General features: G+C 64.0%; 48 protein-coding genes (2 of these 48 running past the window's edge). 20 read left to right on the top strand and 28 right to left on the bottom strand.

What is annotated here, in order from left to right; genetic code table 11:
- On the top strand, nt 1–1,348 hold the 3' portion of the coding sequence (locus M2427_RS16790; RefSeq protein WP_280707544.1) for an MMPL family transporter. Its footprint begins 1,019 nt before the window's first position; only the last 1,348 of its 2,367 coding nucleotides appear in the window; its start codon lies beyond the left edge, outside the window; it ends in the stop codon at nt 1,346–1,348.
- Nucleotides 1,349–1,406: 58 nt separating this feature from the next.
- The gene (locus M2427_RS16795; protein ID WP_280707545.1) at nt 1,407–2,198 is read left to right on the top strand and encodes a class I SAM-dependent methyltransferase; all 792 of its coding nucleotides are present in this window, start codon (nt 1,407–1,409) and stop codon (nt 2,196–2,198) included.
- A gap of 9 nt (nt 2,199–2,207) precedes the next feature.
- On the opposite strand, the gene M2427_RS16800 is transcribed toward M2427_RS16795, so the two are convergent.
- Nucleotides 2,208–2,954 carry a hypothetical protein gene (locus M2427_RS16800; protein WP_348521930.1) on the bottom strand — a complete coding sequence of 249 codons (747 nt, stop codon included), beginning with the start codon at nt 2,952–2,954 and terminating at the stop codon, nt 2,208–2,210.
- A gap of 157 nt (nt 2,955–3,111) precedes the next feature.
- Nucleotides 3,112–3,609, bottom strand: a complete 498-nt coding sequence (locus tag M2427_RS16805) for a hypothetical protein (protein WP_280707774.1) — start codon at nt 3,607–3,609, stop codon at nt 3,112–3,114.
- Between the two features lie 483 nt (nt 3,610–4,092).
- Here M2427_RS16805 and M2427_RS16810 point away from each other — a divergent pair, with 483 nt between their 5' ends.
- The 6 genes from M2427_RS16810 (at nt 4,093) to M2427_RS16835 (ending at nt 10,237) form a co-directional block, all read left to right on the top strand.
- Nucleotides 4,093–4,326 carry a hypothetical protein gene (locus M2427_RS16810; protein WP_280707547.1) on the top strand — a complete coding sequence of 78 codons (234 nt, stop codon included), beginning with the start codon at nt 4,093–4,095 and terminating at the stop codon, nt 4,324–4,326.
- A gap of 191 nt (nt 4,327–4,517) precedes the next feature.
- Nucleotides 4,518–5,402 (top strand): squalene synthase HpnC, encoded by an 885-nt coding sequence (hpnC, locus tag M2427_RS16815; RefSeq protein ID WP_280707548.1) that lies wholly within the window; start codon nt 4,518–4,520, stop codon nt 5,400–5,402.
- Nucleotides 5,392–6,231, top strand: a complete 840-nt coding sequence (gene hpnD, locus M2427_RS16820) for a presqualene diphosphate synthase HpnD (protein WP_280707550.1) — start codon at nt 5,392–5,394, stop codon at nt 6,229–6,231. The genes hpnC and hpnD overlap by 11 nt, the downstream gene beginning before the upstream one ends.
- Nucleotides 6,231–7,487 (top strand): hydroxysqualene dehydroxylase HpnE, encoded by a 1,257-nt coding sequence (hpnE, locus tag M2427_RS16825; RefSeq protein ID WP_280707551.1) that lies wholly within the window; start codon nt 6,231–6,233, stop codon nt 7,485–7,487. The genes hpnD and hpnE overlap by 1 nt, the downstream gene beginning before the upstream one ends.
- A gap of 51 nt (nt 7,488–7,538) precedes the next feature.
- Complete coding sequence (gene shc, locus M2427_RS16830) at nt 7,539–9,491, top strand: squalene--hopene cyclase (protein WP_280707552.1); 1,953 nt, start codon at nt 7,539–7,541, stop codon at nt 9,489–9,491.
- Entirely contained in the window at nt 9,488–10,237 is a 750-nt protein-coding gene (locus M2427_RS16835; protein ID WP_280707554.1) for a phosphorylase, read from the top strand. Before shc ends, M2427_RS16835 begins: the two co-directional genes overlap by 4 nt.
- 117 nt (nt 10,238–10,354) lie before the next feature.
- Here the strand turns inward: M2427_RS16835 and M2427_RS16840 are convergent, their stop codons facing one another.
- From M2427_RS16840 to M2427_RS16885, 10 genes are all read right to left on the bottom strand, one after another.
- Entirely contained in the window at nt 10,355–11,698 is a 1,344-nt protein-coding gene (locus M2427_RS16840) for an aspartate aminotransferase family protein (RefSeq protein WP_280707555.1), read from the bottom strand.
- Nucleotides 11,695–12,510, bottom strand: a complete 816-nt coding sequence (gene phnX, locus M2427_RS16845) for a phosphonoacetaldehyde hydrolase (protein WP_280707556.1) — start codon at nt 12,508–12,510, stop codon at nt 11,695–11,697. Before phnX ends, M2427_RS16840 begins: the two co-directional genes overlap by 4 nt.
- Nucleotides 12,507–13,658 (bottom strand): TIGR03364 family FAD-dependent oxidoreductase, encoded by a 1,152-nt coding sequence (locus M2427_RS16850; RefSeq protein WP_280707558.1) that lies wholly within the window; start codon nt 13,656–13,658, stop codon nt 12,507–12,509. Before M2427_RS16850 ends, phnX begins: the two co-directional genes overlap by 4 nt.
- Nucleotides 13,655–15,373 (bottom strand): putative 2-aminoethylphosphonate ABC transporter permease subunit, encoded by a 1,719-nt coding sequence (locus tag M2427_RS16855; protein WP_280707560.1) that lies wholly within the window; start codon nt 15,371–15,373, stop codon nt 13,655–13,657. Before M2427_RS16855 ends, M2427_RS16850 begins: the two co-directional genes overlap by 4 nt.
- Before the next feature lie 15 nt (nt 15,374–15,388).
- Nucleotides 15,389–16,492: a putative 2-aminoethylphosphonate ABC transporter ATP-binding protein gene (locus tag M2427_RS16860; RefSeq protein WP_280707561.1), complete on the bottom strand. Its 1,104-nt coding sequence runs from the start codon at nt 16,490–16,492 to the stop codon at nt 15,389–15,391.
- Between the two features lie 112 nt (nt 16,493–16,604).
- Entirely contained in the window at nt 16,605–17,642 is a 1,038-nt protein-coding gene (locus tag M2427_RS16865; RefSeq protein ID WP_280707562.1) for a putative 2-aminoethylphosphonate ABC transporter substrate-binding protein, read from the bottom strand.
- A gap of 889 nt (nt 17,643–18,531) precedes the next feature.
- A complete protein-coding gene (locus M2427_RS16870) occupies nt 18,532–19,251 on the bottom strand; it encodes a hypothetical protein (RefSeq protein ID WP_280707563.1) in 720 nt (239 codons plus the stop codon).
- Nucleotides 19,252–19,656: 405 nt separating this feature from the next.
- A complete protein-coding gene (locus M2427_RS16875; RefSeq protein WP_280707564.1) occupies nt 19,657–20,403 on the bottom strand; it encodes an SDR family oxidoreductase in 747 nt (248 codons plus the stop codon).
- Between the two features lie 31 nt (nt 20,404–20,434).
- Nucleotides 20,435–21,064, bottom strand: a complete 630-nt coding sequence (locus M2427_RS16880; RefSeq protein ID WP_280707565.1) for an NAD(P)-binding domain-containing protein — start codon at nt 21,062–21,064, stop codon at nt 20,435–20,437.
- The gene (locus tag M2427_RS16885) at nt 21,061–21,366 is read right to left on the bottom strand and encodes an antibiotic biosynthesis monooxygenase (protein WP_280707566.1); all 306 of its coding nucleotides are present in this window, start codon (nt 21,364–21,366) and stop codon (nt 21,061–21,063) included. Before M2427_RS16885 ends, M2427_RS16880 begins: the two co-directional genes overlap by 4 nt.
- Nucleotides 21,367–21,479: 113 nt before the next feature.
- Between M2427_RS16885 and M2427_RS16890 the strand changes: the two genes are divergently transcribed.
- Nucleotides 21,480–22,403 carry a LysR family transcriptional regulator gene (locus M2427_RS16890; RefSeq protein ID WP_280707567.1) on the top strand — a complete coding sequence of 308 codons (924 nt, stop codon included), beginning with the start codon at nt 21,480–21,482 and terminating at the stop codon, nt 22,401–22,403.
- A gap of 432 nt (nt 22,404–22,835) precedes the next feature.
- Here the strand turns inward: M2427_RS16890 and hpnH are convergent, their stop codons facing one another.
- Both hpnH and ispH read right to left on the bottom strand, forming a co-directional pair.
- Nucleotides 22,836–23,996 carry an adenosyl-hopene transferase HpnH gene (gene hpnH, locus M2427_RS16895; RefSeq protein ID WP_280707568.1) on the bottom strand — a complete coding sequence of 387 codons (1,161 nt, stop codon included), beginning with the start codon at nt 23,994–23,996 and terminating at the stop codon, nt 22,836–22,838.
- Between the two features lie 34 nt (nt 23,997–24,030).
- Entirely contained in the window at nt 24,031–24,957 is a 927-nt protein-coding gene (gene ispH, locus M2427_RS16900; protein WP_280707570.1) for a 4-hydroxy-3-methylbut-2-enyl diphosphate reductase, read from the bottom strand.
- Nucleotides 24,958–25,419: 462 nt separating this feature from the next.
- On the opposite strand from ispH, the gene M2427_RS16905 reads away from it, so the two are divergent.
- Complete coding sequence (locus tag M2427_RS16905) at nt 25,420–28,008, top strand: MMPL family transporter (RefSeq protein ID WP_280707571.1); 2,589 nt, start codon at nt 25,420–25,422, stop codon at nt 28,006–28,008.
- On the opposite strand, the gene M2427_RS16910 is transcribed toward M2427_RS16905, so the two are convergent.
- A complete protein-coding gene (locus M2427_RS16910) occupies nt 27,976–28,608 on the bottom strand; it encodes a DUF2147 domain-containing protein (protein ID WP_280707573.1) in 633 nt (210 codons plus the stop codon). The genes M2427_RS16905 and M2427_RS16910 overlap by 33 nt on opposite strands.
- A 142-nt stretch (nt 28,609–28,750) precedes the next feature.
- On the opposite strand from M2427_RS16910, the gene hpnO reads away from it, so the two are divergent.
- On the top strand, nt 28,751–30,142 hold the full coding sequence (gene hpnO, locus M2427_RS16915) for an aminobacteriohopanetriol synthase HpnO (RefSeq protein WP_280707574.1): 1,392 nt from the start codon (nt 28,751–28,753) through the stop codon (nt 30,140–30,142).
- Nucleotides 30,143–30,396: 254 nt separating this feature from the next.
- Nucleotides 30,397–30,672 carry a hypothetical protein gene (locus M2427_RS16920; protein WP_280707576.1) on the top strand — a complete coding sequence of 92 codons (276 nt, stop codon included), beginning with the start codon at nt 30,397–30,399 and terminating at the stop codon, nt 30,670–30,672.
- Between the two features lie 8 nt (nt 30,673–30,680).
- Here the strand turns inward: M2427_RS16920 and M2427_RS16925 are convergent, their stop codons facing one another.
- The 5 genes from M2427_RS16925 to M2427_RS16945 form a co-directional block, all read right to left on the bottom strand.
- A complete protein-coding gene (locus M2427_RS16925; RefSeq protein ID WP_280707577.1) occupies nt 30,681–31,445 on the bottom strand; it encodes an anti-sigma factor in 765 nt (254 codons plus the stop codon).
- Nucleotides 31,442–31,990, bottom strand: coding sequence for a sigma-70 family RNA polymerase sigma factor (locus M2427_RS16930; protein WP_280707578.1), 549 nt, complete (start codon nt 31,988–31,990; stop codon nt 31,442–31,444). The genes M2427_RS16925 and M2427_RS16930 overlap by 4 nt, the downstream gene beginning before the upstream one ends.
- A gap of 139 nt (nt 31,991–32,129) precedes the next feature.
- Complete coding sequence (locus M2427_RS16935) at nt 32,130–32,459, bottom strand: cupredoxin family copper-binding protein (protein WP_280707579.1); 330 nt, start codon at nt 32,457–32,459, stop codon at nt 32,130–32,132.
- Nucleotides 32,460–32,483: 24 nt separating this feature from the next.
- The gene (locus M2427_RS16940; RefSeq protein WP_280707580.1) at nt 32,484–33,428 is read right to left on the bottom strand and encodes a metallophosphoesterase; all 945 of its coding nucleotides are present in this window, start codon (nt 33,426–33,428) and stop codon (nt 32,484–32,486) included.
- Nucleotides 33,429–33,674: 246 nt separating this feature from the next.
- Nucleotides 33,675–35,294: a GMC family oxidoreductase N-terminal domain-containing protein gene (locus tag M2427_RS16945; RefSeq protein ID WP_280707581.1), complete on the bottom strand. Its 1,620-nt coding sequence runs from the start codon at nt 35,292–35,294 to the stop codon at nt 33,675–33,677.
- 175 nt (nt 35,295–35,469) lie between these two features.
- Between M2427_RS16945 and M2427_RS16950 the strand changes: the two genes are divergently transcribed.
- Nucleotides 35,470–36,642 carry a M20 aminoacylase family protein gene (locus M2427_RS16950; protein ID WP_280707582.1) on the top strand — a complete coding sequence of 391 codons (1,173 nt, stop codon included), beginning with the start codon at nt 35,470–35,472 and terminating at the stop codon, nt 36,640–36,642.
- 73 nt (nt 36,643–36,715) lie between these two features.
- Here M2427_RS16950 and M2427_RS16955 read toward each other — a convergent pair whose 3' ends face one another.
- From M2427_RS16955 to M2427_RS16965, 3 genes are all read right to left on the bottom strand, one after another.
- Entirely contained in the window at nt 36,716–38,338 is a 1,623-nt protein-coding gene (locus M2427_RS16955) for an inorganic phosphate transporter (RefSeq protein ID WP_280707583.1), read from the bottom strand.
- Between the two features lie 126 nt (nt 38,339–38,464).
- Nucleotides 38,465–39,907 carry a UdgX family uracil-DNA binding protein gene (locus tag M2427_RS16960; RefSeq protein ID WP_280707584.1) on the bottom strand — a complete coding sequence of 481 codons (1,443 nt, stop codon included), beginning with the start codon at nt 39,905–39,907 and terminating at the stop codon, nt 38,465–38,467.
- Nucleotides 39,907–41,142, bottom strand: coding sequence for a putative DNA modification/repair radical SAM protein (locus tag M2427_RS16965; protein WP_280707585.1), 1,236 nt, complete (start codon nt 41,140–41,142; stop codon nt 39,907–39,909). The genes M2427_RS16960 and M2427_RS16965 overlap by 1 nt, the downstream gene beginning before the upstream one ends.
- A 163-nt stretch (nt 41,143–41,305) precedes the next feature.
- Here M2427_RS16965 and M2427_RS16970 point away from each other — a divergent pair, with 163 nt between their 5' ends.
- From M2427_RS16970 to M2427_RS16985, 4 genes are all read left to right on the top strand, one after another.
- The gene (locus M2427_RS16970; RefSeq protein WP_280707586.1) at nt 41,306–42,109 is read left to right on the top strand and encodes a DNA repair protein; all 804 of its coding nucleotides are present in this window, start codon (nt 41,306–41,308) and stop codon (nt 42,107–42,109) included.
- Nucleotides 42,006–43,601 (top strand): DNA polymerase Y family protein, encoded by a 1,596-nt coding sequence (locus tag M2427_RS16975; protein ID WP_280707587.1) that lies wholly within the window; start codon nt 42,006–42,008, stop codon nt 43,599–43,601. The genes M2427_RS16970 and M2427_RS16975 overlap by 104 nt, the downstream gene beginning before the upstream one ends.
- Nucleotides 43,598–46,972, top strand: a complete 3,375-nt coding sequence (locus M2427_RS16980; RefSeq protein WP_280707588.1) for an error-prone DNA polymerase — start codon at nt 43,598–43,600, stop codon at nt 46,970–46,972. The genes M2427_RS16975 and M2427_RS16980 overlap by 4 nt, the downstream gene beginning before the upstream one ends.
- Before the next feature lie 132 nt (nt 46,973–47,104).
- Nucleotides 47,105–47,794: a hypothetical protein gene (locus M2427_RS16985; protein WP_280707589.1), complete on the top strand. Its 690-nt coding sequence runs from the start codon at nt 47,105–47,107 to the stop codon at nt 47,792–47,794.
- A gap of 174 nt (nt 47,795–47,968) precedes the next feature.
- Here M2427_RS16985 and M2427_RS16990 read toward each other — a convergent pair whose 3' ends face one another.
- Nucleotides 47,969–48,739, bottom strand: coding sequence for an SDR family oxidoreductase (locus M2427_RS16990; RefSeq protein WP_280707590.1), 771 nt, complete (start codon nt 48,737–48,739; stop codon nt 47,969–47,971).
- Between the two features lie 79 nt (nt 48,740–48,818).
- On the bottom strand, nt 48,819–49,106 hold the full coding sequence (locus tag M2427_RS16995; RefSeq protein WP_148752069.1) for a hypothetical protein: 288 nt from the start codon (nt 49,104–49,106) through the stop codon (nt 48,819–48,821).
- A 56-nt stretch (nt 49,107–49,162) separates the two neighbouring features.
- Between M2427_RS16995 and M2427_RS17000 the strand changes: the two genes are divergently transcribed.
- The 3 genes from M2427_RS17000 (at nt 49,163) to M2427_RS17010 (ending at nt 55,115) form a co-directional block, all read left to right on the top strand.
- Nucleotides 49,163–50,575 carry a CoA transferase gene (locus M2427_RS17000; RefSeq protein WP_280707591.1) on the top strand — a complete coding sequence of 471 codons (1,413 nt, stop codon included), beginning with the start codon at nt 49,163–49,165 and terminating at the stop codon, nt 50,573–50,575.
- A gap of 145 nt (nt 50,576–50,720) precedes the next feature.
- Nucleotides 50,721–51,965 (top strand): efflux RND transporter periplasmic adaptor subunit, encoded by a 1,245-nt coding sequence (locus tag M2427_RS17005; protein WP_280707592.1) that lies wholly within the window; start codon nt 50,721–50,723, stop codon nt 51,963–51,965.
- A 33-nt stretch (nt 51,966–51,998) separates the two neighbouring features.
- Complete coding sequence (locus M2427_RS17010) at nt 51,999–55,115, top strand: CusA/CzcA family heavy metal efflux RND transporter (protein WP_280707593.1); 3,117 nt, start codon at nt 51,999–52,001, stop codon at nt 55,113–55,115.
- Nucleotides 55,116–55,117: 2 nt separating this feature from the next.
- On the opposite strand, the gene M2427_RS17015 is transcribed toward M2427_RS17010, so the two are convergent.
- The 3 genes in view from M2427_RS17015 to M2427_RS17025 are tightly spaced (at most 40 nt apart) and all read right to left on the bottom strand, a layout consistent with a single transcriptional unit that may run on beyond the window.
- On the bottom strand, nt 55,118–56,029 hold the full coding sequence (locus M2427_RS17015) for an amidohydrolase family protein (protein WP_280707594.1): 912 nt from the start codon (nt 56,027–56,029) through the stop codon (nt 55,118–55,120).
- A gap of 40 nt (nt 56,030–56,069) precedes the next feature.
- Nucleotides 56,070–56,627, bottom strand: coding sequence for a hypothetical protein (locus M2427_RS17020; protein ID WP_280707595.1), 558 nt, complete (start codon nt 56,625–56,627; stop codon nt 56,070–56,072).
- Nucleotides 56,628–56,652: 25 nt separating this feature from the next.
- Nucleotides 56,653–57,384, bottom strand: partial view of a TolC family outer membrane protein gene (locus M2427_RS17025; RefSeq protein ID WP_280707596.1) — the 3' portion only. The gene runs 666 nt beyond the window's last position; 732 of the gene's 1,398 nt are visible here — the last part of the coding sequence; the start codon falls outside the window, past its right edge; its stop codon occupies nt 56,653–56,655.

Genomic DNA, 57,384 nt, shown 5'->3' on the forward strand with positions numbered 1-57,384 from the left:
CTGCGTGCTGACGCACGGCACCGCCGGCATTTCCTTCATCGCGCTGCAGTTCTCGGACTCCGACCTGATCCGCAAGTTCGGCGAGGCGGGCTTAGCTGCCACCATCATCGCGCTGGTCACGGTGCTGTCGCTGGTGCCGGTGTTCGGCGTGCTGTTCGTGCGCAACGAGAAGGTCTTTGCGGTCAAGTTCCAGAGCGCGGATGCCGGCGTGCAGGCGCTGCGCAATTTCTGCTACTGGATCGCGGTGCGCATGGTCGGCCGTCCCGGCCTGTTCAGCCTGATTGCGCTGCTGTTCGTCGCCAGCCTCGGCGTCATCTACGCCAATCTGCAGCCGCGCTACCGGCTCGCCGACCAAGTGCCCGACAAGCGTCAGGCGGTTGCCGCCAGCAACCGGCTCGATGCCAAGCTGACCGGCGCCAATCCGGTCAACGTGCTGATCCAGCTCCCCAAGGGTGAAACGCTCTACTCGCCGGAGACGCTGCAGACCATCGCTGACGTCCACGAGACCGTGGAGAAGGCGGCCGGCGTCGGCAACGTCTGGTCGCTGGAGACGCTGCGCCGCTGGCTCGCCGAAAAGGCCGGCAGCAGCGACGTCGCGACGCTGAAGGAATACGTTGGCGTCATCCCCGAGCATCTGGTGCGGCGCTTCATCGATGCCGAGCAGGATGCGGTGGTCGTGGCCGGTCGCGTGCCGGACAAGGACTCCAGCCAGCTCCTGCCGATTGTCGACAAGCTCGATTCCGAGCTCGACGCGGTCCGCAAGAAGCATCCCGGCTACGAGGTCGCCGTCACCGGTCTTGCCGCCATCGCCGCGCGCAACTCGGCGGGCATGATCGAGAAGCTGAACCGCGGCCTCACCGTCGAATTCGCGCTGGTCGCGATCTTCATCGGTCTTGCCTTCCGCTCCTGGGTGGTGATGTTCGCCTGCATCCTGCCGGGCATCTTCCCGGTGGTGATGTCGGGAACGGTGCTGTGGGCGATGGGCGAGGGGCTGCAATTCGCCAGCGTCGTCGCGCTCACCGTCTCGTTCGGTCTCGGCCTCTCCGCGACCATCCACTTCCTCAATCGCTTGCGATTGGAGAGCAAGCCGGGCGTCGGTTCGGCGCTCGCGGTGGAACGCGCGACCGTGCTGGTCGGTCCGGCGCTGATCCTGACCACGGTGGTGCTGGCCTGCGGCCTTGTCGTCACCGTGTTCTCGGATCTGCCGTCGCTGCGGCTGTTCGGCTGGCTCAGCGCCTTCTCGATGGTGGCGGCACTGGTCGCCGACCTCTTCATCCTGCGGCCGACGGCGATGTGGCTGATCAATCTGCACGGCAAGCTGCAGGGCTCGGACAAGTCGGCGATCTGAGCGGCGGTCATCACGCGGCCACCGAATCGCAGCACGTTTGCTGCGGTCCGGAGGCTTTATGCGCGACATCAGGCACGATAGCTCGATCACGGCGTTTCAGCAGAAGCGCGGCGGCGACGCGGCGGGCTTCTTCGTCCCGTTCCTGGCGCCAGGCATGCGGTTGCTCGACGTCGGCTGCGGCCCGGGAACGATCACGGCGGCGCTTGCGGGGATCGTCGATACTGCGATCGGCGTCGATATCGATCCGAATGCGATCGCGGCCGCCAGACAGCTTGCCACGCATTCAAGCTTGGCCAATCTCTCTTTTGTCGAGGCCGACATGACCGCACTCCCGTTCGAGGACGGTGCGTTCGACGCGGTTTTCTTTCACGCGGTGCTCTACCATCAGAGCCACGCAAAGCTGACGCGAACGCTTGCCGAAGCGCGGCGAGCGTTGAAGCCCGGCGGGCTGCTCGCCACGCGCGACGCCGATGTCGGTGGCAACATTCTCTATCCCGAGCTTGATGGCGTGCGCCTTGCGCTCGACCTCTGGCAGCGCTGGTACGAGCACGACGATCCTGATGCGCTTCGCTTCGGTCGCCGCCAGAGCGCCATTCTTCGCGCCCACGGCTTCACGCCGGTCTGGGCCGGCGCAAGCTATGTCAACCATAGCGCCGACGCTGCGAGCCGTGCCGAGGCGGTCGCAGATGCGCGACGAAGCCTGCTTGGGCTCGGGCCGCAGCTCGTAAGCAAGGCAATTGCGACCGCCGACGAGATTGACACCGCGCGTGCCGGCTGGGACGCCTGGGGACGCGATCCCGACGCGGTTTATTTCAGATGCCGCTGCGAATGCGTCGCGCGCAAGCCGTGATCCTCGGCCTTACGCCTCGACATGGACGATCCCGTACGGGTTGAACTTGAAATCGTCCTCAGCGTATTGCGACGTTCGTGACAGGCTTAGCTTGCGATCGGCCAGCGCAGCATCGATCCCGCGCTCGGCCATTGCGTCGGCGATCTCGTCCGTGATCTTCACCGCGTCGCGATCGCTGCCGCGCGCTTTCGCGACATAGATCTCCGGCAGGCCGACGAGGTGGAATCCGACGCTCTCGTTGTAAGCCGTGCCGTCGAGCGGACGCTTGGCGAAGGCGAGGCGGCAGGCTCGGCTCATCGCTGCCGTCAGGGCGAGACCCTGGTTCGTCTTGGCCGCCGCCTTGCAGTCGGATGCCAATTGCATCCATCGCTTCAGGCCGTGGGCAACACCGGCGCTCTCGCCTTTCACGGCGGTCGCTCCAACCTCGATCATCTCCTCGACGATGCGCAAGGCTGCCGCGGAGTAGGCCACCGCCTTCTGCTGCTCCATCCGCGGGCTGAGCACGTACAGCACGGATTTGTGGTCCGCGACGGCGGCCTCGTCGGCGGCGGACCAGGCATTGGGAAAGACACGGTCCCAGCAGACGCCGAACGACCGCTCCATGTGCGGATCGGGCTTCGCTTGCGAATAGGTGCGGTCGATCTCGAAACCGAAATCGGCGATTGTCTTTGTGACGGCTTTCGGCGGATGCAGCAGGCTGTCGTCCCTGCCGAGAAAACAGAGCACATGGCGTGGCTTCGCTGACGACGGCTGCATGTCCGTCCCTCGCTGGATCGACGGATGATCATCTGCCCACGCTGGAGCGGCGGCAAAGAGTCCGATGGCCTTGAGCAGGTGTCTGCGGTTCATTCAGCAAAAAGCCCCCGGCTCGCGAGAACCGGGGGCCGTATTCCTTTCGACGCTGGAAGGGCGATCAGCCCTTCGTCATCGTGATATTGACGCCGCGGATCTCGCCCTTGGACGAGATCTGCACAGTCTGCTTGGAGCCGTTGGTGCGGAGCGACAGATTGGCGGCAAAGCCGTTGGCCTCGACGAACACGTCGATCTGGCCGCCGCCGGCGGTGCCCTGCAGATTGCCGAAGATGTTGCGGTTGGACTCGCTCCAGTTGCCGGAGATGCGCTCACCTTGGCTGGTCACGTCGCTGGTGAGGTCGAACTTGTAGCTGTCGGACGCGCAGTGCAGGGCCTGCTTGAGGCTGAGACCGGTGCCGGCGACCTTGTAGTCCGCCTTGCAGCGGATGCGCTCGGTCGAGCCGTCGGACAGCGACACCGTGCCGGTGCCGGTCCACGCGCCGTCGAATCCGGCGAACGGCCCGGACGACTGAGCGTGGCTCGCCGCAACCGAGAGGAGCAGCGCCGCGCCAATGCCGGCCGCCTTGATTGCCAGTTCAGATCGCCCAAAGAATTTCATCATCAATATCCCGTTTTTGAAACGACGCCCGCCCAAGGCTGCGCGTCTCGCCACATCGAAAGTTTAGTGTTGCTAACCCGTGCCAGGTTCAAGAGTTCGTGTCAGGTTCGAAGCCTACCCGTCCGCGATGTCAGGCTCGCGAAGCGGTCTTGTCATGGTTTGAAGCCGGATTTCTCTCTGTTTCAGTGTGTTTCTGGCCCAAATGGCCGGTCGGACAGATGCAACGCTGCAACAGGTATGCAGTAAAACGCCGCATGCCAGAATTATGACGTAGTATCAAACTCTTACATCTGCCAATGAAGACTTAGGGAAGACCCGATTTGGTGAACGCGGCGCCAATTTGGCCGCATTTGCCAGCGCTTGTGGCCTTCTCCGGTGCCGCACTCTTCCAGCGGCAACTTGCCATCAGAACAATCCGTTCCCGTCGTCCGCCCTGTGCTGCCCGGGACTGGTGCGATTCTGCCGTCAGAATGAAGGAATACAATGCGTAAGCTTCTCATCGCTCTCACCGTGCTGTCGGCAACCCTCTCCACGACCGCTTTCGCCCAGGGCGGGCGTGGCACGGACGCCGAGCAGAAGGCCTGCACGCGCGATGTGCAGAAGTTCTGCCGCCCGGTGATCGACCAGGGCGATTTCACCATCCTGGCCTGCCTCAAGGAGAACCGGGCCAAGATCTCGCAGGCCTGCGATCAGGTCCTGAAGGACCACAACCAGTAAGCTCGGCCACTGGCCCATAAAGGCGGCCGTGGGGCTGCCTTTTCGGGCCGGATCCAGCGGGGCTGCCATCGCGAGACAGGATTGGTTTTGCGGCCATATTCCCCTATATGGGGGCCGCGGCCGCGTCGCCGGCATCAGCCCGCGCGAGCGAAAAAGCCCTTCCTGTCCAAACGATTGTTGATCAGCCCTCGATGACCTCTGCGAGCGAATTGCGATCCGGCAAGGGTGACCGCGACGAGAATTTCCCCGTCGCGTCCTGGATCATTCATCCGCGTCATCGTGCCCTGATCCTGGCCTATTACAATTTCGTCCGCACCGCCGACGACATCGCCGATCACGCGAGCCTGCCGGCGGACGAGAAGCTTCGCTATCTCGACCTGCTCGAGGCGGAACTGCTCGGCAACGGTGATACCCAGGCTGAAGCCGTCACCTTGCGCCGCGCGCTGGCGGAGCGCGGGATGGCCCCGCGGCACGCGCTCGACGTGCTGATCGCGTTCCGCATGGACGTGACCAAGCTGCGCTACGAGACCTGGGACGAGGTCATCCACTATTGCCGCTATTCGGCGATGCCGGTCGGCCGCTTCATGCTCGACGTTCATGGCGAGAGCACCGCGACCTGGGCCGCGTCGGATGCGCTTTGCGCGGGCCTGCAGATCAACAATCACCTGCAGGACTGCGGCAAGGATTATCGCGAGCTCAACCGCGTCTATCTGCCGCGCGATGCGCTGGCAGCACACGGCGCCACGGTCGAGCAGCTGGGCCTTGCGCAGTCGCCGCCGGCAATGCTGGCTTGCCTGCAGGGCCTTGCGGTGCGCAACGAGGCACTGCTCAATGACGGCCGGTCGCTGGCCGCGGAGATCCGCGATGTCCGCCTCGGCGTCGACGTCGCGGTGATCCAGGCCTATGCCGATCGCATCGTGCGTCTCTTGAAGGTGCGCGATCCCCTGCGCGAGCGGGTGCATCTGAACAAGTTTGAATTGCTCATTTTCAGCCTGGCCGGCATCGCCGGTGAGCTCGGCCGTCGCGCGATCGGCCGCAAGGCCATCTCTCGTCCGGGGGCCGCCCATGACGCTTGAGGCGACCGCGCCCAGCGCCAATTATGGCTCGTCCGCATCGAACAGCTCCTTTTACGCTGCGATGCGCATCCTGCCGCGCGATCAGCGCGAGGCGATGTTCCAGATCTACAGCTTCTGTCGCCAGGTCGACGACATCGCCGATTCCGACGGTCCGCGCGATCAGCGGCTCGCCGCGCTTCAGCAATGGCGCAACGACATCGACGCGCTCTACCAGGGCAATCCGCCGCCGCGGCTGAAGGACTATGTCGCCTCCGTGAAGACCTTCGGGCTCAAGCGCGAGGATTTCCTGGCCATCGTCGACGGCATGGAAATGGACGTACCGCAGGACATCCGTGCGCCCGACATGGCGACGCTGGATCTCTACTGCGATCGCGTCGCCAGCGCGGTCGGACGTTTGTCGGTGCGGGTGTTCGGCCTGCCGGAAGAGGATGGCATCCTGCTGGCCCATCATCTCGGCCGCGCGCTCCAGCTCACCAACATCCTGCGCGACATCGACGAGGACGCAACGCTCGGCCGGCTTTATCTGCCGCGCGAGGCGCTGCTGCATGCCGGCATCACCTCCAACGATCCGAACCGCGTGATTGCCGAGCGCGCGCTGTCGAAAGTTTGCGTATCGCTGACCCAGCGCGCCAAGGCGCATTTCGAGAAATCGGACGAGATCATGAACCGCAACAGGCGCCGCGTCGTGCGCGCGCCGCGGATCATGTCGAAATACTACCATTCCATCCTGGACCTGCTGATCGCGCGCGGCTTCAATGCGCCGCGCGAGCCGGTGCGTGTGTCGAAGGTCACACGCATTTTGATCCTGCTCCGCTACGCTTTCATCTGATGCAGAACACAGCTCACATCATCGGCGCTGGAATTTCCGGCCTCTCCGCAGCTGTGCGGCTCGCCAATGCCGGCTACAAGGTCGCCGTGCACGAGGCGACGCACCAGGCCGGCGGCCGCTGCCGCTCCTATTTCGACGGCGCCACCAATCTCACCATCGACAACGGCAATCACCTGCTGCTGTCCGGCAACAGCCATGCGCGGGCCTATGCGCGCGCGATCGGCACCGAAGCCGGCCTCGTCGGGCCTGAGAGCGCGCAGTTTCCCTTCGTCGATATCAAGACCGGGCAACGCTGGCAGATCGATCTCGGTTCGGGCCGGCTGCCCACCTGGGTGTTCGACGAGGGCCGTCGCGTGCCTGATACCGGGCTCACCGACTATCTCAAGCTGGCGCCGCTGATCTGGGCGTCGGAACAGACGCTGGTCGGCAAGTCCATTCCTTGCGAGGGCACGCTCTATCATCGCCTGGTGCAGCCGTTGCTGCTCGCAGCCCTCAACGTTGATCCGCCCGAGGGCTCGGCCGGGCTTGCCGGCGCAATCGTGCGCGAGACGCTGCTTGCGGGCGGGCAGGCCTGTCGTCCGCTGATCGCGCGCGATGGTTTGAGCGCTGTGCTGATCGAGCCCGCCGTGAAATATTTGGCTGAGCGCGGCCACACCGTTCAGCTCGGTCACGAGCTCCGCTCCTTCGTCACCGCGGACGGCAAGGTCAGCGCGCTGAACTTTGGTGGCGAGGATGTGATCCAGCTTGCCGCAGCCGATGTGATCGTGATGGCGGTGCCGCCGCGCGCCGCCACGAGCCTGCTGCCGGGCCTGACCGCGCCGACCGAATTCCGCGCCATCGTCAATGCACATTTCCGCTTCGAGCCGCCGCCGGGTTCGGCGCCGATCCTGGGCGTGATCGGCGGCGTCGTGGAATGGCTGTTCGCATTCCCGAACCGGCTGTCCGTCACCATCAGCAATGGCGATCGTCTCGTCGACCTCCAGCGCGAGGAGCTCGCGCAGACGATCTGGGATGACGTCTGCAAGGCCGGCGGTGTCTCAGGCGAGCTGCCGCCGTGGCAGATCGTGCGCGAGCGCCGTGCCACATTTGCGGCAACGCCGGCCCAGAATGCCCTGCGTCCCGGGCCGGCCACTGCGCTGAAAAATCTGTTTCTTGCCGGTGACTGGACTGCTACGGGATTGCCTGCAACGATCGAGGGATCGGTCCGGTCAGGTGATCGCGCCGCCGATCTGGTGCTGGCCGCAAAGCGGGCTTGACGGGCAATGTCCCGGTCACTTTCAAATCGACGCCAGGAGCAATCGAGCGACATGGATTCCGTGACCGCGACCAGCCGCGAAGCTTTGGAATCGAGCATTGCGTCGGCCACGCAAGGCGTGCTCGGCTTCCAGCAACCGGACGGCCATTGGGTGTTCGAACTCGAGGCCGATGCCACCATCCCCGCAGAATACGTGTTGTTGCGGCACCATCTCGCCGAGCCCGTCGATGCGCAGCTCGAGGCCAGGATCGCCAACTATCTGCGCCGCATTCAGGGTGCCCATGGCGGCTGGCCGCTGGTGCATGACGGTGCCTTCGACATGAGCGCCAGCGTGAAGGCTTACTTCGCGCTGAAGATGATCGGCGATTCCACGGACAGCCCGCACATGGTGCGGGCGCGCGAGGCGATTCGTTCGCGGGGCGGCGCGGTCCACAGCAACGTCTTCACCCGCTTCACGCTCGCGATGTTCGGGGTCCTGACCTGGCGCGCGGTGCCGGTGCTGCCGGTCGAGATCACGCTGCTGCCGTTCTGGTTTCCGTTCCACATCAACAAGATCTCCTATTGGGCGCGCACCACCATGGTGCCGCTCCTGGTGCTCGCGGCGCTGAAGCCGCGCGCGCGCAATCCGAAGGGCGTCGGCATCGACGAGCTCTTTCTGGAAGATCCACGCTCGATCGGCATGACCCCCAAGGCGCCACATCAGAGCATGGCCTGGTTCATGCTGTTCCGCGGCATCGATGTAATCCTGCGCGCGATCGAGCCGATCGCTCCGAAGGGCCTGCGCCAGCGCGCAATCGACGCGGCGCTCGCCTTCATCGAAGAGCGGCTTAACGGCGAAGACGGCATGGGCGCGATCTATCCGCCCATGGCCAACATCGTCATGATGTACGATGCGCTCGGCAAGGACGAGACTTACCCGCCGCGCGCGACCACGCGCCGTGGTCTCGACAAGCTGCTCGTGATCAAGGGCGAGGAGGCCTATTGCCAGCCCTGCGTCTCGCCGATCTGGGACACGACACTTACTGCGCATGCGCTGCTCGAAGCCGGCGGCGACAAGGCGGTGCCTGCGGCCAAGCAGGGCCTCGATTGGCTGATTCCGAAGCAGGAGCTCGAGGTGAAGGGCGACTGGGCGGTGAAGCGGCCCAATGTGCGTCCGGGCGGCTGGGCGTTCCAGTACAACAATGCCCATTATCCCGACCTCGACGACACTGCCGTCGTGGTGATGTCGATGGACCGCATGCGCCGGGAGCACGGGGCGACCGGATATGACGCGGCGATCGACCGCGGCCGGGAGTGGATCGAGGGCATGCAGAGCGACGACGGCGGCTGGGCTGCCTTCGACGTCAACAATTTCGAGTACTACCTGAACAACATCCCGTTCTCCGACCACGGCGCGCTGCTCGATCCGCCGACCGAGGACGTCACGGCCCGCTGCATCTCGATGCTGGCCCAGCTCGGCGAGACCGCAAAGACCAGCAAGTCCGTCGCCGCTGGCGTCGCCTATCTGCGCAAGACCCAGCACCCGGAGGGCTCCTGGTACGGCCGCTGGGGCATGAACTTCATCTACGGGACCTGGTCGGTCCTGTGCGCCCTCAACATGGCCGGCGTCGACCGCAACGACCCGATGATGCGCAAGGCGGCCGGCTGGCTGGCCTCGATCCAGAACGAGGACGGCGGCTGGGGTGAGGATGCGGTGAGCTACCGGCTCGACTACAAGGGCTGGGAAGCCGCCCCCTCGACCGCGTCGCAAACGGCATGGGCCTTGCTTGCCCTGATGGCTGTAGGCGAGGTTGATCACCCGGCCGTCGCCCGCGGGGTGGAGTACCTGATTGCAACACAGAACGAAAAAGGACTGTGGGACGAGAGCCGCTACACCGCCACCGGCTTCCCCCGCGTGTTCTATCTGCGATACCATGGTTACCCGAAGTTCTTCCCGTTGTGGGCACTTGCGCGGTATCGGAACTTGCGGAATACCAACAGCAGGGTGGTAGGGGTCGGGATGTGACTTTGGGGACGGGGGAGTGTGTTACCGCGCGTCAAGCCGTTGATCCGCGCCCGATATTGATCGTGACCGGACTGGTCCAGGAGGCCCGCATCGCTGCTGGGCCCGGGATGGCGGTCATCTGCTCGTCCAGCAGCCCGACCCAGTTGCGCGCGCTCCTGACGGTCGTGGACCCCGTCTCGATCCGCGGCGTGATCTCGTTCGGCGTGGCCGGCGGGCTGGACCCGAGCTTGCGCTCCGGCGACGTCGTGGTGGCGACCGAGGTGCTCGCGGGCGATGCCCGCTGGGTCGCCGGCCTGTCGCTCGGCGGCGACCTCATCGACAAGCTGACCTCCGGCCGCCGCCGGGTGGTGCGCGGTTCTCTGGCAGGTGCCGAGGAAGTGGTCACGGGCAGGTCGGGCAAGGCCGCGCTGCATTCGGAGACCGGCGCCTCCGCCGTCGACATGGAAAGCCACATCGCCGCCGCCTACGCCACTGAAGCCGGCCTGCCGTTCGCCGCGGTCCGCGTCATCAGCGACCCCGCCCACCGCGCGCTGCCGGCACTCGCCCGCGCCGCGATCAAGCCGAACGGCCAGATCGACCTCGCCGCCGTCCTGCGCGGCATCGTCCGCAATCCCACGACGCTCCACGCGCTGGTCTCGACCGGCCTCGACTTCAACCGCGCGTTGCGCTCGCTTCGCGGCTGTCGCGATTTCCTGATCGGGACGGAGCTCATCGAGAGTGAAGCGCTGGTTTCGAACGCGGCCTGAGCTGGGTCTTCGAAACGAGAATAGCAAAAAGGCCCGGTCGCGCGACCGGGCCTTTTCGTTCGGAGTCCATAACCCGGATGGCGCGCGCTGTCGTGAAGCCTGCGCGTCGCGATCCGCTCACAAGGCAGCCATCGCTGCTTCCAGAATATCGAGAGCCTCGTCGAGTTCGGCGCGCGAGATCGTCAGCGGCGGGCAGAGCGTGACCACGTTGCCGCCGCCGAGCTTGAAGCTCAGGCCTGCCTCCAGGCAGCGATACAACAGGCGCTCCGCGCGTGCGTTGGCATCAAGCGTGTCGCGCCGGCCGATCTCGACGCCGAGATAGAGACCTGCGCCGCGCACCTCGGAGATCACGGGATATCGCTCTGCCATCGATCGCAGACGTTCGAGCGCGTGGGCGCCGAGGACACGCGCTGCGGCCAGCAGCCCTTCCTCCGCGATCACATCGAGCGTGGCCAGCGCCGCAGCGCAGCCGACCGGGCTCTTCTCATGGGTATAGTGGCCGAGCGCTCCCTCGGGCACCACGTCGAGATCGGCCCGCGCCACGATGGCCGCCATCGGCATGATGCCGCCGCCGAGGCCCTTGCCGAGCACGAGAATGTCGGGTGTCGTATCGGCCTGCTCGCAGACGAACATGGTCCCGGTGCGGCCGAGGCAGCTCGGTACCTCGTCGAAGATCAGCAGCGCCCCGTGCCGGTCGCAGCTCGCGCGCACGCGCGGCCAGAAGCCGGGCGGCGGCAGCTCGACCGTGGTCCAGCGCATCGGCTCCGCGATCACGGCCGCGACGTCGCCCTGCACCTCGAGGACATAATCGATGTAGTCGGCGAGGCGCTCATGCGCGCGGCCGTCCTGCCCGAAGAAGCGCGCGGCGAGTCCCGGCGGCGGCACATGCTCCGTGCCCGGCAGCAGCGGGCCGGCGCCGCGCCGGAACAGCGCTTCGCCGCCGACCGAGACGGCGTCGAGATTGGCGCCGTGAAAAGCATCCCACATCGACAGGGTCTTGTGTCGCCCCGTCGCGTAGCGGGCGAGCTTCAGGGCCATGCCGATGGCTGCCGACCCGCTGGGGGCCAGCAACACTTTCTCTAGCTTCCCGGGCGCCACTTCGGCGAGGCGCCGGGCGAGGTCGATGGCGGATGTGTTGGTGTAACGGCGCGGGCAGAAGGGCAGGGTATCGAGCTGCGACTTGATGGCCGCGACCACGCTTGGATGACCGTAGCCGACCTGATGCACGCTATTGCCGTGGAAATCGAGGATGCGCCGGCCCTGGAGATCGACGATGTGGCTGCCTTCGGCGGCAGTCGCCACGTTCAGGCACGGCGTCGACAGCGACTGTCGCAGGAACCAGCGTTCATCCTCGTCGAGCCATTGCTGAGTCTGCGCGTCGATATGGCGTTTCTGAAACGCCCGTCGCTCCGCCGACAGATTGACGTCGCCCTCGGCAGCGCTCATGTCGGACGAGCTCATGGCCGCTCTCCGCTGGCCAGTCGGCCCTCGATCGCCGCGATCACCGGGAGGATGTCGGCGACGCCGTCGATCACGTAATGGGCGCCGGCATCCGTCAGCCGCTCGACTGCGGCCGCGCGGCGCTCGGCGAAGGCTTTCGGCGGCAACGCCGCGGTGTCGGCCAGCGACAACCCGAACACATTGCCGGTGACGGCAACGCCGACGGTCCAGCAGCCGCCGTTGAGGCCTTCCTTGATCCCGACCTCGGTGTCGTCGACCTTGACGCAGCTCCATGCCGGCCAGACGGCGAGCTCCAGAAAGGCTTTGTAGAGCATGAACGGCGTCGGGCGGCCGTCGGGCGTGTCTCCGGTGCAAACGATGCTGTCAGGTGCATAGCCTTGCGCGGCTGCGACCGGAATGACCTCGGCCATGATCTCGCGCGTGTAGCCCGTGCTCGAGCCGATCTTCAGGCCGCGGCGCCGCAAGGCCGCGACAGCCTCGGTCACGCCCGGGATGACGTCGGCGTAGCGGGCGGCGACCTCGACATTCATCGGTACGAAGACGTCGTAGACGGCGTCGATGTCCGCTTCGGTCGGCTCGTGCCCGTGCTTGTCGCGCCACGCGGCGGCGATCCGGGGCAGTCGCATCAGCGCGGCGATGTGGGGGCGCTTGGCCATGCCCATCGGCCCGCGCGCCTCGTCGACGGTGATCGTCACGCCGAAGCGCGCGAATGCCTCGACGAACACGCCCATCGGCGCCAGCGAGCCGTGGTCCACGGTCGTGCCGGCCCAGTCGAACACCACGGCCCTGACGTGCTCGAATGTATCGCTCATGTGGCTCGGCTCCCGGACGTCAGTTCGTCGATGACTTCCTCGGCGATCGCAAACGAGGTGCTGGCGCCGGTGCCGCTGGTGATCATGACGAGGCGCACAGCGTCAGATGGGCGATCGACCAGCATCAGCCGGTCGGACGCCGAGGCATAGGTGCCGATCCAGCGCTCGCGGATGACGGGTGTTGGCCATGCCAGCACCTGGCGGAATTCGTCCATGATCAACTCGTCCACCGTATCAGGACCAAACGGGTCCGGCGTCGCGTCGTAATGGTGGGAATCGCCGACGACGAGCGAGCCATCCTCGCTCTGCACGGCGATCAGATGCACGCCGTTGGCCAGATGCTGTCCTTGCTCGGATTCGAGTCGCTGCTTGAGCGCGGCCGCCTCCGGCAGTTCGGCGTAGCCGAGATAGCGCACGAGGCCGAGGTCCGACATCACAGCCGCGTTGAAGCGCGGCGCCGCGCTTGCCGACGCGACCCGCAGCATGTGCAGCTTGCAGCGCACGAGCCCATAGGCGCTGATGCGTTCCGGATAGAGGCCGAGGAAATCGTCGCCGGGGCAGACCACGCAGAGCCGGGCGCGGACCGGCCCCCGCGTGGTCTCGATCACCGGCGGCGCGACCTCCTTGGCCAGCGTCTGATACAGGAAGGTGACACCATGCACCTCGGCGAGCCACTTCGCCAAGGCCGGCACGGCGATGCGCGATTCCACCCGCAAATCGTGCGGGCTCGCCAGCACGGCTTGCAGATCGTCGGTCCGCAGCATCGGGAAACGGCGGCCCGCTTCAGTCGGGCTCAGAAGCTCGCACCCCTCGCCCATCTCGGTGCTGCGGAACGCCTCGAGCACCGCTGCGGCTTCCGGTCGCCGCACCGCAACCGCCAGTCCGGCATGCTCGATCCTGATGCCCGCGGCCGGGGCCACTTCGGCCCAGACCTGCCGCGACCGCATCGCCCGCTGCCAGCACTGGCCGCGTTGCTGCCCGGTGACGGTGACGAAGCCGAAGTTGCGGATCGAGGCGCCGTTTGCCCTTGCATCGCGCTCGATGACCATGACCCGCAAGCCCCGGCGCACGCCCGCAAGCGCATGGGCGAGACCACAGATGCCGCCCCCGATAATTGCCAGATCGAATTCGTTCCCGGACACGCTCACCGTTGTCTCCACATCTGTGCTCGCGCAAGATAGCCCTGCGTGAGTAACATATAGATGGCGCGTGTGAAGGCCGCCGTGGCGAACACCACCATGGCCATGGCTGCCGCCGGGGCCACGTCGCCCGCGTCATCCATGTTGAGCACGGCGATCGCCGCAAGCGTCGTGTGCGGCGCGTAGATGAAAACCACCGCGGACACGGTCGTCATCGCGTTCACGAACAGATACATGGCGATATCAAGCACGGCCGGCAGGCAGACCGGCAAGGTCACGCGCATGAAGGTACGCCAGAACGGCACCCTGAGCGATGCCGAAACGGTCTCGAACTCCTGGTCGATCTGCTTGAGCGCCGTCACTGCGGTCAGGTGCGAGACCGAGTAGAAATGCGAGATGGTGCAGATGACGAGGATGGCCATCGTGCCATAGATGAAGTTGAGCGGATTGGCCGGGTTGTTGAAGAAGAAGATGTAGCCGAGGCCGAGCACCAGCCCGGGAACGGCCAAGGGAAGCAGTGCGAGAAACTGCACGAAGCCTCTGATGGCACGAAAGCGCGGGGTCTTCTCGACGAGGTAGGCGCCGGTGAAGATCACCGCGGTCCCGAACAGCGCGGTGAGGCCGGCCATGACCAGCGAGTTGAAATAGCTGCGCCAGCCGCCGCCATCCATCATGTCGAAGTCGAAGTTCTTGAAGCTGGGCGTCAGATTGTAGGGCCAGAACGTCGCGATCGAGGCGAAGAACGACACGCCGAGCATGACCAGGATCGCGAACGCGATCAGGGAGCAGATCGCCAGTATCGCGCGATCGATCGTGGCGTCAGGCTTGGGCGCATACGGCACGGCGCGCGCGGAGAGCAGCGCCAGCTGCCGCCGCTGCATCAGCTGATCGACGACGAAGGCCACCGCCGCCGGCAACAGCAGGATCAAGCCGACCACCGCGCCCATCCGGAAATTCTGTTGCCCGACCACCTGCTTGTAGATGTCGGTCGCGAGCACGTTGAACTTGCCCCCGATGACCTTCGGCACGCCGAAATCGGTGATCACAAGGGTAAAGACGACGAAGATCGCACTGATCAGTCCGTAGCGCGCGCCGGGGATGGTCACCGTCCAGAAGGTGCGGTGCGAACTTGCCCGCAAGGCTTCTGCGGCCTCGTACAGACGCGCGTCAGAAATCGCCAGCGCTGTGGTGATGATGATGAGCGCATGCGGGAAGGTCCAGAACACCTCGCCCATGACGATGCCGATCGGACCGTAGATCGATGCGCCGAACAGCATCCATTTGACGAGGCCCTGGTTGCCGAACAGGTAGACGAGGCTGATCGCCGGCAGCAGCGAGGGCGCGAGAATCGGGATCTGCGCGACGATGCGGAACAGCCCCCGCCCGGGCATGCAGGTGCGGGTGAGCCCGTAGGCGTAGACGAAGGCGAGCAGAACGCAGATGAAAGTGCTCAGCAGTGACACCCAGACCGAGTGCCAGATCGAATCGGCGAGCGCGGGATTGGCGAAATAGGCCTGGAAATTGGCGAGGCCGACGAAGCTGCCATCAGCCGCCTGGAAGCTCTTGGACAGCAGCGCGCAGAGCGGCAGCAACACGGTGACGATCAACCAGAGGCCGAGCGCCACGACCGCGCCGCGCATGATCCAGTCGTCGCGCCCGAGCTTCTGCCGCAGCTGCGCGATTCCAGCGGCACGGTCCGGCAGACTGAGCGTCTCGGTCGTCATCGCTGCTGTCCCGTGTCAGGCCGTCGCGGAGCGCGGCTGGGCAAAGACGCGCAGCCGCTTCGGCGGCAGCGCCACCTCGATGGTCGCGCCCGATGAAATGCCGAGGTCGCGCACGGCGTTGATGGAAAAGTCGGCCGAGAAGTTCAGATTCGTGCCGCTCGCATGCAAGGTCGTCGCGAAATGATTGCCGATGAATTCCATCACGCCGACCTGGACCGACAGGCGATTGTCCGAATGCTCGCCGATGTCGCGCACCACCACGTCCTCCGGCCGAAGGCAGACCGTGACGGCCGCGCCCTCGGCGAGCGGCACCTCCTCGCTGAAATCCAGCACGGCCCCGCTGACGACAGCGCGCTTGCTGGTGACGATGCGCCCCTCCAGAAAGTTCATCTTGCCGACGAAGTCGGCGACGAAAGCCGTTGCTGGGTAGCCGTAGATCTCGTCGGGCGTGCCGACCTGCTCGATCCTGCCATGGCTCATGACCACGATCCGGTCGGACATGGTGAGCGCCTCCTCCTGATCGTGGGTCACCATGATCGTCGTCAGCTTGAGACGTTGCTGCAGATCGCGGATCTCGCCGCGCAGACGCGCCCGGACGCGCGCGTCGAGCGCGGACAGCGGTTCGTCCAGCAGCAGAAGGCCGGGCGATAGCGCCAGCGCGCGGGCGAGCGCGACGCGCTGCTGCTGTCCGCCCGAGAGCTGGGCCGGATATTTGTCGGCCTGCTCGGGCAGGCCGACGAGTTCGAGAAGCTCCTTGACCCGTTTGTCGATCGCGATGCGAGGCGTGCCTGTGGATACCAGGCCGTAGGCGACGTTGTCCTTGATCGTCAGGTTCGGGAACAGCGCATAGGACTGGAACACGATGCCGAAGTCGCGCTTGGCAACCGGCAGCGTCGAGATGTCCCGCCCGCCCTGATGGATCGACCCGGTGGTTTGCACGTCGAGGCCGGAGATGGCGCGCAGCAGCGTGGTCTTGCCGCAGCCGGAAGGCCCCAGGAACGAGACGAACTCGCCCGGCATGATGTCGAGATCGACAGTATCGAGCGCGGTGAACGCGCCGAACTTTTTCGACAGGTTGCGGATGCGGAGATAGGGCACCGTCGTCGGCATGCTGTCCATTGTACTGTCCCGCATAGACCGGCGCCCATGCACTGCCGGGTTCGTGCTCCGAGAATCCCGGGCGGGATTCTCAATTCAGGTCCCTCAGTTCAGGTTGTTCAATTCAGGTTCTTCAGTTTTTGGGCTCGGACTTGCCGTCGTAGCGCTTGCTCCACTCCGCCAGGATCTTGTCGCGGTTCTCCGCGGCCCAGGTGAAGTCGTTCTTGATCAGCATCTTGCCGATGTCACCCTGGATGAACTCCATGGAGCTTGCGATGCCCGGCAACGCGACGATGGCGAAGTTCTCGGCGTAGAGCTTGTTGGCCTCCGGCGTCGCCGCCCAGTCGGCCAGCTTCTTCGCCGCCTCGGCCTCCTTGGTCGTCTTCATGATGCCGATCGCCTCCATGTCCCAGCCGAGGCCTTCCTTGGGCAGGACAATGCTGATCGGCGCGCCGCCCTTCTTGGTCTTGTTGGCGCGATATTCGAACGAGAGGCCGATCGTGTACTCGCCGGCGGCGGCCTGCCGGCACGGCTTGGAGCCGGAATGGGTGTAGGCCGCGATGTTCTTGTGCAGCTCGTCCATGTATTTCCAGCCCTCGTCCCAGCCGAACATCTGGAGCCAGGCGGAGACCATCAGAAATCCGGTCCCCGAGGACGCCGGGTTCGGCATGGCGATCTGTCCCTGATAGACCGGCTTGGTCAGGTCGGCCCAGGAGGCGGGCTCCGGCAGGTTCTTCTTGCCCGCTTCGACGGTGTTGACGCAAGAGGCCGATGCCCAGACGTCCATGCCCACCCATTCCGGCACGGCGGCGGGATCGCGCATCTTGGCGTCGACCTTGTCCAGACCGGCTGGCGCGTAAGGCATCAGCATGCCTTCCTTCTGCAGCAGCATCAGCGAGGTTGCGGCAAGGCCCATGACCACATCGGCCTTGGGGTTTGCCTTCTCGGCAAGGAGCTTTGCGGTGATGATGCCAGTGGAGTCGCGGACCCAGAGGATGTTGATGCCGGGATTGGCCTTCTCGAAGGCGGCCTTGTAGGGCTTGATCTGGTCGGCCTCCAGGGCCGTGTAAACGGTGAGGTCTGCCGCGCGAGCTGTCGTAGCGAGGCAGAACATGGCGGCGGCGATCGACGCAACAGCGCAGCGCAGACCGCTTGTCGTGCACGGATTCATGTCGGGCTCCATCGATGTTGGCCAGGGGCCGGCGCCATCAGGGCAGGGAACCCGGTATTGTTAGATGACATTTCCGACACGTGCATGTCGGATTTTGTGCACGGCGCGCCTCGATTGCCCTGTTTCTGCACATCTTGAGTGCAGTCTCGGCTTGAGTGCACTGCAACTTCGGGCGCGGGGGAGGCGGTCGCCGGGCGTTATTGGCGGCCGGCCTTTTCTTTGTTGAAGTGCGTGGGCCGACTTTGTCGCCCGCCAGCATGACTTCGTAGGGCGGGTTAGCGTCAGCGTAACCCACCCTACGGGCTGGTGCGTCTCACGAAACGCCGCGCGCAACAACTCGACATGATCCGTCAGCAACGATAGCTTTCGCTCCGCAGATTGACGGTGAAGAAAGAAGCATCCACCCGAAACAAGTTGCGAAATGACGCTCCGAACGCGAGCCCTCCTGTCCGCGATCACCGTGTTCTTGGTGGCCGTTGGATTTATGTACGCGACCGCGCTAGCGCCTAGTCAGTCATATTCGATTATATTTGCCGGCCTCGCTTTTTTCTTTCTTATTCCGGGAGGTTTATGGGTGAGAAGCATCTATAGGTGTCCCGTTTGCGGCACATCCATATTTGAACGAGAAGGTTTGCTTACTGCATTTTGGCCCGCGGAGACTTGCGCAAGATGTCATTCCGATCTGCGGAATCGTTAGTCCGTAGGACGGGTTGAGCCCTTGTGAAACCCATCGCTTCCCGATCACCGCTCTCCGTAATCGAGGCTGTCATCCGCTAGCTGCCAAGCTTCACGTGACGATGAAATTAGGACGGTGCCGCGACACCAGTGCGATGGGTTTCGCGAAGGGGCTCAGCCCATCCTACTGTCGGTGCTTTTGCTGTTGCGTCGATCATTCCCAACGAGGGGCCGGCGGTTTCTTACCGAGGTAGAACTTCGTTACGGTGAATATTCCTTCGCTATTCATGGCACCATCCAGACGCGCGTCCAGATTTACGAATGGTCGATCATCGATCCCTTTCGGGTTTGACGTCAGATACACGTGGATTGTCAAAGGAAGTGAAAGGGGCTCATCCTCTTTGCCTTCGACTGCAACGTCGACGGTGAATCCATCTGGATAGGCAGAACCATTTCCTTTGTTTTGCTCCTTCGCGTCACGATATTTCCCGGGTGCCGCCTGCTTTGTACGTGCGAGAATGGCCTGCTGTCCGATCTTGAGGACATCGCGCTGCCACGCGACGTTCCCGTTTTCCAGTTTCAAAAGAACCAGGGCCGTATCGCACCATTTGCCGTCGACTTCCCACAACAGATACGAGTTGTCCCTGGTCCAGCGGGAAGGAGCAAGACTGATATGATTTGCGTGCTCGTAACCCGTGATTGCCTGAATTTCAGCGAGCACACGCCCTGTTTTGGTTTCGATCAGGCTGTTGTGCGGATTGGGCGTATCCAAGCCAGGCACTGTTACGCCGTAACGATGATCCGGTGAGAGAGTGATGTCAGGAATTGTGTAGCCCGTCGGGGCGGTTTGCGCGGCGGCCGTGTCAATTGCGGCAGCCACCATCCCACTGAAACACAACATGACGACAAGTCGAGTAGCCGCTCCACCATTCATCGATGATCTCCAACCGAATGTTGGCACCAGGCCCCCGACACATCGTGCGTGAGCCCAATCAGGAATGACGGTGCAATCAACCAATAGCCCCGTTCGACGCCGCATCACCCTAGCTCCACGAACGGACGGCATCAACATCACGCCGGCGCAAGTTTCACCTAGGCGGCGGAGCATCCGCAAGCGCTTCGACCTGACATGAAAGGGCCGCCCGTTGAGGCGGCCCTCTTTATGATGATCACCACGATCACGCCGACACAAGTTCGTAGGTGGGTTAGCCCCGCGGATTGCGCGAAGCGCAAACCGCTTGGCGTAACCCACCTCTTTTGTCTCCGCGTCAAGAGAAGTGGTGGGTTACGCCAAGCAGATGCGCGTCGCGCATCTACTTAGCTAACCCACCTACGAGCTTCATCTCGTCGCATATTGGCGGATCATATGGCCGCCATCGACGTCGAGAACCTGGCCGGTCAGGAAGGTGTTGGTCGCAGCGAACAGCACGGCATTGGCGATCTCGCCGGGTTCGCCGACGCGGCCGAGCGGCAGGCTTTCGCCGGTGCTGCGGAACATGGCCTCCCGGGCATCTTCAGGCATCCCGGCATAGACGTCGGTGCGCACCATGCCTGGCGAGATGCAATTGACCCGTATCCGGGGCCCGAGTTCGAGCGCGAGCGCGCGCGTCAGCCCCTCGACCGCCCCGAGCCCGGAGCAGTTCAGGCCGGGGCGTCGGCTCAACACGCCCGAGAAGAAGGTGATCGATCCGCCGGTGTTGATCCGCGACAGGCAAGCCTGGGCGACGCCATAGGGACCAAAGAACTTGCCGTCGAACATGCGGCGGACATCGCTCAGGGGCATTTCGGCGAAGCGACCATGGCTGGACGAGGCGGCGGTGATGACGAGATGGTCGAACGGATCGAGCGCCTCAGCCCATTCCGCCACGGCGACCGCATTGGTCATGTCGACGCTGGCCCAGGGCACGCCACCCAACTCGTCCGCGACGCGCACCAGCTTGCGCGCATCGCGGGCCACCAGCGTCACGGCGAGACTGGCCGCAACAGCCGCTTCCGCAGTCGCCCGCCCGATGCCGCTCGAACCGCCGACGATCACCATGCGCTGTGGCTTCGCGGCGCTGACACGATTTGGATTGTTTGAGCTCATGGCGGATCTTCCGGGTTGGTTGAAGGGTGTTTTATTCCCGCCGCAGCCGGGCGAAGGCGATGTCGCGGGGGTGTCCGCGCTTGGTGACGAGGTCGATCCACAGCATGGCAAGCGGTTCGAGCAGCCGCGCGGCACGGAGCGGCCCCGCATCGATCGGCTCGAAGCCGAGATCGGCGACGAGGTCCATTACATCTGGCTTGCGCGCCTCGTCGTCGCCGGCAACGAACATCATCGATCTGGGCTGGAACGCGGCCGCATGGGCCATGTTTTCGGCGCCGGTCTGGTTGAGCGTCTTGAACACGCTTGCTCCGGGTGCGCATTTGGCGATCTCCTCGCCGCCCGAGGTTTCAAATCCGAGAGTGAGATGCAGCCCCTCCGGCCCCATGCCGAGCGGATTGGTGCAGTCGATCACGATCGCGCCGGAGAGGTCGCCCAGCGCCTCCAGCGCGGGCTTCGCCGCGGCGTAGGGAGTGGCCAGCACCACGATCTCGGCGTCGCGCCGGTCGCGGGCGGACTGCAGCCGTTCGCGCGGCAGGCCTGCATGTTTTGGATGGTCAGGATCGGAAACGCCAAACCGGACATCATGTCCGCAGGCGAGCCACGCCTTGCCAAGCGCTGTGCCGACATTGCCGGCGCCGATGATGAGAATAGGTTTGGTCATCGCCGCCACTCGACGCCCGTGTCCGCGTAATGGCGCATCTCGACGATCTCATCGACGAAGGCCTTGATGGCCGCAAAAAATGGCGGGAAGTGCGGCCCCTTGCGAAATTTCTGGAGATGATCGGCGGTCGACGTCCAGCGGATGCGCAGGGTGTAACTGGCCGGGTCCTCCTCGCAGCGGGTGAGATCGAAACCGCGGCATTCGGGCGATGCCTGCAAGCTCTCGGCCGCTACGCGATAGGCAGCGACGAGATCGTCTCCGCTGTGCTTGGTCAGGGTGTAGCGAATATATTCAACAGTCACGGACGAGCCTTTGAGTGATCGCAGCTCTGCACGACGTCAGAGCCGCCCCGGGGAATGTCTGTCCGAGCTAATAGCCTTTGCTCCTATATGCATGGAAATGATATCCATTCATTATGGATATCGATAAGAACAATATCAGGCGCCTCGACTTCTCCCTCCTCCTGATCTTCGACGAGCTGGTTCGCCACAAGCGCACGACCGTGGTGGCCGACCGGCTCGGTCTCAGCCAATCGGCGGTCAGCCACGCATTGACGCGGCTGCGCGACCTCTTCGACGATCCGCTGTTCTCCCGCCGACCCGATGGTTTGACGCCGACGCGGCGCGCGCTCGAGCTCGCGCCCAAGGTCCGCGAGTTGATGCGGCGGGCGCAGGAGGTCGTCGGCGGCGCCGACGACTTCGATCCGGCGGTATCCGACAGGCAGTTCAGGCTGGCGGCCAACGATCTCGTGGCAACGTTGATCGGGCCGCTTCTCCTGGAAAAGCTGGCGATTGAGGCTCCAGCGACGCGACTGGTCAGCCGCTTTGCGGTCGGGCAGGCCGCCTTCGAAGCGCTGCGCAAGGACGAGATCGATCTTGCGATCGGCCGCTTCTACGAGATCCCCGACGACTTCGAGACGGACATCCTGTTGCAGGAAAGCTTCTCAGTCATCGCGCGCCATCGCCACCCAAAACTCGCGGAGACGCTCGACCTTGCAACCTATCTCGATGCCGATCACCTGCTCGTGTCGTTCCAGGGCAGGCTGGCAGGCATCGTCGATGAGACGCTCGCCACGCAGGGACTGAAGCGCCGCGTCCGCGCCAGCGTGCCGATGTTCCTGACGGCGTTTGCCGCGGTCGCCGGCAGCGATCTCGTCGCAACCGTGCCCGCGCGCCTCGCCCAGCGCTTCGCGCCCACCTTCGGCTTGCGCGTGTTGCCTCCGCCCTTGGCCATCGAGAGCTTTCCGGTCAGCCTCGTGCGGCTTGCCGCGATGAAGTCCGATCCCGGACTGTCCTGGCTCGTCGGACGCATCCGGCAGATCGCCGATGCGCTTCGCTGAGAACGAGCCGCGAGGCGGATCGCGAAGACCATGACGTCGCGCGTCGCATATGGCGTCCTGCCCGCGCCCCGAAACAGCCAGCATGGCATAATGCCACTGTTTTGCCCGACGGGTCAAACAATTTTCGAAAAATACGAAATAGCGCAGATCTGCGCGGTCGACTGACGGTGCCGCTGGTTACGAAAACGAACACGCGCCGCCGATGCCGTGGTCCTTGCCGGTTTGCTGCTGATTTGCTCGACGCTGCAATGGCCTAACCGAGCGAACCTCGCTGTGGCGGGCAGCCGCGCCTCTACTGTGCATGGGGTTGTTTTTTCACTTTTTCCCGGAGCGCGAGGAGGAGAGGGTATCGCCCGCGCTTCGCCAAACAAAACAAAAGGCCCGCTCGCCATCGGCGACCGGGCCTTTGTTCGTTCGTGCCGACTTGCGTGCTTACGCCGCCGTCGAAGCCTTCCGCGCCGCCTTCGCCGCAGCAGCCTCGGCTTCGTCCTTGCGGATCTCGGAAAGCCGCTTCTGCACTTCAGCCGAGAAGATGTACTGCGCCGGGCGCTGCTTCGACATGTCGATCTCCGGCGCCATCGGGCCAGTGGTCTTGATGCCGCGCAGCGACACCCACATTGCCTTGATCGGGTTGTTGAGGGCTGCGGTCGCCGCCGTCGGCTCGTAGCCGCAATGGGCCATACAGTCGGCGCACTTCTCGTACTTGCCGGTGCCGTAGGTCTCCCAGTCGGTCGTGTCCATCAGCTCCTTGAAGGTCTTCGCGTAGCCTTCGCCGAGGAGGTAACAGGGCTTCTGCCAACCAAAAATGTTGCGCGCGGGCATGCCCCACGGCGTGCACTCGTATTCCTGGTTGCCGGCGAGGAAGTCGAGGAACAGGCCGGAGTGCATGAAGTTCCACTTCTTGCCCTTGCCCATCGCAAAGACGTCGCGGAACAGCTTCTTGGTCTTGGTGCGGTTGAGGAAGTGCTCCTGGTCCGGCGCGCGCTCATAGGCGTAGCCGGGCGACATCGAGACGCCGACGCCGAGCTCGACGGTGAGGTCGAGGAATTTCGCGATCTCCTCGGCCGGATGGCCGTCGAAGATGGTGGCGTTGACGTTCACGGTGAAGCCGCGTGCCTTCGCCGCCTTGATCGCGGAGACGGCGCGGTCGAACACGCCCTGCTGCGACACGGCCTTGTCGTGATGCTCGCGCAGGCCGTCCAGATGCACGGAGAAGAACAGATACGGGGAGGGCTCGAACAGATCGAGCTTCTTCTCGAGCAGCAGCGCGTTGGTGCAGAGCGAGACGAACTTCTTGCGCGCGACGAGGCCGCGCACGATCTCGCCGATCTCCTTGTGGATCAGCGGCTCGCCGCCCGGGATCGCCACCATCGGCGCGCCGCACTCGTCGGCCGCGTCCCAGCACTCCTGGGCGGTCATGCGGCGGTTGAGGATCGCATCCGGATAGTCGATCTTGCCGCAGCCGACGCAGGCGAGGTTGCAGCGGAACAGCGGCTCCAGCATCAGCACGAGCGGATAGCGCTTGCGGCCAAGCAGTTTCTGCTTGAGCAAATAGCCGCCGATACGCATTTCCTTGAAGAAGGGGATTGCCATTACACGTTTCTTTCTGGGCTTGAAATTCGGTAGGTCAGCTTGCAGCCAGTTCGGCCGGAAGCCGGAATTCGATGTTTTCCTCGCGGCCCGGGAGCACCGACACCGTCACCGGTCCGATCCGCCGCAGCGCTTCGATCACGTCATCCACCAGCACCTCGGGCGCCGAGGCACCGGCCGTGAGGCCGACGGTCCTGGCACCCTTCAACCACTCCGGATTGAGCTCGCTTCCATCGGCGATCAGATAACTCGCGACACCGGCCTCAGTGCCGATCTCGCGGAGCCGGTTCGAGTTCGAGCTATTGGCAGCGCCCACCACCAAAATCACGTCGACCAGCTTGCTCAAGTCCCTTACCGCAGATTGGCGGTTCTGTGTCGCATAGCAGATATCCCGGATGTCCGGGCCTTGAATATCTGTAAATTTCGCCTGAAGGGCCTCGATAATGCCCCTGGTGTCGTCGACCGATAGGGTGGTCTGGGTGATGTAGGCCACTGGCGTACCGGCCGGCAGCGCCAGCGCCTGGGCCTCGTCGACGCTCTGGACCAGCAGAACGGGGCCGGGAACCTGGCCCATCGTGCCCTCGACCTCCGGATGGCCGGCATGGCCGATCAGGATCAGGGTGCGGCCCCTGGTGATGTAGCGCTTCCCCTGATTGTGAACTTTCGTGACCAGCGGGCAGGTGGCATTCAGCACCGGAAGGTCGCGCTCGGCGGCCTCATCCTCGACGCTGCGGGCGACGCCATGGGCGCTGAAAACGGTCACGGCCTTCGGCGGAACTTCCGACAGTTCCTCGACAAAGATCGCCCCCTTGTTCTTGAGGCTCTCGACGACGTATTTGTTATGAACGATCTCGTGGCGCACGTAGACGGGCGGGCCGTATTTCTCCAGCGCCCGCTCGACGATCTCGATCGCGCGCACCACGCCCGCGCAGAAGCCGCGCGGCTGCGCCAGATAAACTTCCATTGGACGCCCATCACGCAAGTTGCACCATCTAGCTCAATTGTCCCGGCGGCACCCCGATACGGGACCAATGTTGCAATATCCGCACCATTGGCTTTCGCAACCGCGGTAACCGCCCACCCCAATCTGGGCCCCGGCGCATGCAGGCACAGCATTTTGTGTCAAAAAATCGGCGAAAAGGAAAGGTGGGATGCGCCGCGGGTTCCTCGGAGGCTCGATTTTAGGTATTATAATGTTGCCAATTGTGTGAGCAGGACGGCGACGTGTCTGCTCACCCCTTCGTCACGTTACTGCCTCAAGTCCCCGGCTATACCGGCCGCCCCGCATGATTTTGCCATGGTCTGTCGCCGTTTACTTCGAACCTTGTTCCGGCGAGAACGACCCAAAACGGCAATAGGTTTCGCCCGGGAACTCCGCTAAACAGCGGGCGTTTTCGGCAGGCTGTTAACACCAGAAAGAAAAGATGTGCTGCAAAGCGTAGTCGTTGCCATCGTCAGGGCCTGTACCCGGTTTGCCTCCCTCGTCGTTATTCTCGGGCTCCTGCTGGCCGTGGGGGCGGGCTATTACACGTCCAAGCACTTCGCCATCAACACCGACATCAATTCGCTGATCGCCCAGAACCTGGACTGGCGCCAGCGTGACCAGCAGTTCGACCGCGCCTTCGACCGCGACGCGACGATTCTCGCGGTCGTCGAGGCGAGGACGCCCGAGATGGCGACCGCAGCGGCTGACGCGCTCTACGCCAGGCTGAAGGACGACAAGACCAACTTCCAGTCGATCCAGCAGCTCGGTACCGGCGAGTTCTTCGAGAAGAACGGCTTGTTGTTTCTGCCGACCGAGGAAGTCGGCAAGATCACCGGCCAGTTCGAGTCCGCTGCGCCCCTGATCGAGATCATGGCCGGCGATCCCTCGATCCGCGGTCTGACCGGCGCGCTGGAGACCGGGCTTGCGGGCGTCAAGCGTGGTCAGGTCAAGCTCGACAGCACCGAGCGGCCGTTCAACCAGATCGCAGAGACGGTCGAGACCGTGCTCAACAAAGGTAATGCGAGCTTCTCCTGGCGCGAGCTCGTCAGCGACAAGCCGCTGTCGGATTCGGACAAGCGGGCCTTCATCGAGTTCAAGCCGATTCTCGACTACAACGCGCTCGAGCCTGGCAAGGGCGCGACCGACGCGATCCGCAAGGCCGCGCGCGATCTCGATTTCGCGACAAAATATCAGGCGCGGGTGCGGCTGACGGGTCCGGTCCCGATCGCCAACGAGGAATACGCGACCGTCCAGGAGGGCGCCGTCGTCAACGGTGTCGGCACGGTGCTCGTCGTGCTGCTGATCCTGTGGCTCGCGCTGCACTCCTCGAAGATCATCTTCGCGGTGTTCGTCAATCTCTTCGTCGGCCTCGCGCTGACGACCGCCGCGGGCCTGATGATGGTCGGCTCGTTCAATTTGCTGTCGATCGCGTTCGCCGTGCTGTTCGTCGGACTGGGCGTCGATTTCGGTATCCAGTACAGCGTCCGCTATCGCTCGGAGCGCTACAAACACGACGATCTCTCCGGCGCGCTGGTGCTTGCCGCGAAGCGCTCCGCAGTGCCGTTGTCGCTAGCGGCAATGGCGACCGCCGCCGGCTTCCTCTGTTTCCTGCCCACCGACTACAAGGGCATCTCCGAGCTCGGCCAGATCGCCGGCGTCGGCATGCTGGTGGCGTTCGTCTCTAGTATCACCGTACTGCCCGCGATGCTGAAGCTGCTGAATCCGCCCGGTGAGATGGAGCCGGTAGGCTATGCCTTCCTGGCGCCGCTCGATTACTTCCTGGAGAAGCACCGTGTGCTGGTCGTCGGCGGCACGCTGCTGCTCGCGGTCGCCGGTCTGCCGCTGCTTTATTTCATGAAGTTCGACTTCAACCCGATGAACCTGCGCAATCCGAACGCGGAGTCCATCGCGACTTTCCTCGATCTGCGCAAGGACCCCAACACCGGCGCCAATGCCATCAATGTGATGACCACGTCGGAAGAGCAGGCCAAGCAGGTCGAAGCGAGGCTGGAGAAGGTGCCGGAAGTGTTGCGCGTGATGTCGCTCGACAGTTTCGTGCCGGAGGACCAACAGCCGAAGCTGAGGCTGATCGCGCAGGGCGCCAAGACGTTGAACCCCGCGCTCAACCCGGATCAGGTCGATGCGGCGCCGTCGGACCAGGAGAACGTCGAGTCGCTGAAATCCTCGGTCGAGAATCTCCGCCGGACTGCGGGTGACGCCAAGGGGCCGGGCGCGATTGCCTCGCGCCGGCTCGCGGACGCCCTGGACAAGCTCGCTAACTCGGACGAGGCGACCCGCAACAAGGCGCAGGACGTGTTCGTCACCCCGATGAAGATCGTGTTCGACCAGCTCAGGAATGCGATGCAGGCCGGGCCCGTCACTCTGAGCTCACTGCCGCCGGATCTCGTCAACGCCTGGAAGAGCAAGGACGGCATCATCCGCGTCGAGGCTCAGCCGAAAGGCGACCCGAACGACAACGATACGCTACGCAAGTTTGCGGCAGCTGTGCTCGAGGCCGAGCCGACCGCGATCGGCGGACCGGTCTCGATCCTGAAATCCGGCGACACCGTGGTGAACGCCTTCATCCATGCCGGCATCTATGCGCTGCTGGTGATCGGCCTGTTGCTGTGGATCACGCTGCGCCGCATCGTTGACGTGCTGATGACGTTGGTGCCGCTTCTGGTTGCGGGTGCGGTGACGCTCGAGATCTGCGTGCTGATCGGCCTGCCGCTCAACTTCGCCAATATCGTCGCGTTCCCGCTGCTGCTCGGCGTCGGCGTCGCCTTCAAGATCTACTATGTCGTCGCATGGCGGTCCGGCAGGACAAACCTGCTTCAGACCAGCCTGACGCGTGCGATCTTTTTCAGCGCGCTGACGACGGCGACCGCATTCGGCAGCCTGTGGCTGTCGAGCCATCCGGGCACGTCCAGCATGGGCAAGCTGCTCGCATTGTCGCTGGTGACGACGCTTGCCGCCGTGCTGCTGTTCCAGCCCGCCCTAATGGGCAAGCCCCGCAATCTCAGGGAGTAGGCAGATGTCGCCGACGGGGTCAGTGGCGCTCTTCTGACCCGGCTTGGCCGCGGCGGCGCTCTTCGGGGCGGCCGGCGTCGGCGCAGGTGCCGCGGTAACTGGTGCTGGCGCAGCCTTGGGCGCTGCTCCAGTGGTTTTGGGAGCGCCCTTGGGCATGGCGTTGGCGGTGCTGAGGGGGATCGGTGGACCGACGCGGGTCCAGGTCTCTCCGCCGCACAGGAAGCCCAGCACGCAGCCCTTGATCTCGAGCTGGTCGGTGCCAACAGGCGTGATGGTGGCGCTATACATCTGACCATCCTTCGCGTTGTAGACCTGACCCTCCCATTGTTCGGCGCCAGCCGACTTCTTCATGTTGATCAGGATCGCCATGCCCAGCGTGGGCCTGTTCTTTTTTGAGACATCCGGGTTGTTCTCGTCGCGTCCGCCGGGCTGCTTTTCCCAGGAAACAGCGCCCCACATGCCGCCATTGCATTGGGCGACGCGGACATTGGCGACGCCATCAGCGACCCGCCAGTCGCCGGTAGGATCGGCAGCGAGTGCCGGCGTCAGGCCGGTGTAACAGCTTGTCAGTATTATTCCGGTGAAAATGGCCAAACGCATGAGTGTTCCTCGGCAGTGCAACATGGTTTAAAGCTGTGCTTGCGAAGATGGTCCGAAAAAGGGCAAAAGGCCGCACAGACCCTTTTCCGTTTGCTGACCGTTTTCAGTTGACGAAGCGGCCCTCAACCGAAGTATGTAGCGGATGAACAGTCCAAATCCAGACATGTCCCAGTTGTTCGCGGACCGTCAGGCCCAGCGCAGCGCCCTGCATAATCGGTACCTGAACGAGCAGTTCGTCCGGGTTCTCAAGACCATCGGCTACGATGTCGGCTTCCAGAAGGGGCAGGGACAGTACCTCTACGATCGCGAGGGGGCACGCTATCTCGACCTGTTGTCCGGCTTTGGCGTGTTTGCGATCGGGCGCAATCATCCTGTCATGCGCGAGGCGCTCAAGAGCGTGCTCGATGCTGATCTGCCCAATCTGGTCCAGTTCGACGTCTCGGTGCTTGCAGGCGTGCTGGCCGAGCGGCTGTTGAAATACGTCCCCTATCTCGACAAGGCGTTCTTCGCCAATTCCGGGGCCGAATGCGTCGAGGCCGCGATCAAGTTCGCGCGCGGTGCCACCGGCCGTCCCGGTATCGTCTACTGCGCCCACGGCTATCACGGCCTGACTTATGGCGCGCTCTCGCTGACCGGCGATTCGAACTTCCGCACCGGCTTCGAGCCGCTGCTGCCCGGTTGCACCTCGGTTCCGTTCAACGATCTGGCCGCGCTCGAGAAGGCGCTGGCCTCGCGCGAGGTCGCAGCCTTCGTCGTCGAGCCGATCCAGGGCAAGGGCGTCAATATGCCCTCCGACGAATTCCTGCCGGGTGCGGCTGCGCTCTGCAAGAAGTACGGCACGCTGTTCGTCGCCGACGAGATCCAGACCGGTATGGGCCGCACCGGCCGCTTCCTCGCGGTCGAGCACTGGAACGTCGAGCCTGACATGGTGCTGCTGTCGAAGTCGCTGTCGGGCGGCCATGTGCCTGTTGGCGCCGTGCTGACGCGCAAGAGCATCTTCGACAAGATTTTTAATCAGATGGACCGCGCCGTGGTGCACGGTTCGACTTTCTCCAAGAACGACCTCGCGATGGCCGCGGGCATCGCCACGCTCGACGTGATGGAATCGGAGAAGCTGATCGAGGCTGCCGCCAAGCGCGGCGCCGAGCTGCGCCTCGCGCTGACGCGCATGGTGCCCGGCTACGAGTTGCTGAAGGAAGTCCGCGGCAAGGGCCTGATGATCGGCATCGAGTTCGGACCGCCGAAATCGCTGCGGCTGCGCGCGTCCTGGAACGTGCTGGAGGCCGCAAACAAGGGCCTGTTCTGCCAGCTCATCACCGTGCCGCTGTTCAAGGATCACAAGATCCTGACCCAGGTCGCCGGTCACGGCAGCCACACCATCAAGCTGCTGCCGCCGCTCACCATCACCGAAGAAGACTGCAACTGGATCGAGCGCGCCTTCGACGACGTCATCGCCGGCAGCCACAAGGTCCCCGGCGCGATCTGGTCGCTCGGCAAGACGCTGGTCGACAACGCGGTGCGAAGGTCGGCGTAAGGCCGGTGGCTCTGACCGGTTCGGGCTTGTTCACAGTCTCGATGCGATCAAGTGTCTTGCCAAGATCGCGTCTGGCGATCTTGATGTCGCTAGCGTGCCATCCGCTGCCCAAATTTCACTTGCTGATTGCCAAAGCTTAGTTGCGATCGTCAAGATCGCCAACAATATAGGTAAGCGAAAGGCGATTTGGAGACGGCTTGGTGTTCTGTTGTCAGGGCTTCGGAAATCTGGTCTCGAACGTAGGCGAGCGTGGAATGTCGGTAGCCATTTCCCGAAAGCCCGGCGGCTTCCGATTTGAGCTTCAATCCCGCGCGGTCACGAAAAGTGGTGAAGATCTCCTGTCGAAGCAGCAGGCGCGTCTAACGATCGAGGGTGACATTGGTCCCAACGTCACCCTTTCATCGGCTATCGTTCTCAGTTTCTGTCCGTTCTGCGGAACCTCGGTACGCAAACTGTTCAGCCCTTCGACCTTGCGCAGTCTGTCCGATCTGGCAGATCGGCACAGAGAATATTCCATCGGCGTGGTGTAGGGCTGCCGCTACCCCTCCACATTCGCCTTCATCGCCGTCTCGAACTTGTCGACGAACTCGGTGAGCTCGTCGCCGCCGATGTCGCTGACGGCCCAGAAATTCAGGCCGCGTTCGCCCCAGCGGCGGCAGTTGAAGCCTTGCATGGTCTGCGTCTTCGGCGGCCGATGCTCGGTGCTCGCGGTCTGCGCCACGAACAGGTTGATGATGTGCTGCCGGCGCCTGTAGACGACCGCACCGATCGCACGCGCATCGATATAGTCGAGGCGCCCGCCGACCAGCGTAAACCCTTGCGCAGTGAGGTCGATCACGGGCGGGGCGACGTCGAGCTTGCCGTTGAACCAGGGCTTGACCGTGTGCTGGTCGGTCGAGACGACGTCGATGAGATGACCGGCCTGGAGCGAGCGCAGATGCGCGGAGACGACTTCCGAGAGGATGCGCTGCTGGTCGTCCTGGCGCAGCACGACGGCGACGACGCCGGAGGCGGCGAGCGCCGAGACGGCCGAGCCCATTGCAAACCCGCGCAGCACCGAGCGACGGCTCGGCTGCGACCGCGCTTGCGGCATCGACGCCTCGATACGGGCGCGCAAGGACGCGGGCGCGCTGTAGCGCAGCTTGGTGTCGGCCAGCACGCGCTTCATCTCTTGCTGGGCCGCGAACTCGGCCGTGCAGGCCGGGCAGGTGGCGATATGGGCTTCGACCTCGCGCGCGTGGCCGGCATCGAGCTCGTTGTCGAGCAGCGCGTGAAGCAGGAATTTTGCTTCGTCGCAGGTCATTTCGAGTGCTCCTCTTCCGCCGTCCAGGCCGCGCGCAGCATGGCGCGGGCGCGGGCGAGGCGGGACATCACGGTGCCGACGGGGGCACCGACGGCTTCGGCAATTTCACGGTAGGACAGGTTGTTGATCTCCCGCAGCACGAAGGTTTCCTTGAACGGCTCGGCGAGCGCGTCGATCATCTTGCGAATGGCGCCGGCGTCTCGGCTGCGCAGCACTTCGGCCTCCGGGCCCGCCTCGCTCTCCTGCCACATCGGCGTCTGGTCGGCCGCGCCGGGCGTGTCCTCGATCGCGGTATGCGAGTGGGCGCGTCTGGCGTATTCGGCGTTGCAGACATTGCGCAGGATCGCGAACAGCCACGGCTTCATCGCCGGGCCGCGATAGCTGTCGAAGTGCTTCAGCGCGCGCAGATAGCATTCCTGCACCGCGTCCTCCGCGTCGGAGGCGTCGCGCAGCAGATAGCGTGCGAGCGTATAGACGTCGTCGAGATAGGGCAGTGCCGCCTCGCGGAAGCGCTGCGCCTTCTGGAAATCGTCGCTGACGGGCATCGCCTCTCGCTTTGCCTCTTGCTGCGTTTCGTATGTCGTCGCGTGCTTCGCGTCATCTTTGGGCCTGACCGAAGGCGCGCGAGCCCGGCCGGCGTGGGACCACCGGCCGGGCAAGACAGAGATGCCTTGGTTGGAGACGTTACTCAACCTTGATCATCCCGGTCATGTGCGGGTGCAGCGAACAAAAATACTTGTAGTCGCCCGCATCGGTGAAGGTGAACGTGAATTTGTCGTCGGTATCCAGGGTCTTGGACCTGAACTTGCCGGCCGACACCACCGTGTGGGGGATGTCGTCCCGGTTGGTCCAGGTCACCGTCGTGCCGACCTTGATCTTGAGCTCTGGCGGCTGGAAGACGAAATTGTCGATATGTACCTCCATGGCGTTGTCGTCGGCACGGGCGGTCGTGACGGGGAGCAGGATGGCCGCGGCCACAGCGACCCCGAAGTCGCGGCGATTGAGTGTCTTCATTGTCAGCGTCCGTTCAGCCCTGAATCAACCCTGGATCGGTGTGTCGATGATCGCGAGCCGCTGCTCGTTCTGCTTGAAGTTGATGCTGGCGACCCCGAGCATGGAGCGGAGCTTGGCGTCCTCGACCTTCATCGGTCCAGGCGAGGGGGCGGTGCCTGGCGCCGGTTGCGGGAAGGCGGTCGAGCGTGCGGTGTGGAAGGTGACGTTGCCTTCGACCTTCTGCATCACCTGATGGATGTGCCCGTTGAGCACGGTGACCGAGCCGAAGCCCTTGACGTATTCGAGCGCGCGGCCGCCGTCCTCGGTGCCCCAGCCCCATTCCGGATAGACGGTCCAGAGCGGGATATGCGCGAACAAGACAATCGGCGTCGATTTCGACTTGCCGCGGAGGTCGTCCTCGAGCCAGGCGAGCTGCTCGGCGCCGAGATTGCCGAGCCCGCCGCCCTTGAGGTCGACGACGTTGACGAGGCCGACGAAGTGCACGCCGCCGGCGTCGAACGAGTACCAGCCCTGGCCCTTGGTGCCGCGGCCGTAGCGCTCGCGATAGAATTTCACCTCCTCGTCGAGGAAGTCATGTTCGCCGGGCACGTAGTGCACATCCAGCTTGGACTGCGAGATGATGCGATCGGCGTTGTCGAACTCGGAGGCCTTGGACAGATGGGTGATGTCGCCGGTGTGGATCATGAACGACGGCTTGGCCGGCATGGCATTGATCTTGTTGACGGCTTCTTCCAGCGTACCCAGCGCGTTGGGGTTGGCCGGCTTGTCGAAGCCGACATGGCTGTCGCTGATCTGCATGAAGGTCATGCCGGGCGCCGTGGCGGTCGCGGCTTCAGCGGAATCGATGATGCCGAGCGAGCGCGGCACGCCGCCCGTGATGGTCCAGAGCACCCCGGTTCCGGCCCATGTCATACATTCCAGCACCTTGCGGCGGCTGACGCCGTCTTCCCCGTGATCGTGTCCGCTCATCGCACGTCTCCTTTGGCCCGGAATTGGGCTTCGGGGAGGTGATTGGGGGAGGGGTCGGTTTATTCGCGGGAAGCGATGACGTTTTCGTGAGGTCGGGTCACACACGCGGATGCGGCGCGGGCTCTGCGCGAGTTTCCACGCTGTTTCCGAGGCTTAGGATTCCGAGGCTTGTGATCCGAGGCCTCGGAGATGAACAGGGATCTAGGCCGAATATTCCCGGATCGCCCGCGCCACGAGGGCGGGATGCTACTTCGCATCCTCCAAGATCATCGCGGCACCTTTCTCGGCGATCATTGCCGTCGGCGTGTTGGTATTGCCCGAGGTGATCGTCGGCATGATCGAGGCGTCGACGACGCGCAGACCGCCGAGACCGTAGAAGCGCAGGCGCTCGTCGACGACGGCCATGGGATCGCTGGCCGATCCCATCTTCGCGGTGCCGACGGGATGGAAGATGGTGGTGCCGATGTCGCCGGCGGCTTTTGCGAGCGAGGCATCGTCGTCGCCGACAGTTGGGCCGGGCAAGTACTCGCTCGGGCGATATTTTGCCAGCGCCCTTTGCTGCATCAGGCGGCGCGTGGTGCGGATGGCGTCGGCGCCGACCTGGCGGTCGTCGTCGGTCGACAGATAATTCGGCGCGATGATCGGTTTCTCGTCCGGGCTCGCAGAGCGCAGGCGGATGGTGCCGCGCGAGGTCGGCTGGAGATTGCAGGCACTCACCGTGATCGCGGGGAAGCGGTGCAGGGGATCGCCGAATTTGTCGAGCGACAGCGGCTGCACGTGAAACTGGATGTTGGCGCGCGCGCGCGTTGCGTCGGAGCGTGTGAAGATACCCAGCTGCGACGGTGCCATCGTCAACGGTCCGCGGCGGCGGAAAGCGTAGTCGAGGCCCATCAGGCCGCGGCGGAACAGATTGTAATAGGTCTCGTTCAACGTCCGCACGCCCTCGACCTTGTAGATCGCGCGCTGCTGCAGATGGTCCTGCAGATTGCGCCCCACACCGGGCTTGTCCATGACGATGTCGATGCCGAGCGGCGACAGCCAGTCGGCAGGGCCAATGCCGGTGCGGTGCAGTATCTGCACCGAGCCGATAGAGCCGGCCGAGAGGATCACCTCGCGTTTGGCGCGCGCCTCGATGGTCTCGCCGTTCTGGATGAAGCGCACGCCGACGGCGCGGCCCTGCTCGATGATCAGGCGATCGACCAGCACGTTCTTCTCGAGCCGCAGATTGGGGCGGTTCAGCGCCGGCTTGAGGAAGCCGCGTGCCGACGACCAGCGCCGGCCACGCTTCTGGTTGACGTGGAAATAGCTCGTGCCTTCATTGTCGCCGGTGTTGAAATCAGGGATGCGCTTGATGCCCATTTCTTCTGCGGCATCGCCGACGGCATCGAGAATGTCCCAGGACAGCCGCGGCGCTTCGACCCGCCAGCCTCCGCCGGTGCCGTGATGCTCGCTAGGCCCAAGGAAGTGATCCTCGAGCCGCTTGAACAGCGGGAGCACATCATCATAGCCCCAGCCAGTCATGCCGAGCTGGCGCCAATGATCGTAATCGGCGGCCTGGCCGCGCATCGAGATCATGGCGTTGATCGCCGAAGAGCCGCCGATCACCTTACCGCGCGGATAGGATAGCGAACGGCCGTTCAGCCCCGGCTCGGCCTCGGTCTTGAACATCCAGTCCGAGCGCGGATTGCCGATGGCGAAGAGATAGCCGACCGGGATGTGGAACCAGATCCAGTTGTCGTCGCCGCCAGCCTCGAGAATGAGGACGCGGTTCTTGGGCTCGGCCGACAGCCGGTTCGCAATAATGCAGCCCGCTGTACCGGCGCCCACGACAATGTAGTCAAACTCACCTTCGAGCCGCCTTGGCATTCTGCTTCCACCCGGGTGGTCCCTTAACGTTCTGTCCTATTAGGCAGACGCTGCGGATCGGGACAAGCCCGGCCATGACCAGAGCACAGGGCGACCCGGTGATCCGTAGCAGTTAGGTGGACTGGCGCTTGCATGGTAGACAGGGCTGTATTTTCAACAAAGCTCGAGACCCTCCATGCCCATCGTGAACCGCGTCGCCGACCTTCAACCCGATATCCAGGCCTGGCGGCGGGACATCCATCAGCATCCCGAGCTGCTCTATGATGTCCATCGCACCGCAGCATTCGTCGCGGATCGCCTGCGGGAGTTCGGCTGCGACGAGGTCGTGACCGGTATCGGCCAGACCGGCGTGGTCGGTGTGATCAAGGGCAACAAGCCGACCGGCGAGGGCTTGAAGGTCATCGGCCTGCGCGCAGACATGGACGCATTGCCGGTCGAGGAGCAGACCAACCTGCCTTACGCCTCGAAGATCCCGGGCAAGATGCACGCCTGCGGTCATGACGGCCACACTGCGATGCTGCTCGGCGCTGCGCGCTACCTCGCCGAGACGCGCAATTTCGCCGGCGACGCGATCGTGATCTTCCAGCCGGCCGAGGAGGGCGGCGCCGGCGGCGCGGCCATGGTCAAGGACGGCATGATGGAGCGCTTCGGCATCGAGCAGGTCTATGGCATGCACAATGGTCCCGGCATCCCGATCGGCTCGTTCGCGATCCGGCCGGGCCCGATCATGGCGGCGACCGACGAGGTCGACATCAAGATCGAGGGCCTCGGCGGCCACGCCGCGCGTCCGCATAAATGCATCGACTCTGTTCTGGTCGGTGCGCAGCTGATCACCGCCTTGCAGTCGATCGTCGCGCGCAGCGTCGATCCCCTCGAATCGGCCGTGATCTCGATCTGCGAGTTCCACGCCGGCAATGCCCGCAACGTCATTCCGCAGACCGCGGAACTGCGCGGCACCATCCGCACGCTCTCTGCCGATGTGCGCAAGCTGGTCGAGAAGCGCGTGCACGAAGTGGTGGCGGGCGTGGCGCAGATCACCGGCGCCAAGATCGATCTGCACTACAAGCGCAACTATCCCGTCGTGAGCAACCACGCCGCGGAGACCGAAGTGGCGACGCGCATCGCCAAGCAAGTTGCCGGCGATGCCAACGTGCATGAGATGCCGCCGCTGATGGGTGGCGAGGATTTTGCCTATATGCTGGAAGCGCGCCCCGGTGCGTTCATCTTCTGCGGCAACGGTGACAGCGCCGGCCTGCATCACCCCGCCTACAATTTCAACGATGAGGCGATCGTGTTCGGCACATCGTACTGGGTCAAGCTGGTCGAGGAGCAGCTCGCAGCGTCGTGACGGCTAAACGAACACACAAATGAAAAGGGCCCGTGCATCGCACGGGCCCTTTTTGCTGGTTTGCCGTCGCGGCTCAGAACACGTGCGAGAACAGATAATAGAGCACGCCCGAGATGATCATCGCGGCCGGCAGGGTCAGCACCCAGGCCATGGCGATGTTGCGGATCGTCGCCCATTGCAGGCCCGAGCCGTTGGCGGCCATGGTGCCCGCGATGCCTGACGACAGCACGTGGGTGGTCGAGACCGGCAGGCCATAGACGTCGGCGGCGGCGATGGTCGCGGCCGCGGTGATCTCGGCGCAGGCGCCTTGCGCGTAGGTCAGGTGGGTCTTGCCGATCTTCTCGCCGACGGTGACGACGATGCGCTTCCAGCCGACCATGGTGCCGAGGCCAAGCGCGATGGCAACCACGATCTTCACCCAGCCGGGGATGAACTTCGTGGCGCTGTCGAGCGAACCCTTGTAGGCGTTGAGCACGGTGACGTCGGCGGCACTGAGCTCGGCTTCCTTGTCCTTCATCAGGAAACGGAGCGCTTCCGAGGCGAGGTACATGTCGTTGCGGGTGTTGCCGACGAGGTCGGCCGGCACCTTGGCGAGCGAGCCGTAGGTAGTCACCTGCTTGGAGATGTCGCGCACCAGCACGGCGAGCGACGGGAAGGTGCCGCCATTGACCTCGTGCTGCGCGACATAGTTGGTCACGGCGGGACGCGGGTTGCCGATCACGTTGTAGCCAGCGGCCTTGCTTTCGATGATCTTGCTGGCAGCCTCCGAGTTCTGGCTGAACAGAGCGAGCTGGCTCTCCGGCAGGGCGCGGTTGAGTGCGTAGGCGGTCGGCACGGTACCGATCAGGATCAGCATGATCAGGCCCATGCCCTTCTGGCCGTCATTGGAGCCGTGGAAGAAGCTCACCAGCGTGCAGGTGAGGATCAGGATGCCGCGGATCCACCATGGCGGCGGCTGGTCGCCCTTCGGCTCGCCGAACAGAGCGGGCGTGGCGCGCAGCAGCACGGTGCGCAGGATCAGGAGCAGGCCGGCGGCAAGCGCGAAACCGAACAGTGGCGACAACAGCAGCGCCTTGCCGATGTTGGTGGCCTGGGTCCAGTCGACACCGGTGGTGCCGCTGCGGCCATGCAGGACCGCGTTCATGATGCCGACGCCCATGATCGAGCCGATCAGGGTGTGCGAGCTCGACGCAGGCAGGCCGAAATACCAGGTGCCGACGTTCCAGATGATGGCGGCGATCAAGAGAGCAAACACCATCGCGAAGCCGGCGCTGGAGCCGACCTGGAGGATCAGCTCGACCGGCAGCAGCGAGACGATGCCGAACGCGACCGCGCCCGAGGACAGCAGCACACCGAACAGGTTGAACATGCCGGACCACACCACGGCGATGTGAGCGGGCAGCGAGCGGGTGTAGATCACGGTCGCGACCGCGTTGGCGGTGTCGTGGAAACCGTTCACGAACTCGAAGCCGAGTGCGATCAGAAGCGCGACGAAGAGCAGGAGGAAGGGGGCGAAGCTCTTGACCTGCGCGCCGGCGGCATCGACGTCGACCCAGATGCTGTAGGCGACGAAGAGCAGGGCGGCGGCGATCACCCCCATGTAGATCACGCCGGTGAGCGGATGGAATCCGCGATTGAGGTCTGGCCCCTTACTCAAGGCCGGCTCGATCGAGCCTGGCAAAGCAACGTCACTCATTGGAAATTCTCCTGGTCCCAAGACCTGGGAGTTTGCGCGCGGCATGTGACAGGCGGTTGAAATGGTCGGCAGGCAGTTGAAATGATGGAAGTTATCCAAGGTTTGTTGCTGTGTGTGTCAGCCATATCAGGCGGCGCGCGAGGCCTTTCGCTGCATCGCGGCGGCGATCTTCAGGTCTTCGACAAAGCGCTGATATTCCAGCGCCTTCGCTTCGGGATCGGGTAGCCGCAGCAGATAGGACGGGTGCACCGTCACCAGAGCCTTGCGCCCGTCGGGCAGGTCTATGAGCCGGCCGCGGGTCTTGCCCACAGGCGTGATCTTGCCAAACACGCTTTGCGCCGCGGTCGCGCCCATCGCCACGATGAGCTCGGGCTGGATTGCCGAAACTTCCCGCTCGTACCATTGCCGGCACGCTTTGATCTCCGGCGTCGCCGGTTTCTGATGCAGGCGGATTTTTCCGCGCGGCACGAATTTGAAGTGCTTGACGGCATTGGTGACGTAGACCTTCTCACGATTGACGCCGGCTTCGGCGAGCGCGCGATCGAGCATCTGGCCGGCCGGACCGACGAAGGGATGGCCGGCGAGGTCTTCCTTGTCGCCGGGCTGCTCGCCGACCAGCATGATGGTGGCGTTGTCAGGGCCTTCGCCGAACACGGTTTGCGTCGCGTCCTTGTAGAGCGGGCAGGCGCGGCAATGCGCGGCTTCCTCGCGAAGCGCGTCGAGATCGTTGGTTGCGGGTCTGCGTATCATCGGAGCCTCCGGCCGCCTCTGAGGCTTGTGCGGATCGGTTGCGGCGTTGGCGATCATAGCACCGGTCATGCGCTCGGCGTCCTCGATTAAGGGCTTAATGATCGAGGCCTCGGGCAGGTTCCTCCAGTATTTCTTCGGCATCTCCGTCTGCATCGCCTTCACCTTCAAGCGCGCCGGGTTGAAGATGCTGGCGTAATAGCTCCGCCAGGTTTCCTCCAGCCGGTCTTCGCCCGGAGCCTCGCTCTTGCTCACGCCCGGTGTGAACGAGAGCGCGTGGCCGTCCCAATGCGCGCAGAGATCCGGCGTCAGGATCGACCAGGGCATGTCGGCAAAGCGTTTTGCGAAGAACGGCGCGGCGAGCTCGACGATGTGATGCTCCGGCTCGAACCAGGCGACGTAATGCGCTGATCGCTCGCGGCCGATCTCGCGAAAGCGCACGAAGGCGTGCATCTTGTGCTCGTCGCGATGAACCGCGCGCGCCATCGCCGTGACCTGCCCAACATCGGAGTCGGTCGCGACCTCGATGAGGTCGTGGTTGTCTCTCAATCGCCAGAGCAGGCGATAGAGGATTGCAAAGCGCTCGGGATCGCGATGCAGGATTGCCGATTTTGCGAGGTCGACGAATTTGCCTGATACGCTGAAGGTGCCCTCGTTGACCTCGAGGATCGGAGACGGCGCGGGCGGTGCGAACAAATCGGCTTCGCCGCCTTGCACGGTCCAGGTGACATCGGTGGGCTGCACATGACCAAGCACGAGCGTGCGTGCGGCTGTGCGCCAGCCGTCGAAATCGGTTTCGGTGTCGAGAATGATGTACTGCATCAGAAGCCAAACCCCAATTGTGTTGCCTTCGGCTTGAACCGTTCGATCAGGCCGGCGGCATCGAGACGATGCGGCGATGGACGGTGATCGCTGAGGATGATGAACGGCAGCGCCTTGTGCTTGGGCACATGCAGCCGCGCGAGATCGGAGAGGCGGATCGTGGTGGTGCGCCGCGTTGCGATGATGCGTTCGACTGCCCTGGTGCCGAAGCCCGGCACGCGCAGCAGCTCCTCGCGGCTGGCGCGGTTGACGTCGAGGGGGAAGCGGTCGCGATGGCGGAGCGCCCAGGCGAGTTTCGGGTCGATGTCGAGCGGCAGCATCGCGCTGTCTTCGACGATCTCGCCGACATCGAAGCCGTAGAACCGCATCAGCCAGTCGGCCTGATAGAGCCGGTGCTCGCGCAGCAGTGGCGGCTGCACCAGAGGCAATGCGCGGCTGGCGTCAGGGATCGGGCTGAAGGCGGAGTAATAGACGCGTCGCAGCCGGTAGGAGCCGTAGAGATTGGCGCTGGTGTGGAGGATGGTGTGATCGGACGCCGCGTCGGCGCCCACGATCATCTGCGTGCTTTGTCCCGCCGGCGCGAAACGCTGCGGTTTTGCCTTTGTTTTTGCCGTGCGGTCTTCCTCGGCCTCGTCCAGCTTCAGCCGCAACCGGCCCATGGTGCGGCGGATCGCACGGACGTCTTTCTCCGGCGCGAATTGTTGCAGGCTCGCCGCTTCGGGCATTTCGATGTTGATGGAGAGACGATCGGCATATTTGCCGGCTTCCGCGATCAGCGCGTCATCGGCCTCGGGAATGGTCTTGAGATGGATGTAGCCGCGGAAGTGATGCTCCTCGCGCAGTTTTCGCGCGACGCTGACGACTTGCTCCATGGTGTAGTCGGGGCTGCGAATGATGCCGGAGGAAAGGAACAGGCCTTCGATGTAATTGCGCCGGTAGAAATCGAGCGTCAGCTTGACCACCTCGTTGATGGTGAAGCGGGCGCGCGGTATGTTCGAGGAGGCGCGGTTGACGCAATAAAGGCAGTCGTAATTGCAGGCGTTGGTGAGCAGCACCTTGAGCAGCGAGATGCAGCGTCCGTCCGGCGCGTAGGAATGGCAGATGCCCATGCCAGGCGCGGTCGAGCCCATGCCCTTGCCGTCGCTGGAATCCCGCTTCTCGGTGCCGCTGGAAGCGCAGGAGGCGTCGTATTTGGCGGCGTCAGCCAGGATCTCCAGCTTGCGTTGTACGTCCATTATTGAATCCCTTTGATTCCGCTGGTGAATCCGACGGAGCGCCAATTCGGTTGACTCCCAGGGCACCGTTAGCTTTATATTAGAACATATCATGAACAAATGAGCCAGCCGCTGGTTCTCTTTTTGAGAGCTATCGGCAATCACCTCTGAAGGAGCGGCGAGCATGAGCGCACGCATGAGCGCGCTTGCGACCTTGCGCAGCCAGATCGAACGGATCGAGACGGCGGAGGTCGTGCACGATCACGACCGCGTCGCGCTCGGTCACGGCGAAGTGGACCACGCCTTGAAAGGCGGGCTCGCACGCGCGGCGATCCACGAGGTGTTTTGTGAGGGGCGCCAGGGGGCGGCCGCGACCGGCTTTGTCACCGGGCTTGCGGGCCGCGTGACGGCGCAGCGGCCGCTGCTGTGGGTGCGGCAGGATTTCTCGGAACCCGAGACCGGCGCGCTGTCGATGAGCGGGCTCGCCGAATTCGGCCTCGATCCGCGCCTGATGGTGATGGTGCGCGCGGCCGATGTCGAGAGCGCGCTGCGTACCTCGGCCGATGCGCTCGCTTGCGATGCGCTCGGCGCCGTCGTGCTGGAGTTCTGGGGCGAGACACGCCAGTTCGATCTGGTGGCGAGCCGTAAGCTGACGCTGGCGGCGCAATCGTCCGGCGTCACTGGCCTCTTGCTGCGGATGGCAGCGCAGCCGCTGCCCTCGACTGCGGAAACACGATGGATGTTGCGCGCGGCGCATTCGCCGCCGGATTCGGCATCAATGCCTGTGGCGCCTTGGGGCGTCTGGGGCGCACCGCGCTTCGATGTCGAGCTTTTGCGTAATCGTCATGGCCCGTGCGGCCGGTGGATCATGGAATGGAAATGTGATGAGTGCCAGTTCAGTGAACCGTCGGCGTATCCTCAGCCTGTGGCTGCCGCGCCTGCCCATCGACCGGATCCAGCGGTTCCTCAACAGCGCCGGGCTGGGTAGGAATAACAATGGTCCCAGCATTATCGTCATCAAGGAGAACAATGCACTGGTGATCCATGCGCTGGATGAAGCCGCCGAGCGCCTCGGTCTGCATATTGGTCAGCCGCTCGCGAATGCCCGGGCGATGTGTCCGGATTTAAAAGTGTTCGACGCCGATGTCGTGGCCGACGCGAAGACGCTCAGCGACATCGCCGATTGGTGCGACCGCTTCACGCCTCTGGTGGCGCTCGATCCGCCGCACGGGCTGTTTCTCGACATCACCGGCTGCGCGCATCTGTTTGGCGGCGAAGCCGCGCTGTTGCGGACGCTGGTTCGCGCGCTGGGGCGCCAGGGCTTTGCCGTCAGCGCGGCGATTGCCGGCACCTCGGTCTGCGCGCGCACGCTGACGCGGCAGGCGTCCGGCACCATCGTCGCCGATGGCGAGGAGGCGGCGGCGATCGACCGGTTTCCGGTGTCCGCGCTCGGTGCGAACGAGGCGATCACCGCCGGCCTGCGCCGTGCCGGGCTGAAAACCATCGGCGATGTCGCCTCGCGCAACCCGAGTGAAATCACGGCGCGGTTCGGCGCGCGATTCTCCACGCTGCTTGCGCATGCGCTGGGGCAAGGCGATGCGCCGATCAGCCCGCGCAAGCCGCTGCCCGACTACATCGTCGAAAAACGCTTCGCCGAGCCGATCGCGACCGACACCATAATCGCGATGACGCTGTCGCGGCTGGCGGACACATTGATCGCGTCCATGGAGAAGCAGGGCAAGGGCGCGCGCCGCCTGGAAGCCGCGTTCTTCCGCACCGACGGCGTGGTGCGCGCGATCATGGTCGAGACCGGCCGTCCGGTGACGCAAAGCAAAGTCATCGACCGGCTGTTCCGCGAGCGTCTTGACGCGCTTGCCGACCCCTTCGATCCCGGCTTTGGTTTCGACATGGTGCGGCTGTCGGCGAGCCGCACCGAGATCGTGGTGCAGGAGCAGCGCGATCTCGATGCCCATGTCCACGACAATGACGAGCTCGCCGCGCTGATCGACCGCATCGCCGCACGCATCGGCGGAAAGCGCGTCGTCGTGCACCTGCCGCAGGATACGCACATCCCCGAGCAGGCGGTGCTGGCCGCGCCCGCGCAGCATCATCTCGCGGCAGCCATGCAGGCCGAATGGCCTGATCGTGCCGAGAGTGAGCCGCCGCTGCGCCCCTTAAGGCTGTTCGATAAGCCGGAGCCGGTCACCGTGCCGTTCGCGACCGTGCCTGACGGCCCGCCGCATCAATTCACCTGGCGCCGCGCGAAACATGCGGTGGTGCGGGTGGAGGGGCCTGAGCGCATCGCGATGGAATGGTGGCGGCAGGACGGCAAGCAGCTGACGCGGGATTATTTCCGCATCGAGGATGCCGAGGGCCTGCGCTTCTGGATTTTTCGCGACGGTCTTTACGAGGGAGAGGTATTCGACGCCGACGGCAAGTCCGCTCCGCCCCGCTGGTATGTGCACGGTCTCTTCGCATGATGACGCCTGCTTATGCCGAGATCGGGATCACCACCAATTTCTCCTTCCTGCGCGGCGGCTCTGATCCGCGCGCCTATGTGCATCAGGCCAGCAAGCTCGGCATTCCCGTGATCGGGATTGCCGATCACAACTCGCTCGCCGGCGTGGTGCGGGCCTGGAAGGAGCTCGACAATGACAAGGTGCTGCATAAACCTAAATTGCTGGTCGGCGCGCGCATCGTCTTCATCGACGGCACGCCCGATATCTTCGTCTATCCGCGCGACCGCGCCGCCTATGGCCGGCTGTGCCAGCTGCTGACCCAGGGTAAACGCGGCGATGACATCACGCGGATCGAGAAAGGTGAGTGCCATCTCAGCTTCGCCGATCTGCTGGAATTTTCGGAAGGCCAGCTCCTGGTCCTGACGCTGCCGCATCGCTTCGATGATGCGCAGGTGCTGGATGTGCTTGCAAAACTAAAATCAAGCCGCGCCGACGGCGTGTGGCTTGCGGCGAGCCTGGTGTATCGCGGCGACGACCGCCGCCGCCTGGCGCGGCTCGACGATCTCGCCGCCAAGGCAGGAGTGCCGCTGCTTGCGACCAACGAGGTGCTCTACCACGATCCCGGTCGCCGCCCGCTTCAGGACGTGCTCACCTGTATCCGGGAAAAGACCACGATCGAGGCGGTCGGGCGCAAGCTGGAAGCCAATGCCGAGCGCTTCCTGAAGACGCCTCGCGAAATGTCCCGGCTGTTTCGCGATGTCCCTGAAGCGATCGCGGAGACCATGCGCTTTGCGGGAATGATCGAGTTCTCCCTCGACCAGCTCAGATATCAATATCCTGATGAGCCGGTGCCGCCGGGCAAGACCGCGCAGGGGCATCTGGAGGATCTGACCTGGGCGGGCGTCGACACATATTTCGGCGGCAAGATCGACGACAAGCTGCGCGCCACGCTCGAGAAGGAGCTCGCGCTGATATCAGAGCTGAAATACGCGCATTACTTCCTCACCGTGCATGACATCGTCCATTACGCGCGCAGCCAGAACATTCTGTGCCAGGGGCGTGGATCGGCAGCGAATTCGGCCGTCTGCTACGTGCTCGGCATCACCTCGGTCGATCCGACCAAGGTTGATCTCCTGTTCGAGCGTTTCATCTCCAAGGAGCGGCTGGAGCCGCCTGACATCGACGTCGATTTCGAGCATTCGCGGCGCGAGGAGGTGATGCAATATGTCTATCGCCGATACGGCCGCCACCGTGCTGCGATCATCGCCACCATCATCCATTATCGTCCGCGCAGCGCCATCCGCGATGTCGGCAAGGCGCTGGGCCTGACCGAGGACGTCACCGCCGCGCTCGCCGACACCGTCTGGGGCAGCTGGGGCAAGGGCCTCAACGACATGCAGGTCCGGCAGGCCGGGCTCGATCCCCAAAATCCCATGATCAACCTCGCGGTCGAGCTGGCCACCGAGCTGATCGAATTCCCGCGCCATCTCTCCCAGCATGTCGGCGGCTATGTGCTGACGCAGGACCGGCTCGACACCTACGTGCCGATCGGCAATGCCGCGATGGACGACCGCACTTTCATCGAATGGGACAAGGACGACGTCGATGCACTCAACATGATGAAGGTCGATGTGCTTGCGCTCGGCATGCTGACCTGCATCAGGAAGTGTTTTGATCTGATCGCGGATCACAAAGGGAAACGCTACGTGTTGGCGAGCGTCCCGCAGGACGATCCCAAGGTTTACGACATGCTGTGCGCTGGGGAGTCGCTCGGCGTCTTCCAGGTCGAGAGCCGCGCCCAGATGAACATGCTTCCGCGGCTGAAGCCGCGGACCTTCTACGATCTCGTCATCGAAGTCGCGATCGTGCGGCCGGGGCCGATCCAGGGCGACATGGTGCATCCTTATCTGCGCCGACGGAACGGCCTGGAGAAGGTGGCCTATCCCTCGCCATCATCAGAGCATGGTCCCGCGGACGAGCTCTACAAGGTGCTGCACAAGACCAAGGGCGTGCCCCTGTTCCAGGAGCAGGCGATGCGCATCGCAATCGAGGCGGCAAAATTCACTCCCGAGGAGGCCAACGGCCTGCGCCGCTCGATGGCGACCTTCCGCAATGTCGGCACCATCGGCCAATACGAGGAGAAGCTGATCGGCAACATGGTCGCGCGCGGCTACGATGCCAATTTCGCCAGAAGCTGCTTTGACCAGATCAAGGGCTTTGGCTCCTACGGCTTCCCGGAGAGCCATGCCGCGAGCTTTGCACAGCTCGTCTACATCTCCTCATGGCTGAAATATCATCACCCGGATGCATTCTGCTGCAGCCTTTTGAACTCGCAGCCAATGGGCTTTTACGCCCCGGCACAGATCGTCGGCGACGCCCGCAAGAACGGTGTCGAGGTGCGCGAGATCGATGTCTCCTACAGCTTTGCGCAGAACACGCTGGAGAATACGGACGGAAGATATTGCGCAGTCCGTCTCGGCTTTCGCCAGATCGACGGCTTTCACTGGCTGGATGAGGATGAGGAAGAACTCAAGAGGCAGCAGGCGGAGAGGCAAGGAAAAGAATATGTCGGTCAGAAGGACTGGGCCGATCTTATCATCGATGCCCGCAACCTCGGTCCCTTCACCTCGCTCGAAGATTTTGCCCGCGACACCGGCCTGCCCAAGCGTGCGCTGATCCTGCTGGCGGATGCCGACGCATTCCGCTCGCTCGGGCTCGACCGCCGCGAGGCGCTGTGGCAGGTGCGGCGGCTGCCTGATGATGTGGCGCTGCCGCTGTTCGAAGCGGCCACCGCACGCGAACAGCCGGACGAGCACGCCAAGCCATTGCCCGTGATGCCGCGCGCCGAACAGGTCGTTGCCGATTACCAGACCATCCGGCTGTCGCTTAAAGGCCATCCGATGGAATTTTTGCGCGAGATGTTTTCGCGCGAGCGGATCGTCGCCTGCAAGGAGATCAGCCATGAGAACGAGCGGCGCCGCGTCCGTTGCGCCGGCGTGGTGCTGGTGCGGCAGCGGCCGGGCAGCGCCAGCGGCGTCGTGTTCATGACGCTGGAGGACGAAACCGGCATCGCCAATGTCGTGGTGTGGCCCAAGGTCATGGAGCAGTACCGCAAGGAGGTGATGGGCGCCCGCCTCATCGAGGTTCAGGGCTATATCCAGAGCAGCCCAGAGAAGGTGACGCATCTGATCGCGCAGCGGATGATCGACCGTTCGCACGATCTGGTCGGACTCGCCAATGATGCCCTGAGCCGCAAGCCTGCGGTGCCGGTAGGCGCCACCGGGGTCGAGCCGCTCAACGACGATCGCCGCGACCACGCCGATATGCCGGCGCAAAAAATCCGCCACCCCCGCAACGTCCGCATCCTGCCGCCGTCGCGGGATTTCCATTGAAGTGGCACGAGCAGCCGCAAGGTTTGGCTGATCCCAACGATCAATACGATTTGAATTAAGTCCCTAAGCAACCTGAAAGCGAGATGCGCCTATATCCTTGGTCGCGCCCGATTTGGACATGACGGGGTGATCTTGCAGGAACTGAAATCGCCGCCGCGATCGCGTGGCCTCGTCGTCGTCGTAAAGCCGGATCGGAGCCCCTCCCGCATCGATAGGCTGGGCCTCTGGTTCTCTAAGAGCAACACGATCGAGAGGCTTTGGATCGGGACGACCGAAAGCAAGCCTTACCCGGCGTTACGCCGCGTCGAAGAGGCCCTCCAGCTCATCAAGCGCCACGATGCGCTCAACTATTCCCGCATCACCCACAATCTCGACCGAATATGGGTGCATCTGCTCCCCAGCGCTCAGGCGCAATATGATCGATCACTGAACGCTTGCGCCCTCGATGAACGTTACGTTCTCAACGAGACAATGACGCTTGAGCGGATCGCCTCCACGATCGTCCATGAAGCGACCCATGCGCGGTTGGAGGGATGCGGGATTATCTATGAAGAAAAAAGCCGCTATCGGATCGAAGCGGTCTGTCTCCGGCGCGAGCTTAACTTCCTCAAGAAGCTGCCTGACACCGGGCTCATCCAGGATGAAATCGCTCGTACATTGGCGTGGTGCGAAAACGACCAAACCTACTTTTCCGACGCCAGTTTTCGGAGCCGCGAAGACGAGGGCCAGATTGATACATTGCGCTATTTGAAAACGCCGAACTGGCTCGTGCAATTTGCAGTGCGGCTCATTCGCCGGCTTTCGCGTGTATCCGCACCTTAAGCGTCTGCGAAGCGTGAAGCAATGACGAGTTTGTCGAGCGATCTCGCGCCGCACTCTCAGTCGTCATACCCCGCGAAAGCGGGGTATCCAGTACGCCGTGGCTTCTCGATTCAATCACAGCCGCCTCGGAAATACTGGATCGCCCGGTTGAAGCCGGGCGATGACAGTGTGCCCTTAAAAATTCACCCGGTTCGAGATCGCCCCATCCACGATCAGATTGGCGCCGGTCGTGAACGACGAGGCCGGGCTGGCCAGAAACACCGCGGCGTTGGCGATCTCCTGTGGCGTCGCCATGCGTCCCGTCGGATTGCGCTTCATCGCGTCGTTGTAGCGCTCGGGCATGTTCTTCTCGATCATGTTCCAGACGCCGCCCTTGAAATAGACGGTGCCGGGCGACACGACATTCACGCGGATCTTCTTCTTTGCGTATTGCCGCGCCAGTCCCTTTGCCATGTGGATCAGCGCTGCCTTGATCGGGCCATAGGAGCTGGCGATATCGGCCTGCGCCGCCGAGATCGAGGAGATGATGACGAAGGCGGCATCGCCGCTCTTTTCGCCGCTGGCTTCCAGGAACGGCCGCGCCGCGTCGAACGCATGCACGGCGCCGAGCACGTCGAGCCGGAAATTCTGCTCCCATGATGCGGGATCGTGGCCTTGCGCCATGGCGCCGGCATTGGCGAACAGCAGGTCGATGCCGCCGAGCTCCTTGGCCGCGCCCTCGACCCACGCCTTCAGCGCCGCGCCGTCGGTGATGTCGACCGTGCCGCCGGTGGCGCTGACACCGCTCGCTTTCAGTTCGGCCACGGTGGCTGCGACCTGTTCCGCGTTGCGTGCGCACACCGCGACGTTGCTGCCTTCGCCGGCCAGCGTTCCCGCAATCGCCCGCCCAATGCCGCGCGTACCGCCGAGCACGACGGCGTTCTTTCCCTTGAGACCGAGATCCATTGTTCGGTTTTCCTTTTTGATGTCGTCATTTTTGTTGGTCGTAACGAGTGTAGCCGTGGAGGCGGAGAAAGTCCTCCCCTCACTCCGGCGCAGCTCCCACCGGCGGGCCGCCGGGCGGGCGGTGCAGGAAGGTCAGCGATGCATAGGCGCCGGCCCAGGAGCCCATCGCGGCGAATGCGACATAGAAGGCGTTTTCGGTGTAGCTGATCACGGCATAGGACGAGAGCAGATACCAGACCGCGCTCCAGTTCGCGGCCGGCACCCGCTTGCGTGCGATGACGGCCGAGGTGAACATGACATAGACCGCGTCGGTTGCCGCCGTTGCGATGAACACGGCGCCTGCGGTGAGGGGATCGATGGCGGCCATTGCATTCCTTCTTGTGCTGATGAATGGTCGCGAAAACGTAAGGGAGAGAAGCGGCCATGCAAAGCCCCTCCGATATTCTCAAAGATATCTGGACCTCCGCCGGCGGCGATGCAACCGCGCTCGCACGCGTGCATTTGACCGGCGAGGAGCCGCAGATCCCGTCCTCCTTTCGCGTGGCCGTCGCCGGGCAGGCGACGATTGCCGCCGCAGGTCTCGCCGCCGCCGAAATCTGGAGGTTGCGCAGCGGTGAGACGCAGGACGTGACCGTCGACATGCGCCACGCCGTTGTCGAATGCCGCTCGGAGCGCTATCTGCGCCTCGACGACAAGCCGCCGCCACCGGCCTGGGACGCGATCGCAGGCGTCTACAAGACCGGCGACAACCGTTTCGTCCGTTGCCACACCAATTTTAGGCATCACCGCGACGCGGTCTGTAAGGTGCTCGGCTGCGAGGCGGAGCGCGAGAAGGTGCAGGCCGCACTGATGCAGTGGAAGGGGGAGGATTTTGAAACGGCGGCCTATGCGGCCGGCGGCGTCGTTGCGCTGATGCGCTCTTACGATGAATGGTCCGCGCTGCCGCAGGCACGTGCACTTGCGGATCTTCCGCTGGTCTCGATCGAGAAGATCGGCGATGCCCCGCCAAAGCCATGGCCGCAAGGATGCTCGACCTGCGATCGTCCGCTCGCAGGTCTGCGCGTGCTTGATCTCTCCCGCGTCATCGCAGGTCCCGTCGCGGGCCGTACGCTCGCTGCGCACGGCGCGGATGTGCTGTTGGTGTCAGGGCCGGAGCTGCCGGCCATTCCCTGGCTCACCATCGACACCGGCCGCGGCAAGCTCACCACCTTCATTGAGCTGAAGAGCGAGGCGGGCAGGGCGCAGCTGCGCGAGCTGCTGAAAGACGCCGATATCTTCTCTCAAGGCTACCGCCCACGCGCGCTTGCGGCCCTCGGCTTTTCGCCGGAGGAGGCGGCGCAGATCAATCCGGGCATCGTCTATGTCACGCTGTCGGCCTATGGCCATGCCGGCCTCTGGGCCGAGCGTCGCGGATTCGATTCACTGGTGCAGACCACGACCGGCTTCAACCATGCGGAAGGGAAGGCCGCCGGCATCGATGGTCCGAAGGAATTGCCGGCGCAGATGCTCGACCACGCCACCGGCTACCTGATGGCGTTCGGCGCGATGATGGCCAAGGCGCGCCAGGCCCGTGAAGGCGGCAGCTGGCACGTGCGCGTGTCGCTGGCGCAGACCGGACGCTGGCTGTGGAATCTCGGTCGGCTCGATGACGGCCTCAACACGCCGGATCTTGCGGTCGAGGCCATACATGCTGCGTTCATGGAAACAGTGTCATCTGGCTTCGGTACGCTGACCGCGGTGCGCCATTCAGCAGCGCTGTCGAAGACGCCGGCACGATGGAGCCGTCCGGCGATGCCGCTCGGCAGCCATCCGCCGCAATGGCCGTCGCAAAGCTGACGTGAAGCTGACGTGTCGCAAATTTTTAACGCAAACCGAAGGACGCACAGCGTTTTTTAGGTTGTTTGAAATCCCAATTCGGCACTATTAGCGCGACCGATGAGGCAGCCGTCTGCCGAGATCGTCGCAGACATGACCGGGCCCCATGGTAGCTGAAAATACCAAGCGATTGCAGGTGCTTACAAAACGGCGGGTGATCACATCCGTAGTTTTACTGGCGCTTGCCGGGGCTGGCGCCTACGGCGTCCTGTTTGCCGGGGCTAAGGAGAAGAAGCACTCCGAAGTCTCCAGCCAGTCGCGCAAGAACGCCCAGAATTTCAAGCCGTCACCGTCCGAATGGGCGACGCTGACGATCGAGCCGGTTAACGACAAGGCCTTCCGCGCGGAATACGTCACCGAGGGTAAAGTTGCCGTCGATGAAGACCGCTCGACGCCGGTGTTCTCGCCCTATGCGGGCCGGGTGACCAAGCTGCTGGCCAAGCCCGGCGAGAGCGTGACCCAGGGTCAACCGCTGTTCAAGATCGAGGCCGCCGACACCGTGCAGGCCCAGAACGATTTCATCACGGCGATGACGTCTCAGAACAAGGCAAGGTCGGCGCTCGAGCTTGCCGACATCCAGTACCGGCGCGCCAAGGATCTCTACGAAGGCCGTGCCATCCCACTCAAGGATTATCAGCAGGCGGAAGCGACCCAGGTCCAGGCGCAGAACGACATGCGCTCCGCGGTGACGGCGCTGGAGGCCGCAAACAACAAGCTTCACATTCTCGGTTTCAGCGACGACGCCATCAAGACCTTCCAGGACAAGGGCGCCATCAATCCAGAAATCACGATCTACGCGCCGCTCTCTGGCACGGTCGTGCAGCGCAAGATCGGCCCGGGGCAATATGTCAGCGCCGGCGCCAGCGATCCGGTGTTCGTGATCGGCGATCTCTCCACGGTCTGGCTCACCGCCTTCGTGCGCGAAAGCGACGCCGCCCAGGTCAACGTCGGGCAGGACATCAGCGTCAACGTGATGGCGCTGCCGGGCCGCCCCCTGACCGCCAAGATCAACTACGTCGCCGCTGCGATCGATCCCAACACTCGCCGCCTGCTGGTCCGTGCGACCATCGACAACAAGGACGGCCTGCTCAAGCCGGAAATGTTCGCTAACGTCACGATCTACTCGGCCGGCGACCGCGCGGCGCCTGCAGTGCCGAAGCAGGCGCTGATCTACGAAGGTGACCAGGTCCGTATCTGGGTCGCGCGTGAAGACAAGTCGGTCGAGCTCCGCCAGATCAAGATCGGCCTCATCAATGGTAACCTCGTCGAAGTGACCAACAACCTGAAGCCCGGCGAACAGATCGTCGTCAAAGGCAGTCTGTTCATCGACCGCGCGGCGTCCGGTAGCTGATCGGCGAGCCCCAAGAAACTGCGAAAAACCTGAATGGACCGTCTCGTCGCCCTTGCCGTCAATCGGCGCTTCCTGATGGTCGGCATGTTCGTCGCCGTGTTCATCGGCGGCCTGATTGCGTTCAACCAGCTCAACATCGAGGCCTATCCGGATCCGACCCCGCCGATGGTCGACATCGTCACCCAGAGCCCCGGCCTGTCGGCGGAAGAGATCGAGCGCTACATCACGATCCCGATCGAGACCCAGGTCGCGGGCCTGAAGAACCTGACGACCATTCGCACCATCTCTCTCTACGGCCTCTCCGACGTCAAACTGCAGTTCTCCTTCGCCTACACCTATGAAGAGGCGTTGCAGCAGGTCTTGAATCGTCTGGCGCAGCTCGCGCCACTGCCGGGCAACGTGCAGCCGCAGATCTCTCCGCTGAGCCCGATCGGTGAAATCTTCCGCTATCGCCTGGTCGGCCCGCCGAACTACAGCGTCCTCGACCTCAAGACCATCCAGGACTGGATCCTGCAGCGCCGCTTCCGCGCCGTGCCCGGCGTCATCGACGTCACGGGCTGGGGCGGCAAGAGCAAGACCTATGAGCTCGAGGTCGACAACAACAAGCTGGTCGCCAACGGCCTGACGCTCCCGCAGCTGCTCCAGGCGGTCAGCAATTCCAACGTCAATGTCGGCGGCAACACCGTCAATATCGGCCAGCAATCGGCCGTGGTGCGCGGTGTCGGCCTGATCAAGTCGATCGACGACCTCGCCAACACCATGGTTGCCCAGACCAACGGCAATCCGGTGCTGGTGAAGGACGTCGCCACCGTCACCGTCGGCCAGAAGCCGCGCCTCGGCATCGCCGGTCTCGACGATTCCGACGACATTGTGCAGGGTATCGTGTTGATGCGTCGCGGCGAGCAGAGCACGCCCACCATCAATCGCGTCGAGCAGCTCGTCAATCAGATCAACGGCTCGACCATCCTGCCGCCGGGCGTACGCATCGAGCGCATCTACGACCGCAAGGACCTGATCGACCTCACGACCCACACGGTGCTGCACAACATGGTGGTGGGCATCCTGCTGATCGTGCTGCTGCAGTGGATCTTCCTTGGGGATCTGCGCAGCGCGCTGATCGTCGGCGCCACGATTCCGTTCGCGCTGTTCTTCGCCGTGATCATCCTGGTGCTGCGCGGGGAGTCGGCCAACCTGCTCTCGGTCGGTGCCATCGATTTCGGCCTGATCGTGGATGCCACCGTCATCATGGTCGAGGCGATCTTCCGTCGCCTGACACAGACCACGCCACCGACGGAATCCGAGCAGATGTCGCAAGAGACCCTGTTCGGCATGAAGAGCCACGCCATTCTCAGCGCCGCGGCCGACGTCTCGCGCTCGATCTTCTTTGCCGCCGCCATCATCATCGCGGCCTTCCTGCCGCTGTTCACGCTGTCCGGCGTCGAGGGCAACATCTTCGGACCGATGGCGCGCACCTATGCCTACGCGCTCGCCGGCGGCCTGCTCGCGACATTCACCGTCACGCCTGCGCTGTCCGCGATCATCCTGCCCGCACATGTCCATGAGACCGAGACCAAGGTCATGCTGATCCTGCACCGGCTCTACATGCCGTTGCTGAACTGGGCCGTCGCTAATCGCGCCATCATGCTCGGTGCCGCGGTCGGCCTCGTGCTGATGACGGTTGCGCTCAGCCGGCTACTCGGCCTCGAATTCCTGCCCAAGCTCGAAGAGGGCAATCTCTGGATCCGCGCCACGCTGCCGCCGACCATCTCGCTGCAGGAAGGCAACACCTACGTCAACGAGATGCGCAAGCTGATCCGCGCCCGGCCCGAGGTCGAGTCCGTGGTGTCGCAGCACGGTCGTCCGGACGACGGTACCGACGCCGCCGGCTTCTTCAACGCCGAGTTCTTCGCGCCGCTGAAGCCGGCGAGCGAGTGGCCCGGCACGCATGACAAGGAAGAGCTGACCGCGGAGCTGCTCAAGCAGCTCGACGATCGCTTCCCCGGCGTCGAGTTCAACTTCTCGCAATATCTCCAGGACAACGTCTCCGAAGCCGTCTCCGGGGTGAAGGGCGAAAACTCGATCAAGCTGTTCGGCAACGATCTTCAGGCGTTGACCGACACCGCCAACAAGATCAAGTCGGTGCTGTCGACGGTGCAGGGCATCACGGACCTCGCGGTCTTCACCTCCTTGGGGCAGCCGACCGTGCAGATCGACATCGACCGTGCCAAGGCCGCGCGCTACGGCCTTGCGCCTGGCGACATCAACGCCACCATCAAGGTCGCGATCGGCGGCGACACCGCGGGCGATCTCTACGAGCCCGGAAGCGACCGCCACTTCCCGATCATCGTTCGTCTGGCGCCGGAGTACCGCCGCAGCGCCGAGGCGATCCAGAACATCCGGATCGGGGCGCCGGGCCCGAGCGGCTCCGTCACGCAGATTCCGCTGAGCGAGGTCGCCAATATCAGCCTGGTCTCGGGTGCGGCCTACATCTATCGCGAGCAGCAGGAGCGCTATCTGCCGATCAAGTTCTCGGTGCGTGAACGCGATCTCGGCAGCGCCATCCGCGAGGCGCAGCAGAAGATCGCCGACCAGGTGCAGCTGCCGCCTGGCTCGCACATGGAATGGGTCGGCGAGTTCGGCAATCTTCAGGACGCGATCCGGCGGTTGTCGATCGTGGTGCCGATCTCGCTGGCGCTCATCGGAATTCTGCTCTGGTTCAATTTTGGCTCGATGACCGACACGCTGCTCGCCATGAGCGTGATCCCGATGGCGATCTTCGGTGGCGTGCTCGGCCTCTTGATCACCGGCACGGCTTTCAGCGTCTCGGCGGCGATCGGGTTCATCGCCCTGTTCGGCATCGCCGTGATGGACGGCATCATCATCCTGTCGCAGTTCAACCAGCTGATTGATGAAGGTATGGACCGCCTCAGCGCGGTGATCCGCACCGGCGAGTTACAGCTCCGGCCTGTGTTGATGACCTGCGTCGTCGCCGGCGTCGGCCTGCTGCCGGCTGCTTTGTCCGGAGGCATCGGCTCGCAGGTGCAGAAGCCGCTCGCGGTCGTGGTCGTCACCGGCATGATGCTGGCGCCGATCGTGATCCTGGTGACGCTGCCGGTGCTGATCTCGTTCTTCTCGCGCCGTGCGCGCTGACGTCAAAAACCGTAGAGCCGCGCCGGATTGTCGACCAGGATCTTCTTGCGAACGCTTGCGTCGGGCTCCCATACCGGAAGCTGGTTGAGCAAGCGGCCATCGTCGATCTGGTGGAATGGTGCGATGTCGGTGGCCTTGCGGCCCGCGACTTGCGCCGAATCCGGATGCGGCCAGTCGGTGCCCCAGACGATGCGATCCGGGTTCGCGGAGATCAGCGCACGCGCATATGGCGCCACGTCCTGATAATCCGGCGCGAGGCTCGACGAGCGATAGGCGCCGGAGATCTTCACATAGACCTTGCCGGATTTGACGAGCGCGATGAGGTCGGCAAAGCCGGGCTGCTCGAGGCCGAGCGAGGCCTCGAGCCCGCCAAAGTGGTCGAACACGGCGGGCACCGGTGAATCCAGCACCAGATCCTTGATCGCCGAGATCATCGCCAGCGTGGTGTAAAGCTGCACATGCCAGCCGCGCGACGTCATGCGTTCGACGGCCGCCGTGAAGCGGGCACGCCCGACATCGGGATTGTTGACGCCGTCGGTCGCGAGGTTGATGCGGATGCCGCGAAAGCCGTCCGCCTGCATCGCATCGAGCTCGTTCTCTGTCGTCTTGTCGTCGATCACGGCCACCCCGCGCGCGGTGGCGCCGCGCGCCTTCATCCCGAACAGGCTGGAGGAATTGTCGGTGCCGTAAACGCTTGGCGTGACGATCACGACGCGCTCGATATGCAGCGCCTTGTGCAGTGCCGCCATTTCCTCGGGGCTTGCAGGTCCGGGCGTATAGACGCGCCCGGCGAAAAACGGAAATCTCTCGACATCACCGTGGATGTGGGTGTGGCAGTCGCAGGCGTGGGCCGGCACGTCGAAATTGATCGGCGTCGCGGGTTGCGCTGCGCGCGCGTAAATCGTGTCGGTCATGGGGACTCCGGCGGCGAGGAAGGCGCCGGACGATATCACATCAGCCGGGCAGTCCCGTCACGTCGCCGCATAGCTGTTCGACCAGCTCTGCAACCGGCCGCGAACCGTCGACGCGTACGACCGGGCAGGGCAAACGAGCGAGCCACGCCTCATGTTTTGCGAGACTGCGGCCCTCGCGATCACCGGCTTCGTAGTGCGAGGCCCATTCGACGAACGACTCGGTCTCGTCATGACGCCAGCCGCCCTGCGCGACGGCATCGGCGCCGAAATGCGCAGCTTCGCGGGCCCGCAGTCGCTGCATACGAAGCTCGCGCGGCGTTGTCACATAGACGACGAGATCGAACAACGGGAAGAGTTCGTCCCCCCATCCGGTGACGGATCCGCTCAACACCCAGTCGAGGCGCGGCACGAACATCTCGTGCATCAGGCGCAGTCGGTCTGCGGCAGGGCGCGTCGTCTGGTAGGGCGGCGCCGTCGGCAGCCAGAAATAATCGTCGCTGTCGTGATGCGGCAGCGCCAGCCGATCGGCAAGCGCGCGGCCGAGCGTCGTCACGCCGGAGCCGGAAGCTCCCATCAGGTGGATGCGGCGGCTTTTCATCGGTGTCGGCCGGTAGATGTGAAGCTTATTGCCCCGATGGTGTGCGCAGGCCGTGCCAGGCGTCGCGGACCTGCTGGTAATGCACTTCGGGCAGATAGTCCGGCGTGTTCAGGCTCAGCGTCTTGACGTCGAGATGGCCGACGGCGCTGAGCAGCGTGTAGGAGGCGATGACGCGGTCGCGCAGCGCGCCGATCAGGCGGGCCCTGGCCTGGATCAGATCGGCCTGCGAGTTCAGCACGTCGACCGTGGTGCGCTGTCCACCGGCGGCCTCGCGCTGCACGCCCTGGAGCGCGACGGTTGCCGCCTTCACCTCGGACTCCGAGGCGGAGACAGCAATCTTGGCGCCTTCATTGGCAACCCAGGCACTGACAGCCGCGGTGCGCGCCTGATTGCGCACCTGGTCGAGCACCAGCCGGCTTTGCGCCGAGACTTCCTTGGCCTGCCGGGTTTGCGAGGCGGCCTGGCCGCCGTCGTAGATCGGCGCGGTGACGTTGGCGACGATCGAGGCCTGGTCGGTCGCAAAAGTGCCGAGCGTCTGGTCGCTGTCGCGGCTTTTGCTGGCGCTGCCCTGGAGGGTGGCGCTCGGCAGCAGCGCACCTTCGGCGACGCGGATGTTGGTGGAAGCGACGTCGACGTCGAAGCCGGCTGCCATCACCGCCGGATGCTCGCGGATCGCCATAGTGATGGAATCCTCGCGGCTCCTCGGCAGATAGCGATCGACCACCTCGGCGGGACGAAGCGCGGAGGGCGCATTGCC

The sequence above is a fragment of the Bradyrhizobium sp. BR13661 genome, assembly GCF_029892425.1.
Classification (GTDB): Bacteria; Pseudomonadota; Alphaproteobacteria; order Rhizobiales; family Xanthobacteraceae; genus Bradyrhizobium.

What these genes read in the sequence shown, in the direction of transcription:
- M2427_RS16840 (WP_280707555.1), bottom strand. Translation starts at nt 11,698, where the DNA reads ATGAGCTCGTCCGACATGAGCGCTGCCGAGGGCGACGTCAATCTGTCG.
- M2427_RS17010 (WP_280707593.1), top strand. Translation starts at nt 51,999, where the DNA reads ATGGACCGTCTCGTCGCCCTTGCCGTCAATCGGCGCTTCCTGATGGTC.
- M2427_RS16955 (WP_280707583.1), bottom strand. Translation starts at nt 38,338, where the DNA reads ATGAGTGACGTTGCTTTGCCAGGCTCGATCGAGCCGGCCTTGAGTAAG.
- M2427_RS16810 (WP_280707547.1), top strand. Translation starts at nt 4,093, where the DNA reads ATGCGTAAGCTTCTCATCGCTCTCACCGTGCTGTCGGCAACCCTCTCC.
- M2427_RS16995 (WP_148752069.1), bottom strand. Translation starts at nt 49,106, where the DNA reads ATGGCCGCCATCGATCCCCTCACCGCAGGCGCCGTGTTCATCGCAACG.
- M2427_RS16950 (WP_280707582.1), top strand. Translation starts at nt 35,470, where the DNA reads ATGCCCATCGTGAACCGCGTCGCCGACCTTCAACCCGATATCCAGGCC.
- M2427_RS16945 (WP_280707581.1), bottom strand. Translation starts at nt 35,294, where the DNA reads ATGCCAAGGCGGCTCGAAGGTGAGTTTGACTACATTGTCGTGGGCGCC.
- M2427_RS16855 (WP_280707560.1), bottom strand. Translation starts at nt 15,373, where the DNA reads ATGACGACCGAGACGCTCAGTCTGCCGGACCGTGCCGCTGGAATCGCG.
- M2427_RS16860 (WP_280707561.1), bottom strand. Translation starts at nt 16,492, where the DNA reads ATGGACAGCATGCCGACGACGGTGCCCTATCTCCGCATCCGCAACCTG.
- M2427_RS16890 (WP_280707567.1), top strand. Translation starts at nt 21,480, where the DNA reads ATGGATATCGATAAGAACAATATCAGGCGCCTCGACTTCTCCCTCCTC.
- M2427_RS16990 (WP_280707590.1), bottom strand. Translation starts at nt 48,739, where the DNA reads ATGGATCTCGGTCTCAAGGGAAAGAACGCCGTCGTGCTCGGCGGTACG.
- hpnO (WP_280707574.1), top strand. Translation starts at nt 28,751, where the DNA reads ATGAACAGTCCAAATCCAGACATGTCCCAGTTGTTCGCGGACCGTCAG.
- M2427_RS16970 (WP_280707586.1), top strand. Translation starts at nt 41,306, where the DNA reads ATGAGCGCACGCATGAGCGCGCTTGCGACCTTGCGCAGCCAGATCGAA.
- M2427_RS16880 (WP_280707565.1), bottom strand. Translation starts at nt 21,064, where the DNA reads ATGACCAAACCTATTCTCATCATCGGCGCCGGCAATGTCGGCACAGCG.
- ispH (WP_280707570.1), bottom strand. Translation starts at nt 24,957, where the DNA reads ATGGAAGTTTATCTGGCGCAGCCGCGCGGCTTCTGCGCGGGCGTGGTG.
- M2427_RS16975 (WP_280707587.1), top strand. Translation starts at nt 42,006, where the DNA reads ATGAGTGCCAGTTCAGTGAACCGTCGGCGTATCCTCAGCCTGTGGCTG.
- M2427_RS16920 (WP_280707576.1), top strand. Translation starts at nt 30,397, where the DNA reads ATGTCGGTAGCCATTTCCCGAAAGCCCGGCGGCTTCCGATTTGAGCTT.
- M2427_RS16865 (WP_280707562.1), bottom strand. Translation starts at nt 17,642, where the DNA reads ATGAATCCGTGCACGACAAGCGGTCTGCGCTGCGCTGTTGCGTCGATC.
- M2427_RS16935 (WP_280707579.1), bottom strand. Translation starts at nt 32,459, where the DNA reads ATGAAGACACTCAATCGCCGCGACTTCGGGGTCGCTGTGGCCGCGGCC.
- phnX (WP_280707556.1), bottom strand. Translation starts at nt 12,510, where the DNA reads ATGAGCGATACATTCGAGCACGTCAGGGCCGTGGTGTTCGACTGGGCC.
- M2427_RS16870 (WP_280707563.1), bottom strand. Translation starts at nt 19,251, where the DNA reads ATGAATGGTGGAGCGGCTACTCGACTTGTCGTCATGTTGTGTTTCAGT.
- M2427_RS16940 (WP_280707580.1), bottom strand. Translation starts at nt 33,428, where the DNA reads ATGAGCGGACACGATCACGGGGAAGACGGCGTCAGCCGCCGCAAGGTG.
- hpnH (WP_280707568.1), bottom strand. Translation starts at nt 23,996, where the DNA reads ATGGCAATCCCCTTCTTCAAGGAAATGCGTATCGGCGGCTATTTGCTC.
- M2427_RS17015 (WP_280707594.1), bottom strand. Translation starts at nt 56,029, where the DNA reads ATGACCGACACGATTTACGCGCGCGCAGCGCAACCCGCGACGCCGATC.
- M2427_RS16875 (WP_280707564.1), bottom strand. Translation starts at nt 20,403, where the DNA reads ATGAGCTCAAACAATCCAAATCGTGTCAGCGCCGCGAAGCCACAGCGC.
- M2427_RS17000 (WP_280707591.1), top strand. Translation starts at nt 49,163, where the DNA reads ATGCAAAGCCCCTCCGATATTCTCAAAGATATCTGGACCTCCGCCGGC.
- M2427_RS16965 (WP_280707585.1), bottom strand. Translation starts at nt 41,142, where the DNA reads ATGGACGTACAACGCAAGCTGGAGATCCTGGCTGACGCCGCCAAATAC.
- M2427_RS16910 (WP_280707573.1), bottom strand. Translation starts at nt 28,608, where the DNA reads ATGCGTTTGGCCATTTTCACCGGAATAATACTGACAAGCTGTTACACC.
- hpnE (WP_280707551.1), top strand. Translation starts at nt 6,231, where the DNA reads ATGCAGAACACAGCTCACATCATCGGCGCTGGAATTTCCGGCCTCTCC.
- shc (WP_280707552.1), top strand. Translation starts at nt 7,539, where the DNA reads ATGGATTCCGTGACCGCGACCAGCCGCGAAGCTTTGGAATCGAGCATT.
- M2427_RS16930 (WP_280707578.1), bottom strand. Translation starts at nt 31,990, where the DNA reads ATGCCCGTCAGCGACGATTTCCAGAAGGCGCAGCGCTTCCGCGAGGCG.
- M2427_RS17005 (WP_280707592.1), top strand. Translation starts at nt 50,721, where the DNA reads ATGGTAGCTGAAAATACCAAGCGATTGCAGGTGCTTACAAAACGGCGG.
- M2427_RS16795 (WP_280707545.1), top strand. Translation starts at nt 1,407, where the DNA reads ATGCGCGACATCAGGCACGATAGCTCGATCACGGCGTTTCAGCAGAAG.
- M2427_RS16960 (WP_280707584.1), bottom strand. Translation starts at nt 39,907, where the DNA reads ATGCAGTACATCATTCTCGACACCGAAACCGATTTCGACGGCTGGCGC.
- M2427_RS16925 (WP_280707577.1), bottom strand. Translation starts at nt 31,445, where the DNA reads ATGACCTGCGACGAAGCAAAATTCCTGCTTCACGCGCTGCTCGACAAC.
- M2427_RS16800 (WP_348521930.1), bottom strand. Translation starts at nt 2,954, where the DNA reads ATGCAGCCGTCGTCAGCGAAGCCACGCCATGTGCTCTGTTTTCTCGGC.
- M2427_RS17020 (WP_280707595.1), bottom strand. Translation starts at nt 56,627, where the DNA reads ATGAAAAGCCGCCGCATCCACCTGATGGGAGCTTCCGGCTCCGGCGTG.
- hpnD (WP_280707550.1), top strand. Translation starts at nt 5,392, where the DNA reads ATGACGCTTGAGGCGACCGCGCCCAGCGCCAATTATGGCTCGTCCGCA.
- M2427_RS16980 (WP_280707588.1), top strand. Translation starts at nt 43,598, where the DNA reads ATGATGACGCCTGCTTATGCCGAGATCGGGATCACCACCAATTTCTCC.
- M2427_RS16805 (WP_280707774.1), bottom strand. Translation starts at nt 3,609, where the DNA reads ATGAAATTCTTTGGGCGATCTGAACTGGCAATCAAGGCGGCCGGCATT.
- hpnC (WP_280707548.1), top strand. Translation starts at nt 4,518, where the DNA reads ATGACCTCTGCGAGCGAATTGCGATCCGGCAAGGGTGACCGCGACGAG.